The sequence below is a fragment of the Streptomyces sp. NPDC052109 genome (assembly GCF_040680195.1).
Taxonomy (GTDB): Bacteria; Actinomycetota; Actinomycetes; order Streptomycetales; family Streptomycetaceae; genus Streptomyces.
The window spans coordinates 224303-280179 of sequence record NZ_JBFAWF010000002.1 but is presented as its reverse complement, the minus strand read 5'-3'; the positions used below and the strand labels follow the sequence as shown (position 1 = coordinate 280179).

Genomic DNA, 55877 nt, shown 5'->3' with positions numbered 1-55877 from the left:
CGAACGGCTCCGGGACGTTCCCGTCTTCCCCGGCTAGGCAGCACGGCCGACCCTCCCCGCCACGGCCCTGCCGAGCGGGGCGGAACAGGTCTGCCCCCCGTCCGGACCAGCCCGGCGATCAGCGCTGTCAGCAGTCCAAGCGCTCACCGCGACCGGCGTTCAGCGGTCTCCGGACGGCACCCCAGCCGATTCCAGCCGTTTCCGAAGGACTTGACGCACGCAATGAACAAGAACATCCGTCGTTCGATCGTGATAGCCGCCGGTGTCACCGGGGCCTGGGCGCTCGGCTCGGCCGTCGCCAGCGCCGACGAGCTGTCCGCCACCTCCGTCTCCGCACCGGACGCGGGCGGCACGGACAGCGTCGCCGGGACCGTGGACGGCGTCCTCACCGGCGTCCACGACACCGTCTCCGGCGTCCAGAACGCCGTCGGACACACCGTCTCCGGCCTCACCGGCACGGCCGACTCGACCACCTCGACCGTCACAGGCACCACCGCCGAGGCCACGCAGCCCGCGCAGGCGATGCGGACCGCCGCCACCGCCGACCAGGCCCGCCGCTCTGTCGACGCCGAGGTCCCGGCCGCCGGGAAGATCCGGGGCGCCGAGGCCGTGCGGGGCGCTCAGGCGGCCCGTAAGGCGCAGCCACACGCACCGACGCGGACGCAGGTCCAGGGCCGGGCGCAGGCGCAGGCCGACGGCACGCACCTCACCGCCCACGTCGGCCACCCGGCCGCGCACGCCTCCGCGACCGTGTCCCGGGCCGTTGCGCACGGCAGCGCCCAGGACGAGATCGACTACCTCTTCGGCCCGCTCTCCTCCTTCGCCCCCGAGGTCGAGGAGGCCCTGGCCGCCGCCCAGACCAAGCTCCAGGCCACGCAGGCGGCCGCCCGTGCGAAGGCGCAGGGCGTCCAGGGCGCCGTGCGCACCACGGCACAGCGGACCGTCGCGGGTGCCCAGGGCCGGACCGCCGGTGCCACGGACGTCGTACGCGGCACGGCCGCCGGGGCGACCGGCGCCGCGGAGGCCTCCGCCGGCGGAGTGCCCGGGCATCTCACCGGTACGGTCGCGGGCGTCGGGCAGCGGGTCGTCGGTACGGTCCGGGCCGTGCCCGGCGCGGTCACGCCGGTGGTGGACGAGACGGCCACCGGCGCCGTTCCGCCGGTGGCCGCCACCGCGGTCAGCGGGGCCGTGCCGGTCGCCGGCCGGGCGGTGACGGACGTCAGGACCACCGCCGGTCACGCGGCCGAGGGCGGGTACGGGACCGCCCAGGGCACCGTCCCGGGCGTGTACGGAGTGGCCGCGGGCGCCGTCTCCGGGGCGCTGGGAGTCGCCGGGGGAGCCGTGCCCGGGGCGTACGGGACCGGCGAGGGCGCCGTCACGGGGGTGCACGGGGTCGCCACGGGTGCCGTCGGCGACGCGCGGCCGGTGGCCGGGGGCGTGGAGTCGTACACCGGCACGGTCGCCGCACAGGTCGCGCAGGGCGCCACGGAGGCGGTCCTTCCGCCGGTGGCCTCCGCCGCCGTGCGCGGGGTCGTGCCCGTGGCCGGCCGGACCGTCGCCGACGCGGGTGCCCTCGGCCACGGCGTGGCCGGTGACGTCCAGCCCTTCGCGGGGGGTGCCGTCGGGGCCGTACCGCGGCTCGCGCACGGGGTGACCGGGCAGACCGGGGCCTTCGCCCAGAACGTGACCGCCCAGGTGCCGCCGTTCGCGGCCGGCGCCACCGACGCGGCCGCACCACTCACCGACACCGCCACCGGTGCGCTCGCACCGACCGCGGACACCGTCACCGGAGCCGTGTACCAGGCGGTCCACACCGCCACCGGCGCCGTGCACCAGGTGGCCGGCACCGCGGCGCCCGTGGCCGGGCAGGTCACCGCGGCCGCGCTGCCGGTGGCCGACGGGGTGGGCGGGAGCGCCGCCGGTCTGGTCCACGGCGTCGCGGGCGGGACCGGGCCGTTCGCTGCCGGGGTCACCGGCGCCGTCGCGCCGCTCGTCCAGCAGGCCGGGGCCTTCGGGTACGACCTCGAGGGCACGGGCCGGGACGGCGGCGCTCCGCTCGCCGCGGATGCCGTCGACGGGGCCGGAGGGGTCGCCCGTGTGGCCGTACCGACGTACCTCCAGCAGGCCCAGGCCCCGTACGGCGTGCGGGAGGTCCCCCGGGGCATGCCGTACCAGGGCTGAGCGGCCCGATCCGCTCCGCGGGGTGTCCGTACCCGGACGGCCGAATGCCGTCGGCCCGTCCGGAGGGCCCCCGCGGCCGGGCGGGTGGTCCCCATTGGGGTGGGGATCAACCGCCCCGGCCCCGGCTCCACCGGGGCCGTCCCAGAGGCCTCACCGGGTCAACCCCAGCCCGGTGAGGCCTCGCACACCGCCCGTACCCCACCCCGTCGCGGCACGCCGTGCCACCGGATCCGGCATCATGTGACAGGTATCACCGCTCGTGTGTGACCCTCGATTTAGGGAGCCCCCGCATGCGGCGATAACCTGCGAGACGGACATGCCGCGCGCTCGGACACCGTGTGCGCCTCCCTTGTGACAAGCGGACGTCACGTTGCCCTTCGCGGCACGCCCACGCATCCAACGAACCGCGAGATCACTGATAGGGACGGAAGCGCGTGGACCTGTTCGAGTACCAGGCGAGGGACCTCTTCGCCAAGCACGATGTACCGGTGCTGGCCGGTGAAGTCATCGACACGCCTGAGGCGGCGCGCGAGATCACCGAGCGGCTGGGCGGCAAGTCCGTCGTCAAGGCGCAGGTGAAGGTCGGTGGTCGTGGCAAGGCCGGTGGCGTCAAGCTGGCCGCCTCCGCGGACGAGGCCGTCGCCCGTGCGACGGACATCCTCGGCATGGACATCAAGGGCCACACGGTCCACAAGGTGATGATCGCCGAGACCGCCCCGGAGATCCTCGAGGAGTACTACGTCTCCTTCCTCCTCGACCGTGCGAACCGCACCTTCCTCTCCATCGCCTCCGTCGAGGGCGGCATGGAGATCGAGGAGGTGGCGGCCACCCGCCCCGAGGCCGTCGCCCAGACCCCGATCAACCCGATCGACGGTGTGGACCTGGCCAAGGCCAAGGAGATCGTCGCCGCGGCGAAGTTCCCGGCCGAGGTCGCCGACAAGGTCGCCGACGTCCTGGTCAGGCTGTGGGACACCTTCATCAAGGAGGACGCCCTCCTCGTCGAGGTCAACCCGCTGGCCAAGGTCGCCTCCGGTGACGTCATCGCCCTCGACGGCAAGGTGTCGCTCGACGACAACGCCGAATTCCGGCACCCCGAGTTCGAGGAGCTCCACGACAAGGCCGCGGCCAACCCGCTCGAGGCCGCCGCCAAGGAGAAGAACCTCAACTACGTCAAGCTCGACGGCGAGGTCGGCATCATCGGCAACGGCGCCGGTCTCGTGATGAGCACCCTGGACGTCGTCGCGTACGCCGGTGAGAAGCACGGCGGCGTCAAGCCCGCCAACTTCCTGGACATCGGCGGTGGCGCCTCCGCCCAGGTGATGGCGAACGGCCTGGAGATCATCCTGGGCGACCCGGACGTCAAGTCCGTCTTCGTGAACGTCTTCGGTGGCATCACCGCCTGCGACGAGGTCGCCAACGGCATCGTGCAGGCCCTGAAGCTCCTGGAGGACCGCGGCGAGAAGGTCGAGAAGCCGCTCGTCGTCCGCCTCGACGGCAACAACGCCGAGCTGGGCCGGAAGATCCTCACCGACGCCAACCACCCGCTGGTGCAGCGCGTCGACACCATGGACGGCGCGGCCGACAAGGCCGCCGAGCTGGCCGCCGCCAAGTAAGCACTCAGGACGAGGACACCAACACACCATGGCTATCTGGCTCAACAAGGACAGCAAGGTCATCGTCCAGGGCATGACCGGCGCCACCGGCATGAAGCACACCAAGCTCATGCTCGGTGACGGCACGAACGTCGTGGGCGGCGTGAACCCGCGCAAGGCCGGCACCACCGTGGAATTCGACGGCACCGAGGTACCCGTCTTCGGCACCGTCCAGGAGGCCATCGAGAAGACCGGCGCCAACGTCTCCGTCATCTTCGTGCCGGAGAAGTTCACCAAGGACGCGGTCGTCGAGGCCATCGACGCCGAGATCCCGCTGGCCGTCGTCATCACCGAGGGCATCGCCGTGCACGACACGGCGTCCTTCTGGGCGTACGCCGGCAAGAAGGGCAACAAGACCCGCATCATCGGCCCGAACTGCCCCGGCATCATCACCCCGGGCCAGTCGAACGTCGGCATCATCCCGGGCGACATCACCAAGCCGGGCCGCATCGGCCTGGTGTCGAAGTCCGGCACGCTGACCTACCAGATGATGTACGAGCTGCGTGACATCGGCTTCTCCACCGCCGTCGGCATCGGTGGCGACCCGATCATCGGCTCCACCCACATCGACGCCCTGGCCGCCTTCCAGGACGACCCGGAGACCGAACTCATCGTGATGATCGGTGAGATCGGTGGCGACGCCGAGGAGCGTGCCGCCGCGTTCATCAAGGAGAACGTGACCAAGCCGGTCGTCGGCTACGTCGCGGGCTTCACCGCGCCCGAGGGCAAGACCATGGGCCACGCCGGCGCCATCGTCTCCGGCTCCTCCGGCACCGCCCAGGCGAAGAAGGAGGCCCTGGAGGCCGCCGGTGTCAAGGTCGGCAAGACCCCGACCGAGACGGCGAAGCTGGCGCGCGAGATCCTGAGCGCCTGAGCTTCCTGATGCCAAGCCGGTAGGCCCGTCCCGTTCGCCGGGGCGGGCCTACCGGCGTTTGCGCAGAGCGTCCCGGGCGGGGGCGCAGGGAGTTGCCCCACCGGCCACGGCGGTCCCCCGACCGAGCACGCGCCGCACCCGTGCGGCGCGTTCCCGCAGCGCTCACCGAAGTTGCGGCACCAGACGGGCCGGGCCGCTCGCGGCTGCCTTCCGCAACGTGTCCCGCAGCGCCTGTTCCTCCGGCGACAGCGGGCCCCTCACGCCGAGGGGGCCCATCACGCCGGGCGGGGGGACCCCCTCCACGGCCTGCGCCGGAGGGATCGGCGCTTCATAGTGCGTCGGGGCCGTCCAGAGCATCAGCGCCGTCGCGCCGACGATCGCCGTCGTGAACGCGATCGCCGCGCGGGTCCAGAACACGTTCCGCCGTTCGCTGCGGGTGCGCACCACCGTCGGCCCGGCCGCGTGCAGCTGTTCCGCCGAGGCCAGCTCCGGCAGCCGGCGCTGCAGCTCGGCGGGGTCGGCGAGGTCCGGCTGCTGCGCGGCCAGCGCCTCCCTGGCATGCGTCAGCCGGCTGGCGGCGGCCGGCGTGCTGGCCTCCGTCTCCGCCGCCGTCTCCGGCAGATCGAGGCCCACACCGTCGTAGAGGACGAGCGTGCGCCGGTACACCGGCGGAAGCTCCAGCAGGGCCCGCAGCAATGCCTGGTCGGCCTGGTCGGCAGGGGGCGGCTCGGGGGACCGGTAGCGGGGCCGGAAGCGGTGCCAGGGCGAGAGCGCGCAGTCGTGCGCCACCGCCCGCACCCAGCCTGCCGGATCCCGGTCGCGGGCGACCTCGGGCCAGCGCTGCCAGGCCAGCTGGAAGGCCCGCTCCACGGACTCGCGAGCGAGCTCCCGGCGCCCGGTGAGCAGATAGGTCTGCCGTAGGAGGGCGGGGGCGCAGAACGCGTACAGGGCGTCGAAGGCCTGAGCTGGCGTCAGCGGATCGGCCGGGGCGGCGGCCGCCGGTTCCTGCGGGCGCGTCCTGGCCGCTGTGGCTCCCTCGACCGTCTCCTGGAGGATGAACGTCGTCAGCAGCCTGGCGTACGCCTCCCCTCTGCTTCCGTGCGGGACGAGGTGGCCGGACTCCCACGCGCGCAGCATCGAGCAGCTGACGCCGACCTGCTCGGCGACCTGAGCAGGCGTCAGCGACCGGTCCACGCGCAGACGTCGGCGTTCCTGCGGCGGTGGCAGCGGACTGGCGGCGTTCTGCGTCGTCACCGTGCGCCCTTCCGTACCGAAAACAACATAAACGTATATTGAGCGACACATCGGAGGTTCGCCCGTTACAACGGGAAAGCGCGTGTCGTTGGGAGCATGGCGTGCGTGATCCTGATGACCGCTCGCCGACCGTCGTTGTCACCCCTGCTGACCCGGATGCGGAACCGCGAGCCCGGACTGGCCGCGAGCGTCCTGAGCGGCGCCGTCGCGGCCGGACTCGGATGCGGCTCGTTCGCCGTGCTGGTGATGGCGCTGTGGGTCAGTTCGCCGTACCCCGACAGCGGTCCGGGCGGCGCGCTGCACGTCGCGGCCGCGCTGTGGCTGCTGGCGCACGGCGTCGAACTGGTCCGCACCGACACGCTCTCCGGCGCGCAGCTCCCGGTCGGCGTGACCCCGCTGCTGCTGCTCGCGCTGCCGGTGTGGCTGGTGTACCGGGCGGCCAGGGACGCGGTGGACGCGCCCGCCGACTCCGACGGCCCGCCGCCCGTACCGGCGCAGACGGTGTGGACGGGGGTCGTGCTCGGCTATCTCGGCGTGGGCGGGCCGGTCGCGCTGTACTGCTCGGGCGGTGAACTGCGCCCCGCCTGGCTCTGGGTGACGGTGTGCCTGCCGCTGGTCGCGGCGGCCTCGGCGGCGGCCGGGGTGTGGTCGGCGTACGGCCGTCCGCGCTGGGGGGACCTCCCGGCCCCTGCGGAACCGCGCGCCGGGGGGCCGGTGCCGAGCGCGCCGGCGGTGCTGCCGGGGCCGGTGCGGCGGCTGGCGTCCGGTGCGGACGCCCGCGCCCGGCTGGCTACGGCCGTGCGGGCCACCGGGGCGGCCACGACGGTGCTCTTCGGCGGCGGGGCGCTTCTGCTCGCGGTGTCCCTGGTGTGGCACGGCATGGCGGCGCGGGCGTCCTTCCTGCAGCTGACGGAGGGGTGGACGGGGCGGTTCGCGGTGCTGCTGCTCGGTGTCGCGCTGATCCCCAACGCGGCGGTGTGGGCCGCGTCCTACGCCCTCGGTCCCGGGTTCCTGCTCGGCGCCGGGCATGTGGTGCACCCGTTCGCCTCCGATGCGGCCCCCCTGCTGCCGCCCTTCCCGTTGCTGGCGGCCGTCCCGGACGCGGGCACCGGAACGCCGCTGAACTGGGCGGCGGGGCTGGTGCCGGCGGCGGCCGGGGTGACGGCGGGCTGGTTCGTGGCGCGGGGCGCCGTACGCCGGCCGGAGCCGGGCGCACCGGCGTCGGCCCCCTGGTCGGCGGTTCGTACCGCTGGAGTGGTCCTGCTGACGGCGACGCTCTGCGCGGCGGCCTTCGCCCTGCTCGCCGACCTGGCCGGCGGCCCGCTGGGCGTGTCGGCGCTGGCCCGCTTCGGGCCGGTGTGGTGGCAGGCCGGGGGAGCGGCATGGGCGTGGACCGCGCTGTTCGCGATGCCGGTGGCGCTGACCGCACGGGCGTGGCGGCTGTGGGGCCGGCGTACGAAGGGCGGGGAGATCGTGGCGCGGGACACCGGGGCGGGGAGGAAGGACGAGGGGCCCGCGACCGACTCGGCCGTCCAGGCCAAGGAGACGGCCAGGACCAAGGGCAAGGGCAAGGAGGCTGCGAAGGCCGAGGACGAGGCCGAGAAGGCCAGGGGCACGCACGCGGCCAGGGTCGAGGACGTGGTCAAGGGCAGGGAGCCGGACAAGGGCAGGGGCAGGGCGTCGGCTCAGCCGGGGACGGTGCCCAGCGCGACCGGCGCCGCGGAGGAGGAGCCGTACGACGTCCTCCCGGCCGACGACTCCTTCCCCACGGACTGGCACGACGACCTGGCCCGCGCCTCCCGCTGGGCGGCCCTACGGGACGCGGCCGCGCCCGACGAACTCCGGCCCGACCCCGCCGACCCGCTGCCGGACACACCGGAACCTCCGGACACGCTCCACTGACCTCCTGCCGGCGGTCAGCTGTTCCCCACTCCCAGCACCCCCCGCAACTCCTGTGGCAGCAGCTTGTCGCAGGACTGTTTGGCCTCGTGGGTGAGTGCGTCGTTGACGCACGTGTAGTAGTCGCGGTAGACGAACTGGACGGTGAAGGTCGAGGCCACCAGGACGAGGGCCAGGGACGCCGTGATCAGACCGCCGATGGCCGCCGTCGTCTGGGGGCGGGCCGCCCCCCGCGGGGCCGGGGTGTCCGGGTCCGCCGCCCCGCGCGGCTTGGCGCGCAGGGCGCTGCCGCCCCAGTACAGAGCCAGCACGCCCAGCAGCAGCGCCACGTACGGCCAGCTGAACAGGGCGAAGAAGACGGCCCACATGCCGGACAGCAGCGCGTAGCGCGCGCGGCGCTGGACGGGGTCGGTGGGGTCCCAGCGCATGCCGGGACCGACCGGGCCGTCCGGGCCCTGGGGTCCGCCGCCGGGCCGCTCGCCGAAGCCGCCGGGGGAGCGGCCGGGCTGGCGGTCGCTCCACTGCTTGCCCCACGGAGAACCGTCCCCGTGACCGTGGCCCTGATGAGGACCCTGACCGGAGCCCTGCGAGCCCTCGGGGTGGCGCGGCCGCCAGGGGCGGTCCGGGCTGCCCTCGGGCGGCGGTGCGAAGGGGTTGTCGTCCTGCCGGCCGTCGCCCCGCCCGCCACCGTCTCGTCGGTCACCGTCTCGTCCGCCGGAGCCTCGCCCGCCGGTGTCCCGGCCGCCCTGCCCCGCGTGTCCGCCCTGTCCCGCGCGCCCGCCCCGGGGAGCCTCGGGCGGCGAGGCCGGCCGCTCCCGCAGCAGCGTGGCGCCCCGCTCGCCTCCCGGCTCCGGGCTCGGAGGGAACGTGAGGAGTCGCAGGCTGCGAACGGGCATCAAAAGAGCGTCTTCCCCTAGGCGAATACGGCTGTGCACACGGCTGTCCGATATGGGCTTCCTCCCCGACAACGCACCGTACGACGACCGCGTTCCCGAGGCTGCCCTTCGTGATTCCCTGCGAACGCTACCTTCCGGCCCCGCACCCGTCCCGTGGGGGCCTTCCCGTGTGCCGGTATCGTTGCTGACGGTCGCCCGGTTCGTAGACTTCCCTGTATCACGGGGCATGAAGCATTCGTACGAATGAACAAACCGACGGCCGCGACAGTCGTCACCCCGAGAAAGGGCCCCACAGTGGCCGCCACCCCCGCTGGCCCAGCGGTCAAGCGCCTCGTCGTACTGGTCTCCGGATCCGGCACCAACCTGCAGGCGCTCCTGGACGAGATCGAGCGGACCGGAGCCGAGCGGTACGGCGCGCGGATCGTCGCCGTGGGGGCCGACCGCGCCGCCGTGGAGGGGCTCGCCCGCGCCGAGCGGGCCGGGCTGCCGACCTTCGTGTGCAGGGTCAAGGACTTCGCGAGCCGCGAGGAGTGGGACGCCGCCCTCGCCGAGGCCGTGGCCGCCCACGAGCCGGACCTCGTGGTCTCCGCCGGGTTCATGAAGATCGTCGGCAAGGAGTTCCTCGCCCGGTTCGGCGGGCGGTTCGTGAACACCCATCCCGCCCTCCTCCCCAGTTTTCCGGGGGCCCACGGCGTCCGCGACGCGCTCGCGTACGGCGCCAAGGTCACCGGCTGCACCGTCCACTTCGTCGACGACGGCGTCGACACCGGCCCGATCATCGCCCAGGGCGTGGTCGAGGTCCGGGACGAGGACGACGAGAGCGCGCTGCACGAGCGCATCAAGGAAGTCGAGCGAAGGCTGCTCGTCGAGGTCGTGGGGCGGATCGCCCGCAACGGCTATCGCATTGAGGGACGAAAGGTAGTTATCCAGTGACCGCCACCGCCGAGAGCAACAAGCGGCCCATTCGCCGGGCGCTCGTCAGCGTCTACGACAAGACCGGGCTGGAAGACCTCGCGCGCGGGCTGCACGAGGCCGGTGTGGAGCTGGTCTCCACCGGGTCCACGGCGGGCCGCATCGCCGCCGCCGGCGTCCCCGTCACCAAGGTCGAGGAGCTGACCGGCTTCCCCGAGTGCCTGGACGGGCGGGTGAAGACCCTGCACCCGAAGGTGCACGCGGGCATCCTCGCCGACCTGCGGCTGGACAGCCACCGCGAGCAGCTCGCCGAGCTGGGCGTGGAGCCGTTCGACCTCGTCGTCGTCAACCTCTACCCCTTCCGCGAGACCGTGGCCTCCGGCGCGAGCGACGACGAGTGCGTGGAGCAGATCGACATCGGCGGACCCTCGATGGTCCGCGCCGCCGCCAAGAACCACCCGTCCGTGGCCGTGGTGACCAGCCCCCAGCGCTACGCGGACGTCCTCGCCGCCGCGAAGGACGGCGGCTTCGACCTCGCCGCCCGCAAGCGCCTGGCGGCCGAGGCGTTCCAGCACACCGCCGCCTACGACGTGGCCGTCGCCTCCTGGTTCGCCTCGTCCTACGCCGCCGCGGACGAGTCCGGCTTCCCGGACTTCCTCGGCGCCACCTACGAGCGCAAGAACACCCTGCGCTATGGCGAGAACCCGCACCAGGGCGCCGCGCTGTACGTCGACGGCACGGGCGGTCTCGCCGAGGCCGAGCAGCTGCACGGCAAGGAGATGTCGTACAACAACTACACGGACACGGACGCCGCGCGCCGTGCCGCGTACGACCACGACGAGCCCTGTGTCGCGATCATCAAGCACGCGAACCCCTGCGGCATCGCGGTCGGCGCGGACGTCGCCGAGGCGCACCGCAAGGCCCACGCCTGCGACCCGGTGTCCGCGTACGGCGGTGTCATCGCCGTCAACCGTCCGGTCAGCAAGGAGATGGCCGAGCAGGTCGCGGACATCTTCACCGAGGTCATCGTCGCCCCGGACTACGAGGAGGGGGCCCTGGAGGCCCTCACCAAGAAGAAGAACATCCGCGTGCTGAGGGCCCCGGGCGCGCCCTGCAACCGGGTCGAGGCCAAGCAGATCGACGGCGGTGCGCTGCTCCAGGTCACCGACCGCCTCCAGGCCGAGGGCGACGACCCGGCCAACTGGACGCTGGCCAGCGGCGAGGCGCTCTCCGCCGACGAGCTGAAGGAGCTGGCCTTCGCCTGGAAGGCCAGTCGCGCCGTCAAGTCCAACGCGATCCTGCTCGCCAAGGACGGCGCCTCGGTCGGCGTCGGTATGGGCCAGGTCAACCGCGTCGACTCCTGCAAGCTGGCTGTGGAGCGGGCCGGTGAGGAGCGGGCGCGTGGCTCCTTCGCCGCCTCCGACGCGTTCTTCCCCTTCCCCGACGGTCCCGAGATCCTCATCGAGGCCGGCGTGCGGGCGATCGTCCAGCCGGGCGGTTCGATCCGGGACGAGCAGGTCGTCGAGGCCGCCAAGAAGGCGGGCGTGACCATGTACTTCACGGGCACGCGCCACTTCTTCCACTGAGCACCCGGAACGAGTGACGGCCTCCGGCCCTCCCCCGAGGGAGCCGGAGGCCGTCGGCCTGCTCGGGTCAGCAGGGGCGCAGCGACCAGATCGGGTCCCAGGTCGCGGTGCCCGCCTCGTAGGCCGTCGAGGTCCAGCGGACGCTGCCGTCCTGGTTGAAGAACCTCGCGACCGTGCCGGGCGTCTGGTTGTTGGTGAACGGGCCGTCCCCGGTCCAGTTCGTGACGTTCCAGGTCTGGCACTTGTAGAAGTCGAACTTGGTGCCCTTGACGATCATGCACAGGTGTCCGTAGGCGCAGTCCAGGTCCTTGGCGGTGACCCTGCCCCTCGGGGCCCTGGTCAGGGTCAGGCCGTCGTACCGGACCTCGTCGGCGGAGGCCGAGAGCGGCTTCGGGTGCCCCGCGAGGATGTGGTCGGCCACCTGCTGGACACCGGTGACCCTGGTCCCGTCCGGTGCCGCGGCGGTGGCCGCCACCGTGGAGCCGGCGAGCAGGGCGGTGGCCGCGACGAGCAGCGCGGCGGGCTTGGCGATGTTCACGTGTTCCCCCATGTGAACGAAGGTGTCGGTCGCTCCGCCCGGACGCTCCGGCGGAGTGGTCCCACCGTCGCAGCCGTGCCGTTTCGCCGGTACCTCGGAAGTCTCAGGGTCACTTCCTGCCCGGGGATGCGTACTCCTTGAGGTAGTGGGCGACACGGGCGCAGTAGTCGCGGTACTTCGGGGGAACTCCGCCCGTGTCGTTCACCTTCGAGTACGACGTCCGGTAGGCGGCGGCGAGCAGCACCCGTCGGTCGCCGGGCAGGCCGGCCTTCAGGTTGGGCGCCATGAAGCAGAGGTAGCGGCCCATGGCCGGAATGGAGACGGAGGGGGTGAGGGGCGGGGTGGGTGTGGCCGCCGCGGGGGCGCCGTCGTCGCGCATGTACCAGCGCAGGACGGCGGGGGTCCAGCGGGCGATGCCGAACTCGTGCTTGGCCGGGTCGGAGAGGTTCGGGTCGAAGTTGCTCTCGGCCTTCAGCATCGCCGCGATGAGCGCGGGGGTGACGTCGGGCTCGGGGCAGGCGTGGGCGGAGTCGACGATCAGCTTCCGGTACTGCGCCGGGACGCCCTTGTCCGTGCGGAGTTCGGCGGCGCCGTAGCCGGCCGGGTCCTTGCCGTCCGTGCCGCCGGCGGCCGTCCAGGTGCTGATGCCGTAGCCGAGGACCGCGACGGCGGCGGTGGCGGCCGCGGCACCGGCGATCACCGTCGGCCGGCGTCCGCGGCGCGGGACCACCCGGGGCAGGCGCGGCGAGCGGCCGGTGCCGGCGGCCGCCTCGACGCGGCGCAGCAGCGCCTCGGTGGTGATGCGCGCGGCATGCGTACGGGCCAGGCAGTCGCGGACGATCTCCCGCCAGGCGTCCGGGAGCCGGGGCGACAGACGCAGTTCGTCGGCGCCGCGGGCGTAGGCGGCGGCCGCGTCGCGGCGGGCCGTGGGGGTGGCGCCGGGCAGCGGGAACGAGTCGGTGAGCACGAGATGGGCGAGCACGCCGAAGGCCCAGACGTCGGCGGACGGGCGGATCCGCCGGCCGCGTTCGCCGATCTCCGCCCACAGCAGCTCGGGCGGGGTGTAGTCGGGGGTGGAGAAGGCCGGGGTGTAGGCGTGGGTGCCCTCCAGCTCGGCGGCCATGTTGAAGTCGGCGAGCCGCGCGGAACCGTCCGCCATCAGCAGCACATTGGCCGGTTTCAGGTCCCCGTGAACCCAGCCCGCCCGATACAGCTGGGCCAGCCCCTCGCAGACCTGCGCCAGCAGCACGGGCCCGGCGTCCGGGCGGGGCGATGCGCTGAGCAGGGCGGACAGCGACCCCTCGGCACGCTCCAGCACGAGGACGGTGGCGCCGTCGAGTTCGGGTCGGCCGGGGTCGTCGACGACGAGGGTCTCGTACATCCGGATCAGCCGCGGCCGCCGCAGCCGGCGGTGCAGGTCGACCTCGCGCTCGATGAGCTCGCGCAGATGGGCCAGCTGGCGCGGGGTGCCGGTGCCGGTGGGCAGGAACTTCAGCGCGGCGATCGCGGGGAGTTCCCCGGAGCCGGCCGTGCGCCGGCCCGCGTACACGCTGCCGAAGGCCCCTGTCGCGATCGGCTCCCGCACCTCCCAGCCTCCGACCCGGTAGCCCCGCGGCACGGGCACGGCGTACGGCTCGGTCACCGGGCCGCCCGGCTGGCCGAGCCGGACCCGGACAGGACCACCAGGTCGTCCTCGCGTACGAGGTCGAAGCGGAGCGCCAGGGATACCAGGGACTCCTTCTTGCCGTTGAGGCGGGGACCGGTGTCCGCGGTCTCCGGGCCCGGCTTGAGCCGCAGCTTCACCGCCAGGTAGTCGATGTTCCACTGCACCGAGGTGCGCGAGGCGGCGGGCCAGGCGGGGCGCAGCCGGTCGACGACCTGGTCGACGGTGGGCAGCGGGGCGTGCGGGTCGCCGCGCAGCCGCGGTTCGCACAGGGCGGCCAGGACGGCGAAGTACCGCTTGGTGCGGTCGACGGAGAAGGCGGGGGCGGTGGTGTCGCCGTCGGGCCCGGGGCCGTCGCGCAGGTAGTCGTGCCGGGGCGCCCACACCTCGATCGTCAGCAGGTCCCCGGCGGCGGGCAGCACGATCCGCGAGAACTCGAACGGGATGGGCGCGTCGAGCCGGCCCGGACCGACCTTGATGTGCTCGCCGGCGCCCTCGGGGTTGTCCACGACGTACGTCTGCCGCGCGGACAGGTTGCTCAGTATCCAGAACGCGCCCTGCGCGCCGAGCTCGCCCGCCCGGCGGGAGACCCCGTCGTGCGGGATCGTCAGATCGTTGCCGGGCGCCCGCCCGAAGGTGAGGCGATCGCCGGGTGCGAGCCGGATCCGGGTCCGGTGCTGCCGGTCCTCCGGGGTCGGCGGAGGTACGACGATGATGCTGTACAAGGTGCGTCTCCCCGTGCCTGACGGCCACCTCGGCCGGGTACGGCCACGCCGGTCAGCCTAGGGGGAGACGCCAGGGCCGTGCCTCCCCCTGGACGGGTGAGACACGGCCCTCGGCGGTGAATTGGCGCGAACTGGCCCGTGCGGCCCTCGGGCCGCCGGTCAGTTCGAGCGGATCACGATCGTCGAGCACACCTTGTCGGCGAACGTCTGGCGCTTGGCGTCCCACGCCGGCCACAGCCAGCCCAGGTAGCAGGGCAGGCTGTCCAGGAAGTGCGCGATACGGCGGACGAAGGCCATGCCGACGCCGATCGGCTGTCCGTCGCTCTCGCGCACCAGACGGATGCCGAGCACCTTCTTGCCGACGGTCTGGCCGGTGCGGCCCTCCATGATCAGCTGCCAGATCGCGATGCCGAGGATGGCCAGGCCGCCGATCGCGATCAGCGCCGGCACGTTCCGCCCGACGAGGACGAGGATGTAGGGCACGGCGAACACGAGCCCGTCCACGAGCGTGCCCGCGAACCGCTGGCCCCAGTTGGCGTACGACGGCTGGACGGGCTGGTAGCCGTAACCGGCCGGCTGTTGCGGGTAGCCGTAACCGCCCTGAGGCGGCACACCGGGCGCCTGCGGGTAGCCGTATCCGGCCTGCCCCTGCTGCGGGTGGCCGTACGGCTGGTTGGGGTCCTGGGGCTGACCGTAGCCGGGGTTGGGCGAGCCGAAACTCATGGCGGGATTCCTCCGTTGACATGGCGGGGACGGCGCGGAAGGCACGGAGGAACATCAGGATCTGAGCGGTTTGCCCCCCAACCAGACCGCGGTACTGCGCCGCTCATCGTCAGGGGAAAGGCTGATTCTTGTCCAGTCGGAAGCACAGGCCGTTGTGCAAGTGCAACATCCATGATCAAGCGGTGACCACGGCGGCCCCGTCGTCGGCCACCCGGATTGGAACCACGGCCGGGTCATCCGCGAGGATGGGGGTATGACCGCCCAGATTCTCGATGGCAAGGCCACCGCAGCCGCGATCAAGTCCGATCTGACCGCCCGCGTGGCGGCGCTGAAGGAGAGGGGCGTCACGCCCGGCCTCGGCACGATCCTGGTCGGGGACGACCCCGGCAGCCAGAAGTACGTCGCCGGCAAGCACCGCGACTGCGCGCAGGTCGGTATCGCCTCGATCCAGCGCGAACTGCCCGCCACGGCCACCCAGGAGGAGATCGAGGCGGTCGTACGGGAGCTGAACGAGGACCCGGCCTGCACCGGTTACATCGTCCAGCTGCCGCTGCCCAAGGGCATCGACGAGAACCGCATCCTGGAGCTGATGGACCCGGCCAAGGACGCCGACGGTCTGCACCCGATGAACCTCGGCCGGCTGGTGCTGAACGAGCCCGCCCCGCTGCCCTGCACCCCGAACGGCATCCTGACCCTGCTGCGCCGCCACGGCGTGGAGATCAAGGGCGCCGAGGTCGTGGTCGTCGGCCGCGGTGTCACCATCGGCCGGCCGATGCCGCTGCTGCTCACCCGGCGCAGTGAGAACGCCACCGTGACCCAGTGCCACACCGGCACCCGCGATCTGTCCGCCCACCTGAAGCGGGCCGACATCATCATCGCGGCGGCCGGCTTCCCGCACCTGATCCGCGCCGAGGACGTCAAGCCCGGCGCCGCCATCCTGGACGTCGGTGTCTCCCGCAACGCCGAGGGCAAGATCGTCGGCGATGTGCACCCTGACGTCGCCGAGGTGGCCGGCTGGATCTCCCCGAACCCCGGCGGTGTGGGCCCGATGACCCGGGCGCAGCTGCTGGTCAACGTGGTCGAGGCGGCGGAGCGCAGTGCCGGCTGAGCGGGCGCACGGCGGTGAGCCGACCGTGCGCGACGCGATCAGCGCCCCGGACGCCGAGGGGCGCCCCCGGCGGACCACCCGCCGCTTCCCGCGGATCACCAGGGACACCGCGCGACCGGAGGGCGGCGGCCGGGCCGCGTCCGGGGACGCCCCGGCCCCGGCGCGGCAGTGGCCCCTGCTCGTGGTGCTCGGCGGGGTCGCGCTCGGCCTGCTGCTGACCGCGCTCGACACGTTCCGCTTCGGCACCCTGCTGGTCGGCGCGGCCCTGCTGGCCGGGGCGGTCATGCGCTGGATACTGCCGAGCGTCGGCATGCTCGCCGTCCGCTCCCGCTTCACGGACATCGCCACCTACGGCGTCCTCGGCCTGGCGATCGTCCTGCTGGCGATGATGGCCCAGCCCGATCCGTGGCTGCAGATACCCTTCCTGAAGGACCTCCTGCACGTCACGCTCAGCAACAAGTAGCGCCAGGACGCACAGCACCGCCGGTGGCCCGCGCCTCCCCCGGGGACGCGGGCCACCGGCGTGTCTCCTCGGCCTCGTGCCTCGGACGTCACGACCGCCCGATGGGGCCCCGCCGGCGCCCGACCCGGCCTCGGGTGCCGGCGTACGAGACGGGGCTGGTGGCCCCGGACGGCCGGACGGCGGCTCGCCCCCACCCCCGAAGAGGGGCGAGCCGCCGTCGGCCATCACCCTCCCGTCCATGAACCGCCTGTTCAACGCCTGTCCTTGCGCTGTGGCACGGAAGTGACCGTTCCGCCACGGTGTCCGCGCGCACCGGCATGCTCCCGTGCGCCCCCCTTCCGGGAACTGGGATCCTTAGGTGACGCATCCTTGTGGGTAGCCAGGACGGGGGAAGTAGGGGGGAAGCGATGCCTCGTTGGAAAGATCTGCCCGACGATCTCGATCCGCAGATCAAGGAGTTCACCAGCCAGGTGCGGCGGCTGGTGGACCGCAGCGGCCTGAGTGTCGCGGCGCTCGCCGACCGCACGGGCTACAGCAAGACGTCCTGGGAGCGTTACCTGGGCGGCCGGCTCCTCGCGCCCAAGGGCGCGGTCGTCGCGCTCGCCGAGGTCACCGGCACCAACCCGGTGCACCTGACCACGATGTGGGAGCTGGCCGAACGCGCCTGGAGCCGGGCGGAGATGCGGCACGACCGCACCATGGAGGCGATCCGTATCTCCCAGGCGCGCGCCGCGCTGGGGGAGTTCGGGGCGGCGGAGGCGAGCAAGGGGCCGTCCGGTGCCTCGTCCGGCCGCAAGGCGGGCGGCACCGGCGCGGCCACGGGGATCGCCGGTCCGGCCGGTGTCTCCCCGACGATCCCGCCCCAGCCGACGGCCCCCGACGCCGACGCCCGCGAGGGGGCGGGCCGCGACGCGGCCGGGCGGGACGGTGCCGGGCGCGGCGGGACCTCGGGCGCCAACTCCTGGGGTCTCGCCGGATATCAGGGTCCGTCGGGGGCGAGCGGCCGCCCCGGCACGGCGGCACGCGCGGACGCCGGTGCCGCCGCCGCGGACGGCGCGGGAACCGACGCGGCTCCCGACGGCCCGGCGTGGACTCCGGGCACCCGGAATCCGTACGACGGGCCGCCACCGGCGACCCGCCCGGCCGCGGGGAGCGCGGGACGGCAGCGGGTGATCATGTTTCTCTCGGGGCTCGTCGGTGTGCTCGTCGTCATCGCCGCCGTCTTCTTCTTCACCCACCGCGGCGGTGCGCGGCACGAGGGCGCCGCCAAGCGGCCGTCCCCCACCGCGACGAGGCACGCGAGCCCCCCGCCCGGGGTCAAGTGCACCGGCGCCGCCTGCGACGGCAAGGACGCCGAGGCCATGGGGTGCAGCGGTGACCTGGTGAGCACCGCCAAGACCGCCACCGTCGGCACCACCACCCTGGAGGTCCGATACAGCAAGACCTGCGGCACCGCCTGGGGCCGGATCACCGGCGCCGCCCAGGGAGACCGGGTCGAGGTCTCCGCCGGGGCGGTACGGCAGAGCGGCGAGACCGGCGGGGCCGGCGACACCATCGCCTACACGCCGATGGTCGCCGTCAAGGACGCGGCACAGGCCAAGGCCTGCGCGACGCTCGCCTCAGGCCGGACGGGGTGCACGAAGTAGGACGGTGCACGAAGTCGGACGGCACCAGGACGACGCGGTGAGCGGCTCCCGGAAACGGGAGAAGGAAATTCCGGCGCGGCGCGCATGGCCCCCGCCGATCCTGGGCACGCGTCGAGTACCCCCACGGGAGTCCGGCAAACCGGTACCCCCACTTGGCGGCCGCCCCGGTCCTCTCCCCCTCTCCCGGACGGGCGGCCGCCACTTCTTTCGACATGTGTCCGACTTGTGGGGTGAGCCACACGGCCCGGGACGTCTCGCATGCCGGATGCGCGATAGCCTGACGGCTGGATCGATCTCTTGACGCCAAGAGATCGATCATCCGTCCGGGGCAGGGACGCCCCACCGCCAGCTGTCATACGGAGAACGCCATGACCCGCACTCCCGTGAACGTCACCGTCACCGGCGCGGCCGGCCAGATCGGTTACGCCCTGCTCTTCCGCATCGCCTCCGGCCAGCTGCTCGGCGCGGACGTGCCGGTCAAGCTGCGCCTGCTGGAGATCACCCCGGCCCTGAAGGCCGCCGAGGGCACGGCCATGGAGCTGGACGACTGCGCCTTCCCGCTGCTCCAGGGCATCGACATCACGGACGACCCGAACGTGGCCTTCGACGGCGCCAACGTAGCCCTGCTGGTGGGTGCTCGTCCGCGTACGAAGGGCATGGAGCGCGGTGACCTGCTGGAGGCCAACGGCGGCATCTTCAAGCCGCAGGGCAAGGCCATCAACGACCACGCCGCGGACGACATCAAGGTCCTGGTCGTCGGCAACCCGGCCAACACCAACGCGCTCATCGCGCAGGCCGCCGCGCCCGACGTCCCGGCCGAGCGCTTCACGGCGATGACCCGCCTGGACCACAACCGCGCGCTCACCCAGCTGGCGAAGAAGACCGGCTCCACGGTCGCCGACATCAAGCGCCTGACCATCTGGGGCAACCACTCCGCCACGCAGTACCCGGACATCTTCCACGCCACGGTCGCCGGCAAGAACGCCGCCGAGGTCGTGAACGACGAGAAGTGGCTGGCCGAGGACTTCATCCCGACCGTGGCCAAGCGCGGTGCCGCGATCATCGAGGCCCGTGGTGCCTCGTCGGCCGCCTCCGCCGCCAACGCCGCGATCGACCACGTGTACACCTGGGTGAACGGCACCGCGGAGGGCGACTGGACGTCGATGGGCATCCCCTCCGACGGTTCCTACGGCGTCCCGGAGGGCCTGATCTCCTCCTTCCCGGTCACCACGAAGGACGGCAAGTACGAGATCGTCCAGGGTCTGGACATCAACGAGTTCTCCCGCGCCCGCATCGACGCGTCGGTGAAGGAGCTGGAGGAGGAGCGCGAGGCGGTTCGCTCGCTGGGCCTCATCTGAGAGTTCCGTAGAGGCAGCTGACGCCCGGCGTCCCGCCGTGGGGATGCCGGGCGTCGCCGTGTGCGGGAGCGTTTCGGCTACCCGCCGTGGGGGTGGGCGCTCGCTGCCGGGTGGCGGTCGCTCGTGGTTGCTCGCGCCCCGCGGCGGAGCCGCACACCGGCACGGCCCCGCGCCCCCGCGGGGCGCTTTCCGTACCCGGCGATCACCAGTGCCGTGGCCGCCAGCACCACCACCCCCACAGTCCGCAGCGCCGGCCCCATGCCGTGCAGCAGGTCGGCGTGGGCGGACAGGACCGTGCCGGTGACGGCCACGCCCAGTGCCGCGCCGGTCTCCCGGGCCGTCGTGCCGAGGCCGGAGCCGAGGCCGGCCTGGTGGGGCGGGAGCGAAGTGACCACGCCGATGGTCAGCGCCGGCATGGACAGCCCGGCGCCCGCCGAGATGACCAGCAGCCAGCACACGAACACCGCGTACGGCGTGCCCGCGTCGGCCGTGGACGCGCCGAGCAGGCCGAGGCCGATAAGGGCGAGACCGGTGCCGATGACCGGGCGGGGACGGTCGGCCCAGCGGGTGGCCAGCTGCTGGGCGGCGGCCATCCCGACCACCAGCGGCATGATCGCCACCCCGGTGAGGGCGGCGCCGAAGCCCTTCACGTCCTGCAGGTACTGCGAGTTGACGAAGAACAGGGAGAACAGCCCGAAGAAGCCGGTGGCCGTGCCGAGGGAGGCCGCCCGCAGGCGCGTCGAGGCGAAGACCCGCGGGTCGAAGAAGGGTGCCGGCGCGCGCAGGGCGTGGGCCGTGAAGACGGCGATCACCAGTGCGCCGGCCGCGAAGGCACCCAGGATGCGCGGGGAGGTCCAGCCGTACGTCGGGCCCTCGATGATGCCGAACAGGGCCACGACCAGGCCTGGGGGTCGTACGGGCCGGGCACCCGCTGCTGGAAGGGAGTTGACGCCCCAGCGGTTCGCGGCGGACGCGGGGCACCTCATCGTCTCCCGGCGCGGCCGGCAGAGCGGGCCGATCGACGAGGCCCTGGCCGAACTCGGCCTGGCCCGCCGGGTGGTGGGCAGCGTCGGCACCTACCCGGCCTCGCTGTTCGTGCTGCGCCATTCCGACCTGATCGGGCTGATCACCTCCTACGGCCGCCCGCTGGCCGACTCCCTCGGCCTGGTCGCCTTCGAGATCCCGCTCCGGCTCCCCTCGGTCGAGGTGGGCTTCGCCTGGCACCCCCGGCACGACGCCGACCCCGCGCACGCCTGGCTGCGCGCGTGCGTGCGGGAGTTGATGGAGTCGGGGAGGTCGGGGAATCACTTCGTGCGCGTCTGACCGTTCCTGAGCACCCCGTCATAGCCGTCGTAGGGAAGCCCGAGTTCGACCACCAGACCGTACCGTCGCCGGATGGCGGCGCCCTGGGTGTTCGGGCCCTGCCCCCGGCAGTAGGCGACGAGCCGCCTGCCGTAGACGTCGTGCGCGAACGGGATCGGACGAAGACCGACGACCACAAGATCGCCTGTCGGTGTACGCCCGCGCCACGCCCCGCAGCCGCCTCTCCGTCCACTCCCGGGCCCGCACCGCCCGGCCGCTCTCCCCGAGAGCGCGCAGCCGCTTCTCGCCGACGGCACGCCGTGCGAAGGCCCTCACGCCTGTCCAGGTCGACGGTGTCGCCGAACCGGCACGTTCGGTAGCCAAAGGCTCGCGTCTGTCTGTTTTCGATGGAATTTTCAGTGACCTGGCGCACCTTCGGTCACCGATTACGCATGCCCGCCACCGGGTCGGGGCAGGCGGTGCCGGTCCCCGAGGGTGACACCTGTGTGACACACGGGAACGGATCAGGAACGGAAGGCAACACCGATCATGGCGGACAGAACGGAACGACAGGCCCAGGCGACCATCCACGCGGGCGGCGAGTGGCTGGCGGCGGTCTCCGGCGCGACGCGCGAGATCCTCGACCCTGCGGACGCCCGGCCGTTCGCCGTGGTCGCCGAGGGCGACGAGAAGGACGCCGAGCGCGCGGTGGCCGCCGCCCGGCAGGCCTTCGACCACGGCCCCTGGCCCCGCACCCCGGTCGCCGAACGCGCCTCTCTGCTGCGCCGCGTCGCCGACCTGCTGGTGCGCGACCGCGAGGAACTCGGCCTGCTGGAGAGCCGGGACGCGGGCAAGACCGTCGAGGAGGGCCGGATCGACATCGACTGTGTCGCCGACGCCTTCCGCTACTTCGCCGACCTGGTCGCCGCCGAGGCACCCGGCCGGGTCGTGGACGCGGGCTCGCCCGACATCCACAGCGTCGTCGTCCATGAGCCGGTCGGCGTCTGTGCGCTGATCACTCCCTGGAACTACCCGCTCCTCCAGGCCAGTTGGAAGATCGCCCCGGCGCTCGCCGCCGGCAACACCTTCGTGATCAAGCCCAGCGAGATCACCCCGATGACCACCATCGCGCTGATCGAGCTGCTGGCGGAGGCAGGCCTGCCCGCCGGAGTCGCCGGCATCGTCACCGGCCCCGGCCACAGCGTCGGTGCCCGGCTCGCCGAGCATCCCGACGTCGACCTGGTCTCCTTCACCGGCGGCCTGGTCAGCGGCACCAAGGTCGCCCAGGCCGCCGCCCCGACCGTGAAGAAGGTCGCCCTCGAACTCGGCGGCAAGAACCCCAACGTCGTCTTCGCCGACTCCTGCGCCACCGAAGAGGGCTTCGACACCGCCGTCGACCAGGCCCTCAACGCGGCATTCATCCACAGCGGCCAGGTCTGCTCGGCCGGCGCTCGCCTCATCGTCGAGGAGTCCGTCCGCGAGCGCTTCGTCGCCGAACTCGCCCGCCGGGCAGAGCGGATCAGGCTCGGCCGCGGCACCGCGGACGGCGTCGAGTGCGGTCCGCTCGTCTCCGAGCAGCAGCGCGCCAAGGTCGAGGCCCACGTCGCCGGCGCGCTGGAGGAGGGCGCGGTGCTGCGCTGCGGCGGCAAGCGGCCGGAGCCCGCCGCGGACCGCCCCGGGACCGGCTACTTCTACGAGCCGACCGTCCTCGACGCCTGCCACCGCGAGATGACTGTCGTACGAGAGGAGGTCTTCGGTCCGGTCCTCACCGTCGAGACGTTCCGCACCGAGGACGAGGCCGTGTTCCTCGCCAACGACACCGAGTACGGCCTCGCCGGCGCCGTCTGGACCGCGGACGCGGGCCGGGCCCGCCGGGTCGCCGGCCGGCTGCGCCACGGCACCGTCTGGATCAACGACTTCCACCCCTATCTGCCGCAGGCGGAATGGGGCGGCTTCGGCAAGAGCGGCACCGGCCGCGAGCTGGGGCCCGCCGGACTCGCCGAGTACCGCGAGACCAAGCACGTCTACCAGAACCTTGCGCCGAAGCCGGTGCGCTGGTTCGCCGGCTGAACCGGCGGACCGGCGAAACCGGACGAGGCCGACCTCTTCCCCCACGCCCTGGAGTAGTACCCCGATGCCCGAGTCCAACCCCCACACCTACGACTACGTCGTCATCGGCGGCGGAACCGCAGGTTCCGTGATCGCTTCCCGCCTCACCGAGAACCCGGACGTCACCGTCGCCGTCATCGAGGGCGGCCCGAGCGACGTCGGCCGCGACGACGTCCTCACCCTGCGCCGCTGGATGGGCCTGCTCGGCGGCGAACTCGACTACGACTACCCCACGGTGGAGCAGCCGCGCGGCAACTCCCACATCCGGCACAGCCGCGCCCGCGTGCTCGGCGGCTGCTCCTCCCACAACACCCTCATCTCCTTCAAACCGCTGCCGTCCGACTGGGACGAGTGGGAGGCGGCCGGCGCCAAGGGCTGGGGCGCCGTCCCCATGGAGGCCTACTTCGCCCGTCTGAAGAACAACATCGTCTCCGTCGACGAGAAGGACCGGAACGCCATCGCCCGGGACTTCGTCGACGCCGCCCAGGCAGCACTCGGGGTACCCCGCATCGAGGGCTTCAACCGCAAGCCGTTCACCGAGGGCGTCGGCTTCTTCGACCTCGCCTACCACCCCGAGACCAACAAGCGGTCCTCGGCCTCGGTCGCGTACCTGCACCCGGTGATGGACGAACGCCCCAACCTGACCATCTTCCTGGAGACCTGGGCCCACAGGCTGGAGCTGGACGGCACCCGCGCCGAGGGCGTCCACGTGCGCACCAAGGACGGCGAGGAACTGCTGGTCCGCGCCCGCAACGAGGTCGTGCTGTGCGCCGGCGCCGTCGACTCCCCGCGCCTGCTGCTGCACTCGGGCATCGGGCCCCGCGAGGACCTGGAGGCCCTCGGCATCCCCGTCGTCCTCGACCTGCCGGGCGTCGGTGAGAACCTGCTGGACCACCCCGAGTCGGTCATCGTCTGGGAGACCCACGGCCCGATCCCGGAGAACTCCGCGATGGACTCCGACGCGGGCCTGTTCGTGCGCCGCGACCCCGAACACGCGGGTCCGGACCTGATGTTCCACTTCTACCAGATCCCGTTCACGGACAACCCCGAGCGCCTCGGCTACGAACGCCCGCAGTACGGCGTCTCGATGACCCCGAACATCCCCAAGCCGAAGTCCCGTGGCCGCCTCTACCTCACCAGCGCCGACCCGTCCGTGAAGCCCGCCCTGGACTTCCGCTACTTCACCGACGAGGACGACCACGACGGCCGGACCCTGGTCGACGGCATCCGCATCGCCCGCGAGATCGCCAAGGCCGAGCCCCTCGCCGGCTGGCTCAAGCGCGAGGTCTGCCCCGGCCCGGAGATCCTCGGCGACGCCGAGCTGAGCGAGTACGCCCGCAAGGTCGCGCACACGGTCTACCACCCGGCCGGCACCTGCAAGATGGGCGCCACCGACGACGAACTCGCCGTCGTAGACCCTGAGTTGAAGATCCGCGGACTCGACGGCATCCGTATCGCCGACGCGTCCGTCTTTCCGACCATGCCCGCCGTGAACCCGATGATCGGGGTGCTCATGGTCGGGGAGAAGGCCGTCGACCTGATCGGAGGTGACGCCTGATGGCGCTCACTGTTCCCACCCGCAAGCCGCCCACCACCGACACGCCGGTCTTCTCGGTGTCCGGCCTGTGGAAGGTCTTCGGCCCCAAGCCGGACCGGATCCCCGCCGACACCGAACTGGCCGCCCTCGAACCCGCCGACCTGCGCGCCCGCACCGGCTGCACGGCGGCCGTCCGGGACGTCTCCTTCGACGTCCGCAAGGGCGAGGTCTTCGTCGTCATGGGCCTGTCCGGCTCCGGCAAGTCCACCCTCGTACGCTGCCTGACCCGCCTGATCGAGCCCACGGCGGGCACGATCGCCATCGACGGCGAGGACGTCCGCGCCATGGACAAGGGCCGCCTGCGCGCACTGCGCCGGCACCGCGCCGCCATGGTCTTCCAGCACTTCGGCCTGCTCCCGCACCGCACGGTCCTCGACAACGTGGCCTACGGCCTGGAGATCCAGGGCGTCGGCAAGGCCGAACGGCGTGCACGGGCCACCGAGGTCGTCGCCAAGGTCGGTCTCGAAGGCATGGAACACCGCCGCCCCGGTCAGCTCTCCGGCGGCCAGCGCCAGCGGGTGGGGCTCGCGCGCGCGTTGGCCGTCGACCCCGAGGTCCTGCTCTTCGACGAGCCGTTCAGCGCCCTCGACCCGCTCATCCGGCGCGACATGCAGGACGAGGTGGCCCGCCTGCACCGCGAGGAGGGTCGCACGATGGTCTTCATCACCCACGACCTCAGCGAGGCCCTGAAACTCGGCGACCGCATCGCCCTGATGCGCGACGGCCGCGTCGTCCAGCTCGGCACGCCGGAGGAGATCGTCGGCTCCCCGGCCGACGACTACGTCCGCGAATTCGTCCGGGACGTGCCGCGCGAGCAGGTGCTGACGGTGCGTACGGCGATGAGGGCGGGTGCCTGCGGCGGCCCGGACCACCCGGGCGCACTCACCCCGGACGCGCTGGTCGCGGACGCGATCAGGACGGTCGCCGAGACCGGGGAACCGGCGTGCGTGGTGGACGACGGCACGTGCCTCGGAACCGTGGACCACGAGCTGCTGCTGGACGTCGTGGCAGGCATAGACGTGTGCGTACCCGCCCCCCGCACCAGCCCGGAGGCGGTCTGATGGCAACGCTCACCGTCCCCACCTCCGGTACCGCCCAACCCCGCCTCCTCAAGAGCCGTACCGCGGGCAAACTCCTCCTGCTCGCCCTCGTCGCCGCGGTCCTCGCCCCCTGGGCCGCCACCCACTGGCCCGGCGCGAGCTGGCCCCACGACCTGACCGTCAGCCTCGCCAAACCCCTCGCCTCGGCCAGCAACTGGGTCATCGACAACCGGGACAGCCACCCGCTGTTCCTGTACTTCTTCGGCTACATCAGCAACGCGGTCGTCATCTCCGTACGCGCCGTCTACCTCACCCTGCTCGCCGCGGGCTGGACCGGCGTCACGGTCTTCGGCGCCTTGTTGGCCTGGCGCGTCGCCGGGGTCCGCCTGGCCGCCGGCACGGCCATCGCCTTCCTGACCTGCGGCCTCCTCGGCATGTGGGTCCCGACCATGCAGACCCTCGCGCTCATGGTCGTAGCCGTCCTCGCCTCGGTGATCGTCGGCGCGCTGCTCGGCCTCGCCGCCGGCCTCTCCGATCGCCTGGACCGTGCCCTGCGCCCAGTCCTGGACACCATGCAGGTGCTGCCCGCCTTCGCCTACCTCCTCCCCGTCGTCCTGGTCTTCGGCATCGGCGTCCCCGCGGCCGTCCTCGCCACCGTCGTGTACGCCGCCCCGCCGATGGCCCGCCTCACCGCGCTCGGCCTGCGCGGCGCCGACCCCGAGGTCCTGGAGGCCGTGGAGTCGCTCGGCGCGACCCGCCGCCAGCGGCTGCTGACCGCCCGCATCCCGCTGGCCCGCAAGGAACTGCTCCTCGGCCTCAACCAGACGATCATGATGGCGCTGTCGATGGCGGTCATCGCGTCCGTCATCGGCGCGGGCGGCCTCGGCGACCGCGTCTACCAGGCGCTCGCCTCGGTCGACGTGGGCCAGGCCCTCGCCGCCGGCATCCCGATCGTGCTGCTCGCGATCGTGCTGGACCGTGTCACCTCGGCCGCCGGGGCCGGGGAGAGGGGCGCAGCCCGCTCCCGGACCGTCGGCTGGCCGTACGCCCTGGCCGTCACCGTGGCCGTCGCCCTGGCCACCCGTCTGCTCGGCCGCCTCGACTGGCCGTCCGGCGTCACGCTCGACATCGCCGAACCGGTCAACCGCGCCGTCGACTGGATGACCGGCCACCTCTACTCCGGCGTCCCCGTCGTCGGCGGCACGGCCGACTGGGCGGGCCACTTCACCACCTGGATCCTGGACCCGGTCCGCGGCGGGCTGCAGTGGCTGCCCTGGTGGTCGGTGCTGCTCATCGTCGCCGCCCTGGCCTGGTCGATCGGCACGTGGCGCACCGCCCTGACGGCTGTCCTCGCCATGGCCGCGATCGGCGTGCTCGGCGTGTGGGAGCCGGCCCTCGACACCCTCTCCCAGGTGCTGGCCGCGGTCGCCGTCACCCTGGTCCTCGGGTTCGCGACCGGCATCGCCGCCGCCCGCAGCGACCGCGTCGAACGCGCCCTGCGCCCGGTCCTGGACGTGTTCCAGACCATGCCGCAGTTCGTGTACCTGATCCCGGTCGTCGCCCTGTTCGGCGTCGGCCGTGCCCCCGCCGTCGCCGCGGCCGTCGTCTACGCCCTCCCGGCCGTCGTCCGGATCACCGCGCAGGGCCTGCGCCAGGTCGACCCGGCCGCGCTCGAGTCGGCGCGCTCACTCGGCGCGACCGGCCGCCAGCAGCTGTGGCAGGTCCAGCTCCCGCTCGCCAAGCGGTCGTTGCTGCTCGCTCTCAACCAGGGCGTCGTCCTGGTCCTCGCCGTCGTCATCATCGGCGGCCTGGTCGGCGGCGGCGCCCTCGGCTACAACGTCGCCTTCGGTCTCGCGCAGGGCGACCTGGCGACCGGTCTGGTGGCCGGTGCCGCGATCGTCTGCCTGGGCCTGACGCTGGACCGGGTGACCCAGCCGACCGAGCGCCGTCCGGGGAAGGGAGCCTGACATGCGCGTACGTACGACCCTCGCGGTGGGCTCGCTCCTGCTGCTGACCGTCACCGGATGCGGCGCCGCCGACATGACCAAGCAGGCCAGCCCGTTCGCCAACGCCCAGGGGGCGAAGAGCGTCACCCTGTCCGTGCAGTCCTGGGTGGGCGCGCAGTCCAACGTCGCCGTGGCCCAGTACATCCTGGAGCACGAGCTGGGCTACCGCGTCGACACCGTCCAGGTCGACGAGGTGCCCGCCTGGGACGCGCTCAGCCAGGGCCGGGTCGACGCGATCCTGGAGGACTGGGGCCACCCGGACCAGGAGAAGCGGTACGTCGAGGACAAGAAGACGATCGCACGCGCCGGCGACCTCGGGGTGACCGGCCACATCGGCTGGTTCGTGCCCACCTACCTGGTCAGGCAGCACCCGGACATCACGAACTGGAAGAACCTCGACAAGTACGCCTCCTTGTTCCGCACCGCGGAGAGCGGCGGCAAGGGCCAGCTGATGGACGGCTCCCCGTCGTACGTCACCAACGACAAGGCGCTGGTGAAGAACCTGAAGCTGGACTACCAGGTCGTCTTCGCCGGCTCCGAGGCCGCCCAGATCACCCAGATGAAACAGTTCGCCAAGGAGAAGAAGCCCTTCCTGACCTACTGGTACGCCCCCCAGTGGCTGTTCAAGAAGGTCCCCATGACGGAGGTGAAGCTGCCGCCGTACAAGGAGGGCTGTGACGCGGACGCGGCGAAGGTCGCCTGCTCCTACCCGCACACCCCGCTGCAGAAGTACCTCAACGCCGGCTTCGCGAAGTCCGGAGGCAAGGCGGCGGCCTTCCTGAAGAAGTTCAGCTGGACGACCGAGGACCAGAACGAGGTCTCCCTGATGATCGCCGACCAGAAGATGTCCCCCCAGGACGCGGCGAAGAAGTGGGTGGACAGCCACCCCGAGGTGTGGAAGCGGTGGCTGTCCTGAACCGCCCCGTCACACGAGCGAGTTGGCGATCTCCCGCAGGGCGGCCGTCGCCCTGCGCTGGAGTCCCGGCCCGAAGGTGACGCGAGTGGCCCCGAGTTCGCCGAGTGCGGTGGCCGAGGGGCCCTCGCCGTCCGGGCGGCCCAGCATGTTGACCGGGCCCTGGATCCCGGCCCGCAGCAGGGGCAGCACGCCGACGGGAGCGAGGATCGGATAGATGCAGTCCGCGCCCGCCGCCACGTACAACGCGGCCCGCTCGATGGCCCGTTCGGGATCCTTGTCGCCGTGCACGAAGACGTCCACGCGGGCGTTGACGAACAGCCGGTCGGCGGCGGCCGAGCGCACCTCGGCGAGGAACTCGGCCTGCTCGCGCGGGTCCCTGAGGACGCCCCCGTCCGAGTCCTCGAGGTTGCAGCCGACCGCACCGGCCTCCAGCAGCCGCTCCACCAGTTCCTTCGGCGCGAGCCCGTACCCGCTCTCGACGTCCGCCGACACCGGTACGTCCACCGCCCGGGTGATCCGGGCGACGGCCGCGAACATCTCGTCGGCCGGGGTCGCCCCGTCCGCGTACCCGAGCGACGCGGCCACCCCCGCGCTCGGCGTGGCCAGCGCCGGGAACCCGGCCTCGACGAACACCCGCGCGCCGGCCGCGTCCCAGGGGCCGGGCAGCACCAGCGGATCACCCGGTGCACGCCCTCGGTGCAGCGCGCGTAACACCTCGACCTTGCTCATGGCAGGTAACCTCCCGGCGGGACTCGACGGCTGACCATCAGGCGGTTCCAGCCGTTGATGACGGTGATCAGGGCGATGAGGTGGGCGAGTTCGGCCTCGGTGAAGTGTCCCGCGGCCCTGTCGTACACCTCGTCGGGCACGAAGCCCTCGGTCAGCACGGTGACCGCCTCGGTCAGGGCGAGCGCGGCCCGCTCCCGTTCGCTGTAGAGGTCCTCGGTCTCCTCCCACGCGTCCAGGAGCTGGACGCGGTCCTCCGACTCCCCGGCCTTCCGGGCCGCCCGGAGGTGCATGTCGAGGCAGAAGGCGCAGTGGTTGATCTGCGAGGCGCGGATCATCACCAGCTCGGCGAGGACCGGATCGCCGAGCCCCTGCTTGGCGGCCGTGCTGAGCGCGGACATCGCCCGGCCGACCTTGGGGTCCAGCAGTTGCGTACGGGTCACTTGTGCTGTCCCGGCCGGTAGTGGCCCGGAGTCATCCGGATCGTCACACCGAACCGGTTCCAGGCGTTGATCACCGTGATCGCGGCGATCAGCCGGGCCAGCTCGGCCTCCTCGAAGTGCTTGGCCGCCCGCTCGTACACCTCGTCCGGCACGAAGCCGTCCGTCAGGACCGTGATCGCCTCGGTCAGCTCGATCGCCGCCAGTTCCTTCGGGGTGTAGAAGTGCCGGGACTCCTCCCAGGCGCTGAGCTGCACGATCCGCTCCACGCTCTCCCCTGCCGCGAGCGCGTCCTTGGTGTGCATGTCGAGGCAGAAGGCGCAGTGGTTGATCTGCGAGGCGCGGATCTTCACCAGCTCGTACAGCCTGGGGTCCAGCCCCTGCTTGGCGACGGTGTCCAGTCGGATCATCGCCTTGTAGACCTCGGGGGCGTGCTGGGCCCACTGCATGCGCGGGGCCTGCTCGCTGGCGTACTCGACGTCGTCTTGTGCAGTGCTCATGCCGTCGACCCTAGGAGCGAGGCAGCCCAGGAGTATGGTCCATTTCCATGGAGGAATCCTGGGCCACTCTGGGCGTCGACCTGCACCTCGAACCGACCGGAACGGGCGGGCTGCGCCGGGGCCTGACCGACGCCCTGCGCGACGCCGTCCGCACCGGCCGGCTCGCCCCCGGCATCCGGCTGCCCTCCTCCCGCGCCCTCGCCGCCGACCTGGGCATCGCCCGCAACACCGTCGCCGAGGCCTACGCGGACCTGGTGGCGGAGGGCTGGCTCACCGCCCGGCAGGGCTCGGGGACACGGGTGGCGGAGCGGGCGGCGGTCCCGCCCGCCGACCGGGGCGCGGCACCCCGGCATCGGGAACCCGAGCGGCCCGTCCACAGCCTCATCCCCGGCAGCCCCGATCTGGCCGCCTTCCCGCGCACCGAGTGGCTCAAGGCCGCCCGACGCGCCCTCGCCGCCGCCCCGTACCACGCCCTCGGCTACGGTGACCCGCGCGGCCGCCCGGAACTGCGCACCGCCCTCGCCGGCTATCTCGCCCGCGTGCGCGGCGTCCGGACCGACCCGGAGGCCGTCCTGATCATGGCCGGCTTCACGCACGCCCTGCGCGTCATCGCCGCGCTGCTCGCGGCGCGCGGGGTGCGCACGGTGGCGGTCGAGTCGTACGGCCTCGACGTCCACCGGGGCCTGCTCCAGCAGGCGGAACTCGCCACACCCGCGCTGCCGTTCGACGAACTCGGGACGGACACCCGCGAGTTGGCCGACGCCGGTGCGGTACTCCTGACTCCCGCCCACCAGTTCCCCATGGGCACGCCCCTGCAGCCCGACCGGCGGGCCGCCGTCGTGGACTGGGCGCGGCGCACCGGAGGGCTGGTCCTGGAGGACGACTACGACGGCGAGTTCCGCTACGACCGCCAGCCCGTCGGCGCCCTGCAGGGCCTCGCCCCCGACCGCGTGATCTACTTCGGCACCGCCAGCAAGTCCCTGGCCCCCGGACTGCGCCTGGGCTGGATGGCGCTGCCCCCGTCCGTGGCGGAGGAAGCGGTCGCGGCGAAGGGCGGCACCGACACCGTAGGGGTGCTGGAGCAGCTCACCCTGGCCGAGTTCATCACCTCCGGTGCGTACGACCGCCACGTCCGCTCCTCCCGGCTGCGCTACCGGCGCCGTCGCGACGCCCTCGCCGCGTCCGTGTCCGCCCGCGCGCCCGAGGTGACGGTCAGCGGGATCGCGGCCGGCCTGCACGCGGTGCTGCGCCTGCCGCCTGGCATGGAGCAGTCGGTGATCCAGGCCGCGGCGTGGCAGGGCCTGGCTCTGCACGGCCTGTCCTTCCACCGGCATCCGCAGGCGCGGGCCGAGCCGCTGGACGCGCTGGTGGTGGGGTACGCGACTCCGCCGGACAGCGCGTGGGCGGGGGCGCTGGAGGCGTTGTGCCGGGTGCTGCCGTAGGGAGCGGGGCTGTGTCCCCACCCCGCGGCCGCCCGACGAACCAGGGCCCAGGCCGACAGGGCCTGGGCGTGCGGTCCCGGCACGTTGGTGACACGCGTGCCGGGTGCTGCACAGGCGAGGGCCTTCTGGGTCCGGTGTGGATTGCGACATCCACGACCGGTACTCAGGAGGCACTCGTGTCCCACCGTGATGCCCGCTGACGCCGACCGGCAGGCTGCGTCCGGCCCGGTGTGTCGTCGACGACGGCCGGCCGCTGCGCCGGGTCGCCGAACGCTTCCAGGTCAGCCGCACCACCGCCGCCCGCTGGGCCGGCCGCTACCGGCGGCTGGGCGCCGAGGGCGCACGACCTTCGCACCGGGCCCGGGCCCAATCCAGTGCGAGGGCCAGGGCCCGGCACGCCGAGGGCACGCACCCGACGCCGCGAGGCCCGCCCTCCGGTCCGACGACAGGAGTTCGACGACAGGGTCTAGGCGCCCGGGGGTTCCTCCACCGGCGCCTCCCCGAAGCGCGCGAGCGCCAGCGCCCCCGCCACGGCCACCGCGAACCCCAGGACCGCCAGCCAGGTCAGCCCCTCCCTCGTGCGGTCTCCCAGCCACACCACGCCCACCGCCGCGGGCCCGATCGTCTCCCCGATCACCATCCCGGCGGTCGCGGTGGTCACCGAGCCCCGCTGAAGAGCCGACGTCAGCAGCATGAACGCGGCGCCTCCGCCGAGCAGCAGCGCGTAGGTCGCCGGGTTGGCCAGCAGGTCCAGTGGCGCCAGGCTGTCGATCAGCCGCACCGAGACCTCCACCACCCCGAACCCGAACCCGGCCCCGAGACCGAGGGCCAGGGCCCGGCCCGGCCCGGACAGCCGCCCGCCCGCCAGCGCGAGCAGCAGCATCCCGATCGCCACCGCGAGCATCACGTACCGCAACGCGTCCGACCCGTCCTGGCTCCCCTCCGGCCCGGACGCCAGCCCCAGCATGCCGAGCCCGGCGCACACCACGGCCACCGCCCCCCACTCGGTGCCGCTGAGTCGCACGCGCAGCAGCCGCGCCGCCACCACCGCGGTCACCGCCAGACTCGCCGCCAGGGCCGCGCTGACGGCGTAGATGGGGAGGGACCGCAGCGCCGCGATCTGAAACAGGAAGCCCAGTCCGTCCAGCGCGAGTCCGGCGATGTACCGCCACTGCCGCAGCGCCCGCAGCAGCAGTGCCGCCTCACCCCCGCCGCCCGTACCGGCCTCTCGCGCGGCCACCGCCTGCAACACCGTCGCGGTGCCGAAGCAGACCGCCGCGCCGAGGGCGCACACCATTCCAAAGAACACAAAGGGACTCTAGGAGACCACCGATCCGGCCACCCCCTGTGGCCTGGGCTCTTACCGTTCTCTAGGCTGACCGCCGGCATCAGGTCACTCCGACACGGACACGGACACGGGGGATACGAACATGGCTGAGACCCGTCGGCGGCTGCGCTCCGGCACGGTCGTCCTCGGCGGCATGGGCCTGCTGGCCGCCGCTCTGACCGCCTGCTCGTCCGACCCGGCCAAGCGCTGCGTCGACCGCGACAGCTACAACCTCGCCAAGGGCTACAAGGTCGTCTCCGACAAGAACTGCAAGACCACGTCGATCAAGACGTCCGTGAACGGCTCCTGGTACTACGGCGGCAAGAAGAAGGGCTCCTGGGTGGACGGCGGCTCCTTCACCAAGCCCCACCGCGGCTCCTCGGGCTCCTCCGGCGGTCACGGAGTCCACCGCGGCGGCTTCGGCGGCGGCCACCACAGCTCCGGCGGCTGACCGGAAGGCCCCCATGGAACGCCGTACCACCACCCCGCGCCCCGGCTGGCAGCAGACCGTCGAGGAACAGGGCCTCGTCTACCCGCTCACCCGCCACCCGGACGGCTCGCTGCGCCCCTACTGGGACGAGAGCGCCTACTACGTCTTCGGCCTGGAGGAGATCGAGGCACTGGAGGAGACCGTCGAGGAACTGCACCGCATGTGCCTCGCGGCCGCCGGGCACCTCGTGGCCGAGGACCGCCTCGCCGACCTCGGCATCACCGACCCGCGGGTGGCCGCCGCGGTCACCGAGGCCTGGCGCCGACGGGACGAACTCCCCTCCGTCTACGGCCGGTTCGACCTCCGCTACGACGGCACGGGCCCGGCCAAGCTGCTGGAGTACAACGCCGACACCCCGACCTCGCTGGTCGAGGCCGCCTCACCCCAGTGGTTCTGGATGGAGGAGCGCTTTCCCGGCGCCGACCAGTGGAACTCCCTGCACGAACGCCTCGTCGACGCCTGGCGGTCCCAGGCCCCGCTCCTCCCGCCCGGCGGCCCCCTGCACTTCGCGCACTCCTCGGCCGACGAACTCGGCGAGGACCTGATGACGGTCGCCTATCTGAAGGAGACCGCCGAACAGGCCGGCCTCGACACCGACTGGCTGTCCATGGAGGAGATCGGCTGGGACAGCCTCTCCGGCCGTTTCGTCGACAACCGTCTGCGTTTCATCCGCGGTATCTTCAAGCTCTATCCCTGGGAGTGGCTCACCACCGACGCCTTCGGCGGACACGTCCTGGACACCCTGGACAACGGCGGCGGCAGCGGCAGCACCCTGTGGATCGAGCCCGCCTGGAAGATGCTGCTGAGCAACAAGGCCCTGCTGGCGATCCTCTGGGAGCTGTACCCCGGCCACCCCAACCTCCTGCCCGCCTACCTCGACGGCCCCCGCGAGCTGGCCGCCGGACCGGGGTACGTCTCCAAGCCCCTGCTCGGCCGCGAGGGCGAGGGCGTCATCGTGCACGCGCCCGGCTCACCCGCCGTACTCCGCGACGAGCCCTGCTGCTACCAGCAGCTGGCGCCCCTGCCCGCCTTCGACGGCAACCACGTCGTCCTCGGCGCCTGGGTCGTCCGTGACGAACCGGCGGGCCTGGGGATCCGCGAATCCTCGGGCCTGGTCACCGACGAGTACGCCCGCTTCCTGCCGCACGTGATCCTCGAGCCCGCGTCCTCGACGTGACCGTCCTCCGGGCGGCGGCCACATCACCTACCCGGAGACGAGCTCGGCCAGGTGGTGCAGCGAGTGAACGAGATGCCCGGGGCCGAACGGCGGGAACCTGAGGTACTCCCGGATGGACCGCGGCACCGCCGACCAGTCGTAGGTCAGCGTCACCTCGGTCGCGGACGGACCGAGCGGCGCGAGGTCGTACCGCCAGATCCAGCCGCCGAACTCCAGGTGGCCGTCGCCCTTGTCCTGCCCCGTCAGCCAGCCGATGGCGCGCGGCGGGTCGAGCACCTGGACCTTGTTGGCGACCTGGTAGTCACCGTTCGGATGGCCGGCGTGGTACATGTCCATCCGGAACACCTGCCCCACCTCGGTCAGCGGTGCCCGGTCGACAGCTTCCCGAACCCAGCCGGTGCCGTCGATCGCCGAGTGGGTCGTCGGGTCCGCCAGCACCGCGAACACCCTCGCGGCGGGCACGGCGACCGTCAGGGCGGCGCTCACGTTGTCGTGGCCCACGGTCCGCACGCTCCTTGTCATCTCGGGCCTTCCACAGGCGCGGAAGGGGGGACGTTCCCACCATGCAGACGACGCGGCGAGGCGGAACTCATCGGACGACAGGGCCTGGCTAGGCGCCCAGCACGGCCGCCAGCTGCTCCAGTCCCCAGTCCAGGTCCGCCTCATCGATCACCAGCGGCGGGGCGATCCGTACCGTGTGGCCGTGGGTGTCCTTCACCAGCACCCCGCGGTCCATCAGCCGCTCCGAGACCTCCCTGCCCGTGCCGATCCCCGGCGCGATGTCCAGGCCCGCCCACAGCCCGCGCCCGCGCACCGCCGTCACCGTGCCCGTGGCCGGCAGTGCCGCCAGCGTCCGGTGCATCCGCCCGCCCAGTTCCGCCGCCCGGGCCTGGAACTCGCCCGTGCGCAGCATCGCGATCACCTCCAGCGCCACCGCGCAGGCCAGCGGATTCCCGCCGAACGTCGACCCGTGCTCGCCCGGCCGGAACACCCCGAGCACCTCCGCGCTCGACACCACCGCCGACACCGGCACGATCCCGCCGCCCAGCGCCTTGCCCAGCACGTACATGTCCGGGACCACGCCCTCGTGCTCGCACGCGAAGGTCCGCCCGGTCCGGCCGAGACCCGACTGGATCTCGTCGGCGACGAAGAGCACGTTCCGCTCCCGGGTCAGTTCCCGGACCGCCGGGAGGTAGCCGGCCGGCGGCACGATCACCCCGTTCTCGCCCTGGATCGGCTCCAGCAGCACGGCGACGGTGTTCTCGGTGAGCGCCTCGCGCATCGCCGTCAGGTCGCCGTACGGCACGATCTGGAAGCCGGGCGTGTACGGCCCGAAGTCCGCCCGGGCGTCGGGATCGGTGGAGAAGCTGATCACTGTCGTCGTACGGCCGTGGAAGTTGCCGCCCGCGACCACGATCTTCGCCATCTCCGCTGGCACCCCCTTCACCCGGTACCCCCACTTCCGGGCCGTCTTCACCGCGCTCTCCACCGCCTCCACGCCGGTGTTCATCGGCAGCACCATCTCCATCCCGCACAGCTCGGCGAGCTCCGTGCAGAACGCGGCGAACCGGTCGTGCAGAAAGGCGCGGGACGTCAGCGTCACCCGCTCCAGCTGGGCCTTCGCCGCCTCGATCAGGCGCCGGTTGCCGTGCCCGAAGTTGAGCGCCGAGTATCCGGCGAGCAGATCCAGATAGCGCCGCCCCTCCACATCCGTCATCCAGGCCCCCTCCGCCGTGGCCACGACGACCGGCAGCGGGCGGTAGGTGGGCGCACAGTGCGCTTCGGCGGCGGTGATGAGGTCTTCTGCAGCGGTCATGGCCTCTCCCGGAGACGGCGGTGCCCCCTTCCTATCCTCGCTCGCATGGTGGACGCGGGATCTGCGCGCTCCGGCGCGCCCGGTAGGCTGATCAGCGGGCCGTGACTGGCGCGCTGGGATGGGACGGACCATCGGGGAGCGGCCCGAGCGTGATGTGTGCCGTGCGCCTGGGCCGTACGTGAACGCTGTACGCACACCGTCCGGAGGTCCTCATGCCCGAGCAGCAGCCCCTGTCCACCGAGTCCACCGCCTTCCGCGCCGCCCTCGACGTGATCCGTGCCGTCGAGCCGCGCGTCGCCGACGCCATCGGCCAGGAGGTCGCCGACCAGCGCGAGATGCTCAAGCTGATCGCCTCCGAGAACTACGCCTCCCCGGCCACCCTGCTCGCCATGGGCAACTGGTTCAGCGACAAGTACGCCGAGGGCACCGTCGGCCGCCGCTTCTACGCCGGCTGCCGCAACGTGGACACCGTCGAGGCGCTGGCCGCCGAGCACGCCCGCGAGCTCTTCGGCGCCCGCCACGCCTACGTCCAGCCGCACTCCGGCATCGACGCCAACCTGGTCGCCTTCTGGGCCGTCCTCGCCGACCGGGTCGAGGCCCCCTTCCTGGAGAAGGCCGGCGCCCGCCAGGTCAACGACCTCTCCGAGGCCGACTGGGCGGAGCTGCGCCAGGCCTTCGGCAACCAGCGGATGCTCGGCATGTCCCTGGACGCGGGCGGTCACCTCACCCACGGCTTCCGCCCGAACATCTCCGGCAAGATGTTCGACCAGCGTTCCTACGGCACCGACGCGGCCACCGGCCTCATCGACTACGAGGCCCTGCGCGCCCAGGCCCGCGAGTTCAAGCCGCTGATCATCGTCGCGGGCTACTCGGCGTACCCCCGTCTGGTGAACTTCCGGATCATGCGCGAGATCGCCGACGAGGTCGGCGCGACGCTCATGGTCGACATGGCGCACTTCGCCGGCCTGGTGGCGGGCAAGGTGCTGACCGGCGACTTCGACCCGGTCCCGCACGCCCAGATCGTGACGACCACCACCCACAAGTCGCTGCGCGGCCCGCGCGGCGGCATGGTCCTGTGCGACGACTCCCTCAAGGACCAGGTCGACCGCGGCTGCCCGATGGTCCTCGGGGGCCCGCTCCCGCACGTCATGGCCGCCAAGGCCGTCGCCCTGGCCGAGGCCAGGCAGCCCGCGTTCCAGGACTACGCCCAGCGGATCGTGGACAACTCGCGCGCGCTGGCGGAGGGCCTGATGCGCCGGGGCGCCACCCTGGTCACCGGCGGCACCGACAACCACCTCAACCTGATCGACGTCGCCACCTCCTACGGCCTCACCGGCCGCCAGGCCGAGTCCGCCCTCCTCGACTCCGGCATCGTCACCAACCGCAACGCGATCCCGGCCGACCCGAACGGCGCCTGGTACACCTCCGGCATCCGCGTCGGCACCCCGGCGCTGACCACCCGGGGCCTCGGCACGGCCGAGATGGACGAGGTCGCGGGCCTGATCGACCGCGTCCTGACCACCACCGAGCCGGGCACCACGAAGTCGGGCGCGCCGAGCAAGGCGGCCCATGTCCTGGACGAGAAGGTGGCGCAGGAGATCGCGCGGCGGGCGACGGACCTGGTGGCGGGCTTCCCGCTGTATCCGCAGGTCGACCTGGGCTGAAGCACCCGGTGAGGGCGCGGGGAACCGCGCGGTCGACCACGGCGATCGCGCAGTTCCCCACGCACGGAACCCCCCGAGCTCTCTGCGACAATGAAAAACATGGCCACTGCTGATCGCCCCCGCGTGCTCTCCGGCATCCAGCCCACCGCCGGCTCGTTCCACCTCGGCAACTACCTCGGCGCCGTCCGCCAGTGGGTGGCCCTGCAGGAGTCCCACGACGCGTTCTACATGGTCGTCGACCTGCACGCGATCACGGTCCCGCAGGACCCGAAGGAGCTGCGGGCCAACACCCGGCTCGCCGCCGCGCAGCTGCTGGCCGCCGGTCTGGACCCGGACCGCTGCACGCTCTTCGTCCAGAGCCACGTCCCCGAGCACGCCCAGCTCGCCTGGATCATGAACTGCCTCACCGGCTTCGGCGAGGCGAGCCGCATGACCCAGTTCAAGGACAAGTCCGCCAAGCAGGGCGCCGACCGCGCCTCCGTCGGCCTGTTCACGTACCCGATCCTGCAGGTCGCGGACATCCTCCTCTACCAGGCGAACGAGGTGCCGGTCGGCGAGGACCAGCGCCAGCACATCGAGCTGACCCGCGACCTCGCCGAGCGTTTCAACGGCCGCTTCGGCGACACCTTCGTCATCCCGTCGCCGTACATCCTCAAGGAGACGGCGAAGATCTACGACCTCCAGGACCCGTCGATCAAGATGAGCAAGTCGGCGTCCACGCCGAAGGGCCTGATCAACCTGCTCGACGAGCCGAAGACCACCGCCAAGAAGGTCAAGAGCGCCGTCACCGACACCGACACCGTGATCCGCTACGACGCGGAGGCCAAGCCGGGCGTGTCGAACCTCCTCACCATCTACTCCACCCTCACCGGCACACCGATCGCCGAGCTGGAGCGGGCGTACGAGGGCAAGATGTACGGCGCCCTCAAGACCGACCTCGCCGATGTCATGGTCGAGTTCGTGACGCCGTTCCGGGAGCGCACCCAGCAGTACCTGGACGACTCCGAGACGCTCGACTCGATCCTCGCCAAGGGCGCGGAGAAGGCGCGCGCGGTCGCCGCCGAGACGCTCGCGCAGGCCTACGACCGGGTGGGATTCCTGTCGGCGAAGCACTGAGAAGCACGGACCGGCGCCGCGGCGCACGACCGTACACACGTCCGAGTGGGCGGAGCGCTGCACATCACTTCCGCTGCGCCTGCCCACAGGACATCCATAGCCGTACAGTCGATATCCGACGGCCCGGACGAGACGGCCGAAGAAGACGACGGACGTGACGACAGGAGACGACGTGGGGACCGTAACGATCGGCGTGTCGATCGCGGTCCCGGAGCCTCACGGCAGCCTGCTCCAGGAGCGGCGCGCGGGCTTCGGCGACGCCGCGGCTCACGGCATTCCCACGCATGTCACGCTGCTGCCGCCGACTGAGGTCGACGCGACCGAGCTGCCGGGCGTCGATGCGTATCTCACCGAGGTCGCCGCGGCCGGCCGGCCGTTCCCGATGCGGCTGTCCGGCACCGGCACGTTCCGTCCCCTGTCCCCGGTGGTCTACGTCCGTGTCGTCCAGGGCGCCGACGACTGCACCCTGCTGCAGCAGCGGGTGCGGGACGCCTCCGGGCCGCTGGCGCGCGAGCTGCAGTTCCCGTACCACCCGCACGTCACCGTCGCGCACGGCATCGACGAGGCGGCGATGGACCGTGCCTTCGAGGAACTGGCCGGCTTCGACGCGCAGTGGCCGTGCACGGGGTTCGCGCTCTACGAACAGGGCGCCGACGGGGTGTGGCGGAAGTTGCGGGAGTACACGTTCGGGGGATCCGTGGTTCCGTCGCAAACGGGCCATGCCGACGTCGAACGCGGGACGATCGTCAGCCGGTAGGTGCCGGCGCCGGCCGTCAGATCGGCAGCCTGCGGAACAGGGCGCGTGGTGTGTGTCGCAGCGCTGACATCACCAGCCGGAGTGCGCCCGGCACCCACACCACCTCCGAGCGTCTGCGCAGGCCCAGTTCGATCGCCGTGGCCACCGCCTCCGGCGTCGTCGTGAGCGGCCCCTCCGCGTGGACGTGCCCCGGCCGTACGACCATGACGTGCACCCCCGTGCCGTGGAGGGCGTCCCCCAGGCCCTGGGTGAAGGTGTCGAGGCCGGCCTTGCTGGAGCCGTAGATGAAGTCGGCTCGGCGGGGCCGCTCGCCGGTGGCGGCGGACAGGACCACCAGGGAGCCGTGCCCCTGGGTCTGCAGGGCACGTGCGGCGACCAGGCCGGCGCAGACGGCTCCGGTGTAGTTGGTCCGGGCGACCTGGACGGCGCGGAGCGGGTCGCGCTCGTCATGGGCCTGGTCGCCCGGGATGCCGAAGGCGAGCAGCACCAGGTCGACGTCGCCCTCGGCGAAGACCTTGCCGAGGACGGTCTCGTGGGACTCGGGGTCGAGGGCGTCGAAGTCCACGGTGCGGGCGTCCGCGCCGAGCGCCCGCAGGCTCTCGGCGGCCTGTTCCAGGGCCGGCGAGGGACGGCCCGCCAGCCACACCGTGCGGGCGCGGCGGGCGATCAGCCGGCGCGCGGTGGCCAGCGCGATCTCGGACGTGCCGCCGAGGACGAGCAGGGACTGGGGGAGACCGAAGGCGTCCTTCACGTCAGCTCCTGGAGGGGATCCGGGGATCTACAGGTCGAGTCGGCGGGCGAGGTCGGAGACGAACACCCCGAGGGGGTCCAGCCGGGTCCGCAGGGCGCGGAAGTCGGCCGTGCGTGGGTACATGACGGTGAGCAGGTCGGGACGGAGCCGGGAGCCCCCGGCGAGCCGGACGCGCCCGCCGGCCGCGGCGACCTCCTCGTCGAGCCCGTCGAGGAACCCCGCGAGTCCGGGCAGCGCGGCCGGGAGGTCCAGGGCGAGTGTCCAGCCGGGCACGGGGAACGAGAGCCAGCCGGCGTCCGCGTCCCCGAGGCGCTGGAGGACGGCGTGGAAGGACGGGCAGCGGTGGGTGGCGAGGCGGCGCACGACGCGGTGCAGGGTTTCCTCCTGGCCGTCACGGACGGCGAACTGGTACCGCACGCATCCGGTGCGGCGGTCGCCGTACGGGGCGGCGGCCAGGGGATGCAAGGCGGCGGACAGCGGCCGGAGTTCGCCGGTACGCGCGCGTGGCGCCGCGCGGTGCCGGATGCCGCCCAGGAGGCCGGCGGCGGGGCCGAGACCGGATCCGGCGGGGAGGCGGCGGGGGCGGTACACCAGCGGGTGCCGCCGCGCGCGCATGCCCGCGGCGAGACCGCCCCATGCCCGCCACGCGCGCGTGCCCACGCCGAGCGCGTCGAGCGCGGCGAGAGGTGCGTGGTCGGCACGGGTGAGGATCGCGCGTCCGGTTGCCGACCCGCGGGCCGTCAGGTCGATCCGGGCGGCGCCGTACCGGGAGCGAGGCCCGGCGGCCAGACGGGCCATCAGGTCGTCCAGATCGGCGGCGCGTTCGGTGTCGACGGTCAGGTAAGCCGTCTCCACCGGAAGCAGCCGGATCGTGGCCGTGAGGATCACTCCGGTCAGACCCAGGCCGCCCACGGTCGCCTCGAACAGCTCGGTGCCCGGCGTGGCCGCGCGGACCTCGCCGTCGGCGGTGAGCAGCTCCAGGGACAGCACATGGCGGGAGAAGGCGCCGGAGCCGTGGTGGTTGCCGCCATGGATGTCGGCGGCGATCGCGCCGCCGACCGTCACCTGGCCGGTGGCCGGGACGACCGGTACGAACCAGCCGAGGGGGAGCAGGAGTTGGGCCAGCCGGGGCAGGCCGACGCCGGCGCCGCACAGGACGACGCCCTCGTCGGCGTCGACGACGTGGACGCGGTCGAGGCCGGTCATGTCGAGGACCGCACCGCCGGCGTTGCGGGCCGCGTCCTCGTCCGTCCGTCCCGGGCCGCCCCGGGCGATGGTGCCCCGCGCCCCGCACGCACGGACGGCGGCCGCGGCCTCCTCGTACGTCCGCGGACGGATGACGGACACCGTGTCTGCAGGCATGTCGGTGACCGTATCGTCCCTATATGGGTGATTGGTCAAGGAACATTCGCCCGGTACACACAACGGGTGATTAGTGGGATGTCTTACGAGCGCGCCGGTACGGGCAGGGACGGATCATGGACTGGCTGAAGAGGCTCCCCGGCATCGGGCCGATCGTCGTGCGGCTGACGGAGACGCACGCCTGGCACTGCTACGAGCGACTGGATCGGGTGAAGTGGACGCGGCTGGCCGCCGCCATGACGTTCGTGAGCTTCGTGGCGCTGTTCCCGCTGCTGACGGTGGCCGCAGCGGTCAGCGCCGCCACGCTCAGCCCGGCCCGGCAGAGGACCGTCGAGCACAAGATCGCCGAGCAGTTCCCGGGTGTCGTCTCCACCCAGCTCGACCTCACCTCGCTCGTCGACAACGCCGGCACCGTCGGCGTCATCGCGGGCGCCGCGCTGCTGTTCACCGGCATCGGCTGGGTCGGCCAGGTGCGGGACTGCCTGCGCGCGGTGTGGGAGCTGCCGGACCAGCAGCAGAACCCCGTGGTCGCCAAGGCCAAGGACGCCGGCATCCTCCTCGGCCTCGGTGGGGCCCTGCTCGTCACGCTCGCCGCGTCCACGTTCGCCTCGGCCGCCGTGGGGCTGGTCTCGCGCCATCTGGGCCTGGCCGAGTACGGCTGGGGCAGTGTGCTGCTGCGGATCGCCGCGTTCGCCGTCGCCGTGCTCGCCGACTTCCTCGTGCTGCTCTACATCCTGACCCTGCTGCCCGGGGTCGAGCCGCCGCGCCGCCGCCTGGTGGTGGCCGCACTGCTCGGCGCGGTCGGCTTCGAACTGCTGAAACTACTGCTCAGCGGCTATATACAGGGGGTTGCCGCGAAGAGCATGTACGGCGCGTTCGGTGTCCCCGTGGCGCTGCTGCTGTGGATCAACTTCACCACGAAACTCGTGCTGTTCTGCGCCTCCTGGACGGCGACGCAGAGCATGCAGGCCGAAGGCACCGGGGTCACGGACGCGACCGACGCCGCATCAGGTCCGGCAACGGCCACCGGCGATTGACCAGGAACGCCGCGGCCACGAGCAGCACCAGCGCCCCGCCCGCGATGGCGGCGGCGGTGCCGATCCCGGAATCGGAACCCGCGGTGGAGCCGGCCACCGGACTGGTGCTGGGCCCGGCGGTCGCCGAGGGCTGCCCGGCGGAGGCGCTCGCCCCCGGACTCGGCAGCGCGCTCTTCGGCGGCACCAGCTCGCCCACCGGCCTGACCTTGCCGGCCGCCTGGAAGCCCCAGTCGAACAGCCTGGCCGTCTCCTTGTAGACCTCGTTGTGCTCGGGCTTCTCCGGGTGCATCACGGTGACGAGCAGCACCTTGCCGTTCCGCTCGGCGACCCCGGTGAAGGTGGCGCCCGCGTTGGTGGTGTTGCCGTTCTTCACGCCCGCGATGCCCTGGTAGACGGGCACGTCGGTGTCGCCGCTCAGCAGCCGGTTGGTGTTGCGGATCTCACCGGACTCGAACGTGGCGCTGACGGTGGAGCAGTAGTCGCGGAAGTCCTTCTTCTGCAGCCCGGACCGGGCGAACAGCGTCAGGTCGTACGCCGACGACAGCTGACCCGGCTCGTCGTAGCCGTCGGGCGAGACCACGTGGGTGTCTTCGGCCTGCAGCTCGTTCGCGTGGCCCTGCATGTCCTTGACGGTCTGCGCGACCCCTTCGTTCATCGCGGACAGCACGTGCACGGCGTCGTTGCCCGAGCGCAGGAAGACTCCGAGCCACAGGTCGTGGACGGTGTAGGTGTGCCCCTCCTTTATGCCGACCACGCTGGAGCCGGCACCCATGCCCGCGAGGTCGGAGGGCACCACCTTGTGCTTCTCCTCCTTGGGGAAGCGGGGCAGCAGGGTGTCAGCGAACAGCATCTTCAGCGTGCTCGCCGGGGGCAGCCGCCAGTGCGCGTTGTGCGCGGCGAGCACCTCGCCGGACTCGGCGTCGGTGACGATCCAGGAACGCGCCGTGATGTCCTTCGGCAGTACCGGGACCCCCGGCGCGCGATCGACCTGCGTACCCGGCAGGCCCAGCCGCGCGCCGCCCACGGTCGACATCCGGGCCGGAGGCGTGGCCGTCGGGCTCGTCGAGGGGCCCGGGGCGGCGAGGGCGGCGGGCGCGGTGACGGACAGCGACACCAGGGCGGCGGAGGTGACCAGCAGGGATCGCCGGCCGGTCTTCTTCGGAGCGGACACGGTCGAGAACGTACCGGGAACATCCGGTGAAGTCCCACTTCCCTCCCCACCCCCGACACGGGACCGGATGCGGGACGGCGATACTGGTGACATGAAGCTCAGCCGCCCGGTCTCCTGGTTCCTGCTCGCCTTCGGGGTGTGGAGCTGGGTCATCTGGGTCACTTTCGTCAAGAACCTGGTCAAGGACAGCAGCGGGCTCGCCTTCCACGGCGGTCACCCGACCGCGTACTTCTGGGTGCACCTGCTGCTGGCGGTCGTTTCCTTCGTATTGGGGACGGCCATCGGGGTCATCGGGTTGCGCGGACTGCGCGCACTGCGCCGGACGTCATAGCGGCGGACCGTACGCCGCGCCCCCACTCCTCATCCTCCCGGCTCGTCGCCCGGGCGGAACCGCTCCCACGCCTGTGAAGGCGCTGTGAAACCCGGCCGAAACAAGGCCTCGGTAAGTTCTTGCACATCTGGTCAGAAAGCCCTTCCCCCACCTGAAACAGGTGTGATTAGGTGAGCCGCGCCACTTGGGGGAGTGGCGGAAATCGTGCTGGGCCAGGGGTAGGGCCCGTCAGGGGCCTGGGGAGGGCACCACCATGCGATCTGTTCGCATGCGCATTCTCGTGACGCTGCTCGTGCTGGCGGTCGTGGGAATCGGCGGCTGGCAGCTGCTGCCGTCGCAGGAGAACAAGAACAAGACCATCACGGTCGGTACGACGGACGCCGTCACGGACCTCGACCCGGCCGGTGCCTACGACGCCGGTTCCTGGGCCTTGTTCAGCAACGTCTTCCAGTCGCTGCTGACGTTCGAGCCGGACGGCGTGGTGCCGGTACCGGACGCGGCCAGGAGCTGTGCCTTCCAGGGCGGCGGCCTGAAGACGTACCAGTGCACCCTGCGGTCCGGGATCACCTTCCCGAGCGGGCGCGCGATGACGGCCGAGGACGTGAAGTACTCGTTCGACCGGGTCAAGAAGATCAACTCCGATGTCGGCCCGGCGTCGCTGTTCTCCAACCTCGCCTCGGTGACCGCCGACAACGCGACCACCGTCACCTTCCACCTGTCGGCCGCGGACGCCACCTTCCCGTCCAAGGTGGCCACGGGCGCCGGTTCGATCGTGGACAAGGACACGTACCCGGCCGACTCCCTGCGCACCGGCACAGCCGTCGACGGCACGGGGCCGTACACGCTGACGTCGTACACCAAGGACCAGAAGGCCGTGCTCCAGCCGAACGGTCACTACAGGGGCTATCTCAGCGGCACCGGCCGGCCGATCGAGCTGCACTACTACGCCGACTCCGCGAAGCTGAACAGTGCCTGGAAGGCCGGGCAGGTCGACGTCGCCACCCGGACGCTGCCGCCGGACGTGCTCTCCCAGCTGAACCCGAGCGACCCCAACAAGCGCGTCACCGAGTCCGACAGCGCCGAGACCCGCAACCTGTATCTCAACACCCGCGCCGCCTCGCCGCTGCACGACGTGCGGGTGCGCCGCGCCATGGCCTGGCTGGTCAACCGCGAGCAGCTGGCCTCGACGGTCTACGAGGGCACGGTCGACCCGCTGTACTCGCTGATCCCGACCGGCATCGTCGGCCACACCACCTCGTTCTTCGACGACTACCCGGCGCAGAGCGTCGCGAAGGCACGCGCGCTGCTGACCCAGGCCGGGGTGAGCCTGCCGGTGCGCTTCACCTTCGGCTACGGCATCGGCCGCGGCGCGGGCAAGGAGGAGGCCGCGGAGCTGAAGAAGCAGCTGGAGGCGGGCGGCCTGTTCAAGGTGGACGTCCAGGGGTACGAGTGGACCGACTTCCAGAAGCGCTGGGCTGCCGGGAAGATGGACGCGTGGGCGGTCGGCTGGGTGGCCGACTATCCCGACCCGGACACCTTCGGCGCGGCACTCGTGGGCACCGGCTCCACGATGAGCACCGGGTACAGCAACAAGGTGGTCGACCATCTCATCCTGGACAGCCAGCAGTACGCCGACCGCAGCCGGGCCGCGAACGACTTCAGGGACATCCAGACGGACGTCGCCCAGGACGTCCCGCTGATCCCGCTGTGGCAGCGCAAGGACTACGTGGTCAGCACCGAGGACGTGGGCGGCGGTCAGTACCTCACGGACGGCACGGGCGTCTTCCGCCTGTGGCGTCTGACGTGGATCTGATCAGGCGCCCTCCTTCTCCTCGTCCTCGTTCCGCGCGCGCCCTCTGGTCCGTCCGCCCGGGTCCGGCAGCGCCCTCGTCATGCCGGGCAGGAAGTCCGTGAACAGCTCGTGGACCTCCAGGACCAGGGGGCGCAGCACCCGGAAGCGGGCGAGTGCCACACCGCGGGCGGTCAGCCGGGCCCCCCGCCGGGCGAGGCGGTAACTGCGCTCGCGCCCGTCCGTGCGGTCGAAGATCCAGTACAGGACGAGGCCCATCTGGGAGAGCCACATCAACTCCGGGAGCACGTCCCGCAGTTCGGGTGCGACCTTGGACCTGGAGCCGGCCAGGACCTCCCGGTGGACGGCGATGGCCTGCTCGCGGGCGTGCTCGCTCTCCGGCGAGAAGGGGCTGAGCGGGCTGTCCGGGTCGGCGGCGTTCTTGAAGAACTGCACGGCGAACTCGTGGTAGGGCCGGGCGATGTCGAGCCAGACGGTCAGCACGCCGGCGAGCCGTGCCTCCAGATCGGTCTCCCGGTCCAGGACCTCGCGGACCGCCGCCTGGTGCTCGGCGGCGATCCGGTCGTAGAAGCCCTGGATCAGGTGTTCCTTGCCCTCGAAGTAGTAGTACGCGTTGCCGACGGAGACCCCGGCCTCCTTGGCGATGGCCCGCATGGTGGTCTTGTCGTACCCGCGCTCCTGGAACAACCGCATCGCGGTCTCGAGGATCAGCGCGCGGGTCTGCTCGGACTTGCTCTGGGGTCCGGCCGTCTCGGGGCCGTCGTTCTTCGCGGGCACGGTAGAAGAGCCTAACGAGTACGGCGGAGGAGCCTAACCGGTGCCGCAGGCGCCGCCGGAGCAGGAGGGCGGGGTGTAGCTCCAGCCCGTGTCCGGTCGGTAGGACCATCCGTCCTGCCGCCGGTAGGTCGACCCGCCCCAGTTCCACCCGCCGTCGTGCCGCTGCGCACCGCGCCACTTCGCCGCGGCCAGCACCGCGCCGCGGGCGAGCCGGGTGCCGGCCGGGGTGCTCAGCCGGTGGGCGAGCGGCCGGTGTTCGCGCAGCGCCCACAGCACGACGATCCAGGCGTGGGTGCCCCGGTAGACCTGGCCGGAGTCGCCGACGACGGTGACGTCGTCGAGGGTGGCCGAGTGGTCGAGTCCGGGGAAGCGGGCCCGGGCCCGGTCCGAGCCCGCCGGCACCAGGTCCAGCGGGACCAGCTGGGGCTGCCGCACGAGCCAGTCCCGCAGATGGGCGCACAGGCCGCACTCGGCGTCGTACAGCACGGTCAGCCCGCGGACCGTGACGCCCCCCGTGGCGCCACGGTCCTCCCTGGTGGTCACGGCGGTCACGCCCCGGCCGCCGGGCTGATCCATTCCTGCGGACCGACCGGGGGCACCTGCTCGCGCTCCATGATCCCGCGCCGGCGGATCCGGTTGAGCACGTACACGTTGCCCAGGTGCATCGCGCCGAGCACCAGCAGGACCACGCCCAGCTTGGTCGACAGGGCCTCGAAGACGCCGCGGGTGTCCTCGATCGTCTCGTCGCCGCTCAGGTACAGCGCCACGAAGCCGAGGTTGACCAGGTAGAAGCCGACGACCAGCAGGTGGTTGACGGCGTCCGCGAGCTTCTCGTTGCCCCGCAGCACATCGGCGAGGAAGATCCTGCCGTTGCGGCTGAGCGTTCGGGCCACCCAGACGGTCAGTGCGATGCTGACGACCAGGTAGATGACGTAGGCGACGACCGTGCGGTCCATGCCCCCACCCCTTCTTGAACGCGTTCAAAACGCTGACAGGGATGACTGTAGCGCTGTTTTTGAACGTGTTCAACTCAAGAGGGCCCGGCTTCCGCGGCCCAGTTCCGGGCGCTTGGTGTAGTCCGTGAAGCCGAGGACGTTGCCCCACGGGTCGGCGAACTCCACGGTCCAGCCGGTGGCCACCTGGAACACCTCGTCCAGGGGACGGATGCCGGAGCCGGTCAGCTTCCGCGCGGCCGCCCGGGCGTCCGGCACCTCCAGCCAGACGCGCGGCGAGGGCCACGGCGGCGTCCGCTGCCCCAGCGCCTCCTCGGTGCGCAGCAGGATCCCGGGCGTCTCCTTGCCGACCTTCAGCAGCGCGATCCCGCCCTCGTCGAACCGGAAACCGACGCTGAACCCGGCGCGCTCGTAGAAGTCGACGGCCTCGCCGAGATGGCCGACCGGGAGCAGTACGTTGTCGAAACCGAGCAGTTCGTACGACTCTTCGTCTGACATGTCGTCAGATTAGGAGTCAGTCCCCCCGGAAGCGAGGAGCCCCACCGGAAGGCACTCCGGTGGGGCCCCGGGACGGAGGCGGCAGCGGGGCTACTGCGGGAAGGCGGGGTCCACGTCGGTCTCGGCAGCACCGCCGGTCGTGATGCCGGAGGCGCCGCCGCGCAGCAGCACGGTCCCGTAGTACGGGTCGGCGCTCGCGACCAGCAGATCCGCGTCGCCGTCCCGGTCGGCGTCGCGCAGCCGGACGAACATGCCGAAGCCCTGGTCGCGCGTGGCGTCGCCCGGCACGCCCGCCGTGGCCCGGGTGAACCACTGGGAACCGGTGCCGGTGAGACCGCTCTTGCCGCCCCGCAGCACGTGCACACCGCCCGCGTTCGCCACCGCACCGACCTCCTCCTCGGGCACGCCGACCGCGAGGTCCGGGTAGCCGTCACGGTTGGTGTCGCCGGCGGAGAGCGCGGTGCCGAAGCCGTCGTGGGCGGTGGCGGCGGTGGCCACGCCGGCGGTGGACTGCGTCAGGCGGTAGGAGGTGGTCGCGCCGCTCGCTCCGCCGCGCAGGACGACGACCGAGCCGGCGCCCTTGTCGTACGCGGTGTCGCTGACGGCCAGGTCCCCGTAACCGTTCTTGTCGAAGTCGGCGACCACCCCGGACGGCATGTAGTCCGGCGTCGAGGCGTCGTACGTGGTGAACGTGCCGGAGGTGACGGTGGAGCCGCCGCGCAGGAACCAGGCGGCCTGCGTCGCCTTGCCGTTCTGGTAGCCCTGGCCGAGGACGTACAGGTCCGTCGCGTCGTCCTTGGTGACCTTGCCCGCGACGAGCCCGGTCGGCTGCAGCGTCCGGGCGGTGGTGTGCTGGGTGACCTTGCCGGTCGTACCGGACGTGGAGAAGCCGCCCCGGTAGATGTACACGGTGTGAAGGGCGTCGGCGACGGCCAGGTCCGCCTTGCCGTCGCCGTTGAAGTCCCCGGAGGCGAGGAACGCGCCGAAGCCGTGGTCGGCGCGGGCCGTGGCGGGCAGCAGCGTGGCCTTCGTGCCGAGCCCCGTCCTGGCGCCCCACAGGATGGTGACCGCGCCCGCGGCCTTCTTCGTGCCGACCGTCTCGCGGGGGTCGCCGACGGCGAGGTCGGCGTACCCGTCGGCGTTGAAGTCCGCGGTTGCGAGGGCGTCGCCGAAGGTGTCGAGGGCGTCCCCGCTGCCGGCCCTGCCGGGGATGCCGGGGCTGTCCTGGGTGAACCTCACCGTCTTCGGACCCGGTCCCGTCGCCGTCCCGTAGGTCACGGTGACCTCACCGGCCAGCCCGGTCGCGTAGTCCCGGTAGCCGTCGGCGTTGAAGTCGTCGGCGTACTTGGCGGGTGCCGCGGCCGCCGCCGACGGAGTGAGGGCCGTCAGCGCGCCGGTCAGCGCGAGGGCCGTGACCGTCGCCACGGCGAGCTTTCTGTGGATGCGCATGTATCTCCTTGATCGCGTGCTCAGGAGACCCACAGGGCGCTGGAAGAGTTGTACGGCGAGGGCCCCGCCCCGGTGCGGAACCGGAGGACGGGGCCCGAGTCGCCGAGGGCGAACGGCGGATCAGTAGCGACGCGTGATGAGCGCGCGCTTCACTTCCTGGATCGCCTTGGTCACCTCGATACCGCGCGGGCAGGCGTCCGTGCAGTTGAAGGTCGTGCGGCAACGCCACACGCCGTCGCGGTCGTTGAGGATCTCCAGGCGCTGCTCGCCCGCCTCGTCGCGGCTGTCGAAGATGAAGCGGTGGGCGTTCACGATCGCGGCCGGACCGAAGTACTGGCCGTCGTTCCAGAACACCGGGCAGGACGACGTGCACGCGGCGCACAGGATGCACTTGGTGGTGTCGTCGAAGCGCGCGCGGTCCTCGGCGGACTGCAGCCGCTCACGGGTCGGCTCGTTCGTCTCCTTGGTGACCAGGAACGGCATCACGTCCCGGTACGCCTGGAAGAACGGCTCCATGTCGACCACGAGGTCCTTGAGGACCGTCAGGCCCTTGATGGGCTCGACCGTGATCGGCTTCTCGGGGTTGATGTCCTTGATGAGGGTCTTGCAGGCAAGGCGGTTCTTGCCGTTGATCCGCATCGCGTCCGAACCGCAGATGCCGTGCGCACAACTGCGACGGAAGGTGAGGGTGCCGTCGACGTCCCACTTGATCTTGTGGAGGCCGTCGAGGACACGCTCCTTCGGGTCGATCTCCAGCTGGAAGTCTTCCCAGGTCGCCTCCGCCGAGACCTCCGGGTTGAACCGGCGGATCCGGAAGGTGACCGTGATGTAGGGGGAGTCGGCGAAGCCGGGCTCGGGCCGGCCGGCCGCGTCCGCCTTGTCCAGAACAGGGGTAGCCATCAGTACTTACGCTCCATCGGCTGGTAGCGGGTCTGGACGACCGGCTTGTAGTCGAGACGGACGGTTTCCGAGCCGTCGGCGCCGACCTCGCGGTACGCCATGGTGTGGCGCATGAAGTTGACGTCGTCGCGGTTCGGGTAGTCCTCGCGGTAGTGACCGCCGCGGGACTCCTTGCGGGCCAGCGCCGAGACGGCCATGACCTCGGCCAGCTCCAGCAGGTTGCCCAGCTCGATGGCCTCCAGCAGGTCGGTGTTGAACCGCCTGCCCTTGTCCTGGATCGCCACGTTCTTGTAGCGCTCGCGCAGCTCGGCGATCTTCTCGACGGCCGTCTTGATCGTCTGCTCGGTGCGGAACACCATGACGTTGGCGTCCATGGTCTCCTGCAGCTCGCGGCGCAGGGTGGCCACCCGCTCGTTGCCGGTGGAGTTGCGCAGCCGCTCGATCTGCTCGACGACGAACGTCTCCGGGTTCTCCGGCAGCTCGACGAAGTCCGTCGTGTGCGCGTACTCGGCGGCGGCGATGCCCGCGCGACGGCCGAAGACGTTGATGTCCAGCAGCGAGTTGGTGCCGAGGCGGTTGGCGCCGTGCACGGAGACACAGGCGACCTCGCCGGCCGCGTACAGGCCCGGGACGACGGTGGTGTTGTCCGCCAGGACCTCACCCTCGACGTTCGTCGGGATGCCGCCCATCGCGTAGTGCGCGGTCGGCTGGATCGGGATCGGGTCCGTGTACGGCTCGATACCCAGGTACGTCCGCGCGAACTCGGTGATGTCCGGGAGCTTGGCGTCCAGCTGCTCCGGCGGCAGGTGGGTCAGGTCGAGGTAGACGTGGTCGCCCTCGGGACCACAGCCGCGGCCCTCGCGGATCTCCGTGTAGATGGAGCGGGACACGACGTCACGGGACGCCAGGTCCTTCATGACGGGAGCGTACTTCTCCATGAAGCGCTCGCCGTCCTTGTTGCGCAGGATGCCGCCCTCACCGCGGGCGCCCTCGGTGAGCAGGATGCCCATGCGCCAGATGCCGGTCGGGTGGAACTGGAAGAACTCCATGTCCTCCAGCGGCAGACCCCGGCGGTAGACGGCGGCCTGGCCGTCACCGGTGAGGGTGTGCGCGTTGGAGGTCACCTTGAAGAACTTGCCGGTGCCGCCGGAGGCGTAGATGACGGCCTTCGCCTGGAAGATGTGGATCTCGCCGGTCGCCAGCTCGTAGGCGACGACACCGGCGGAGCGCTTGACGCCGTCGACCTCGGTGATGAGCTGGTCCAGGACGTAGAACTCGTTGAAGAACTCCACGCCCTCCTTGACGCAGTTCTGGTACAGCGTCTGGAGGATCATGTGGCCGGTGCGGTCCGCGGCGTAGCAGGACCGGCGGACCGGCGCCTCGCCGTGGTTGCGGGAGTGACCGCCGAAGCGGCGCTGGTCGATGGTGCCGTTCGGGGTCCGGTTGAACGGCAGGCCCATCTTCTCCAGGTCGAGGACGGCGTCGATGGCCTCCTTCGCCAGGATCTCGGCGGCGTCCTGGTCGACCAGGTAGTCGCCGCCCTTGACCGTGTCGAAGGTGTGCCACTCCCAGTTGTCCTCCTCCACGTTGGCGAGCGCGGCGGCCATGCCGCCCTGCGCGGCGCCCGTGTGGGAGCGGGTGGGGTAGAGCTTGGTGAGCACGGCGGTGCGGCTGCGCTTCGTCGACTCGATGGCCGCGCGCATGCCCGCGCCACCGGCGCCGACGATGACGGTGTCGTACTTGTGGATCTTCATGATTCTCGCAGCCCCGTGCCTAGCGGATGTTCGGGTCGAAGGTGAAGATCACCAGCGTGCCCAGCAGGATGGTCCACACCGTGGCGGTGTACAGCAGGGCCTTCAGCCACATGCGGGAGGCCGGCCGCTCGGCGTAGTCGTTGATGACCGTGCGCAGGCCGTTGGCGCCGTGCAGCATCGCGAGCCACAGCATCAGCAGGTCCCAGACCTGCCACCAGGGGGACGCCCAGCGGCCCGCCACGAAGGCGAAGCCGACCTTGGAGACGCCACCGTCCAGCACGAGCTGGATCACCAGGTGGCCGATCACCAGGACGACCAGCACGACGCCGGACAGGCGCATGAACAGCCAGGCGGCGAGCTCGAAGTTGCCCCGGGTCGACTTCGGGGACTTCTTGGTGCGCTTGCGCGGCGCCTCGATCAGCGGGGCCGGGTTGTCGACGTTGTAGACGGGGGCGCCCTCGACGGGGCCGACGCCGGACGCGGTGGTTTCAGTGGTGGACATCGGCGTCAGCTCCCAAAGAGAACACGGGCGGCGTGGCCGAGGACCGGGTAGATCGCCCCGAGCATCAGCACGATCCAGACACCCATCACGGTCCAGAACATCTGCTTCTGGTAGCGCGGGCCCTTCGACCAGAAGTCGACGGCGATGACGCGCAGGCCGTTGAGCGCGTGGAAGAGGATGGCGGCGACGAGGCCGTACTCCAGCAGCGCGACGATCGGCGTCTTGTACGTGGACACGACCTTGTCGTAGTCCTCGGGGGAGACACGCACGAGAGCGGTGTCCAGCACGTGAACGAACAGGAAGAAGAAGATGAGGACGCCGGTGACTCGGTGAGCCACCCAGGACCACATTCCTTCCCGGCCGCGGTACAGCGTTCCAGCCGGCACGGAAGAACCCTCCGGGAGCGGGGACTAGGGCCGCGCCGGCTTCACGGTCGGTCGGGCCCGGCCGGGTACGGTCCACCGGCCCTCTGCATGGTATCCATGCGGCGCGGTGACGCTTACGGGGGGCCTACCTGTGTGATCAAACTGGCACCGGATGGGTTACCGGCGGGGTTTCTCAGGCAGGCGGTGAGTCTCCCTCGGGCCAGGCGCCGCAGCTCCTCCGCCGCTATGACCCGTTCCTCCTCGGGATCGTTCGTCAATCGTGACCGGATGGCTTCGAGGATGCGGTCGAGGGATTCGTCCGGGTGGGTGTCCCCCAGATAGATGACGAACGTGTGTCCGAATCTGGCCTCGTAGGCCGCGTGGGCCGCGCTCAGGGCCATGTGGGCCGCCGAATAGGTGTCCTCGGGCAGGTCGGGGAGGGATTCTCCGGCCAGGGCCTCCGACAGGTCGCTCGGTGACAGGTCGTACGCCGCCTCGTCCGCCGCGGCCAGGAGCGACTCCAGGTCGGGGTAGGGGCGGTGGTCCGCGATGCGGTCGCACCAGCGCGGGCTGCGCAGACAGTGCAGCAGGAGGGCGCGGGCCTCGTCGGCGGGAGCGGCGTTGAATGCGTCGAGGGGCTTGGGGAGGCAGGGGAGACGGTGGGCGGGCAGCGTGGGTCCTCGCGTCACATGTGGCGTGGCAGGGGATGCTGTGAAAGGTGTGCCCTCAGGTTATCGAGAGTGATCACTGTGTGTGCGTGTGATGCCTGAAATTCACTCGGACGGAAGAGTTTCGGAGCGCTCGGGTGACGAACGGCGCTCGGATCGGTCGTACGTTGGCAGGGTGACCCAGCACAAGCGCCGTGCTCCGGCGCAGCAGGCGATACGGAAGCGGGCGGTGGTGGCCGCCGCGGTCGTGGGGACCGTCGCGCTCGGCACGGGGGTCGGCGTGTGGGCCTCCTCGGGCGGGGGCGGCGGGACGCCGGAGGGGAGTGCGGGACAGTCGTCTCCCGGCCAGGTGGCCGGCAGTGCCTCCAGTGGCGCGGCGACGCCCTCGGCGAGTCCGGCGCCCGGCCGGTCCTATCCGCTCTCCCAGGCGCCGCGCACCATACCCGCGGTGCGTTCCCACACTCCGGCGCGCGGGCCCGGCTGGAAACCTCAGAAGGCGGACCGGGTGGTCGTCAGCGACGCGGAGCTGGCCGACGAGGGGCGGCTGATCGCCGGCGAGCTGGGGATCACCTACGCGGGGGAGAAGGACGACGTCCGGGCCGGGGACGTCCGGCTCGCGCTCGGCGGCGGGGGTGGCAACCAGGAGTCGTACACCATGACCGTCCGGGACGGGCGGGTCGATATCGGCGGGCCGGGCGAGGCGGGGGTGTTCTACGGCACCCGCACGCTGAAGCAGGAGGTCCACGGGGGCGGTACGGCGCCGGAGGGGGTCGTACGGGACGAGCCGGCCAAGCCGGTGCGCGGGTTCATGCTGGACATCGCACGCAAACCGTTCTCCGAATCCTGGATCGAGGACCGCATACGGGAGTTGGGGGACCTGAAGTTCAACGAGCTGGGGCTGCACTTCTCCGACGACCAGGCGTTCCGTATCGAGTCCAGCACCCACCCCGAGATCGTCTCCAAGGACCATCTGACCAAGGCCCAGGTCAAGAACATCGTGGCCCTCGCCGACAGCCGGCACATCACGGTCGTGCCGGAGATCGACTCGCCGGGGCATCTGGGCGCCGTCCTCGCCGCCCACCCCGACCTCCAGCTGCGCAACGCGAGCGGGGTCGCCACCAAGGGCGCGATCGACATCTCCAAGCCCGCCTCCGCCAAGCTCGTGGACGATCTGCTCAACGAGTACGCGGGGCTGTTCACCGGCAACCAGTGGAATCTCGGCGGCGACGAGTACCAGGCGCTGACGGCGAAGGACCCGCAGGCCTCCTATCCGCAGCTCGCGGCCGCCGCCCGGCAGAAGTACGGCTCCGGCGGCACCGTCGCCGACCTCACCACCGGCTGGCTCGACGACCGCGCCGCCACCGTGCGCGCTCACGACAAGACCATGCGGGCCTGGAACGACGGCTTCTACAAGGGCACCTCCGTGCAGGCCGCGGGGGACCTCCAGGTCGCCTACTGGACCGGCAAGGAGATCGGCGCCCGGCAGCCCGCCGAGTACCTGAGCGCGGGCCGGAAGGTCATCAACTACAACGACGAGTTCCTCTACTACGTCCTCGGCCAGCCGCAGACCTTCGTCTATCCGACCGGTCGGCGGATCTACGAGCAGTGGAACCCGCTGGTGCTGCGCGGCACGACGGCCGTGCCGG

Annotated in this window: 53 protein-coding genes, 2 pseudogenes and 1 riboswitch (2 of these 56 running past the window's edge); of the genes and pseudogenes, 28 read left to right on the top strand and 27 right to left on the bottom strand. The window is 72.0% G+C overall.

Features of this window, described 5'->3' with window-relative positions; translation table 11 throughout:
- The 4 genes from AB0L59_RS06825 to sucD form a co-directional block, all read left to right on the top strand.
- Positions 1-37, top strand: the end of a protein-coding gene (locus tag AB0L59_RS06825; RefSeq protein WP_365580143.1) for a hypothetical protein. It extends 803 nt beyond the left edge of the window; 37 of the gene's 840 nt are visible here — the last part of the coding sequence; its start codon lies beyond the left edge, outside the window; its stop codon occupies positions 35-37.
- Between the two features lie 185 nt (positions 38-222).
- Positions 223-2181, top strand: a complete 1959-nt coding sequence (locus tag AB0L59_RS06820) for a hypothetical protein (RefSeq protein WP_365580140.1) — start codon at positions 223-225, stop codon at positions 2179-2181.
- Positions 2182-2615: 434 nt separating this feature from the next.
- Positions 2616-3794: an ADP-forming succinate--CoA ligase subunit beta gene (gene sucC / locus AB0L59_RS06815; RefSeq protein WP_365580138.1), complete on the top strand. Its 1179-nt coding sequence runs from the start codon at positions 2616-2618 to the stop codon at positions 3792-3794.
- Between the two features lie 28 nt (positions 3795-3822).
- The gene (sucD, locus tag AB0L59_RS06810) at positions 3823-4707 is read left to right on the top strand and encodes a succinate--CoA ligase subunit alpha (RefSeq protein ID WP_365580135.1); all 885 of its coding nucleotides are present in this window, start codon (positions 3823-3825) and stop codon (positions 4705-4707) included.
- 162 nt (positions 4708-4869) lie between these two features.
- Here the strand turns inward: sucD and AB0L59_RS06805 are convergent, their stop codons facing one another.
- Entirely contained in the window at positions 4870-5961 is a 1092-nt protein-coding gene (locus tag AB0L59_RS06805; protein ID WP_365580132.1) for a sigma factor-like helix-turn-helix DNA-binding protein, read from the bottom strand.
- 96 nt (positions 5962-6057) lie between these two features.
- Between AB0L59_RS06805 and AB0L59_RS06800 the strand changes: the two genes are divergently transcribed.
- A complete protein-coding gene (locus tag AB0L59_RS06800; protein ID WP_365580129.1) occupies positions 6058-7863 on the top strand; it encodes a DUF6350 family protein in 1806 nt (601 codons plus the stop codon).
- A 14-nt stretch (positions 7864-7877) separates the two neighbouring features.
- On the opposite strand, the gene AB0L59_RS06795 is transcribed toward AB0L59_RS06800, so the two are convergent.
- Positions 7878-8756: a hypothetical protein gene (locus AB0L59_RS06795; RefSeq protein ID WP_365580126.1), complete on the bottom strand. Its 879-nt coding sequence runs from the start codon at positions 8754-8756 to the stop codon at positions 7878-7880.
- Between the two features lie 243 nt (positions 8757-8999).
- On the opposite strand from AB0L59_RS06795, the gene purN reads away from it, so the two are divergent.
- Complete coding sequence (gene purN, locus AB0L59_RS06790; RefSeq protein WP_365580123.1) at positions 9000-9689, top strand: phosphoribosylglycinamide formyltransferase; 690 nt, start codon at positions 9000-9002, stop codon at positions 9687-9689.
- A complete protein-coding gene (gene purH / locus AB0L59_RS06785; RefSeq protein WP_365580121.1) occupies positions 9686-11254 on the top strand; it encodes a bifunctional phosphoribosylaminoimidazolecarboxamide formyltransferase/IMP cyclohydrolase in 1569 nt (522 codons plus the stop codon). The genes purN and purH overlap by 4 nt, the downstream gene beginning before the upstream one ends.
- A 67-nt stretch (positions 11255-11321) precedes the next feature.
- Here purH and AB0L59_RS06780 read toward each other — a convergent pair whose 3' ends face one another.
- From AB0L59_RS06780 to AB0L59_RS06765, 4 genes are all read right to left on the bottom strand, one after another.
- Complete coding sequence (locus AB0L59_RS06780; protein ID WP_365580118.1) at positions 11322-11804, bottom strand: hypothetical protein; 483 nt, start codon at positions 11802-11804, stop codon at positions 11322-11324.
- A 97-nt stretch (positions 11805-11901) separates the two neighbouring features.
- Entirely contained in the window at positions 11902-13434 is a 1533-nt protein-coding gene (locus tag AB0L59_RS06775; RefSeq protein ID WP_365580115.1) for a protein kinase, read from the bottom strand.
- Positions 13431-14180, bottom strand: coding sequence for an FHA domain-containing protein (locus tag AB0L59_RS06770; RefSeq protein WP_365580113.1), 750 nt, complete (start codon positions 14178-14180; stop codon positions 13431-13433). Before AB0L59_RS06770 ends, AB0L59_RS06775 begins: the two co-directional genes overlap by 4 nt.
- A 159-nt stretch (positions 14181-14339) precedes the next feature.
- Positions 14340-14903, bottom strand: a complete 564-nt coding sequence (locus tag AB0L59_RS06765; RefSeq protein WP_365580111.1) for an RDD family protein — start codon at positions 14901-14903, stop codon at positions 14340-14342.
- Positions 14904-15156: 253 nt separating this feature from the next.
- Between AB0L59_RS06765 and AB0L59_RS06760 the strand changes: the two genes are divergently transcribed.
- From AB0L59_RS06760 to AB0L59_RS06745, 4 genes are all read left to right on the top strand, one after another.
- Positions 15157-16011 carry a bifunctional methylenetetrahydrofolate dehydrogenase/methenyltetrahydrofolate cyclohydrolase gene (locus tag AB0L59_RS06760; RefSeq protein ID WP_365580108.1) on the top strand — a complete coding sequence of 285 codons (855 nt, stop codon included), beginning with the start codon at positions 15157-15159 and terminating at the stop codon, positions 16009-16011.
- Positions 16001-16474 (top strand): DUF3017 domain-containing protein, encoded by a 474-nt coding sequence (locus AB0L59_RS06755; protein WP_365580106.1) that lies wholly within the window; start codon positions 16001-16003, stop codon positions 16472-16474. The genes AB0L59_RS06760 and AB0L59_RS06755 overlap by 11 nt, the downstream gene beginning before the upstream one ends.
- A gap of 407 nt (positions 16475-16881) precedes the next feature.
- Complete coding sequence (locus AB0L59_RS06750) at positions 16882-18120, top strand: DUF2690 domain-containing protein (protein ID WP_365580103.1); 1239 nt, start codon at positions 16882-16884, stop codon at positions 18118-18120.
- A 368-nt stretch (positions 18121-18488) separates the two neighbouring features.
- Complete coding sequence (locus AB0L59_RS06745; RefSeq protein WP_208899197.1) at positions 18489-19478, top strand: malate dehydrogenase; 990 nt, start codon at positions 18489-18491, stop codon at positions 19476-19478.
- A 77-nt stretch (positions 19479-19555) separates the two neighbouring features.
- Here AB0L59_RS06745 and AB0L59_RS06740 read toward each other — a convergent pair.
- Positions 19556-20383 (bottom strand): annotated as a pseudogene (locus AB0L59_RS06740) (MFS transporter); the annotation flags it as partial.
- Positions 20384-20423: 40 nt separating this feature from the next.
- On the opposite strand from AB0L59_RS06740, the gene AB0L59_RS06735 reads away from it, so the two are divergent.
- Positions 20424-20801, top strand: coding sequence for a LysR substrate-binding domain-containing protein (locus AB0L59_RS06735; RefSeq protein WP_365580099.1), 378 nt, complete (start codon positions 20424-20426; stop codon positions 20799-20801).
- On the opposite strand, the gene AB0L59_RS06730 is transcribed toward AB0L59_RS06735, so the two are convergent.
- On the bottom strand, positions 20783-20977 hold the full coding sequence (locus AB0L59_RS06730) for a hypothetical protein (RefSeq protein ID WP_365580096.1): 195 nt from the start codon (positions 20975-20977) through the stop codon (positions 20783-20785). The genes AB0L59_RS06735 and AB0L59_RS06730 overlap by 19 nt on opposite strands.
- A 352-nt stretch (positions 20978-21329) precedes the next feature.
- Here AB0L59_RS06730 and AB0L59_RS06725 point away from each other — a divergent pair, with 352 nt between their 5' ends.
- From AB0L59_RS06725 to AB0L59_RS06705, 5 genes are all read left to right on the top strand, one after another.
- Positions 21330-22850 (top strand): aldehyde dehydrogenase family protein, encoded by a 1521-nt coding sequence (locus AB0L59_RS06725; RefSeq protein ID WP_365580094.1) that lies wholly within the window; start codon positions 21330-21332, stop codon positions 22848-22850.
- Between the two features lie 64 nt (positions 22851-22914).
- On the top strand, positions 22915-24447 hold the full coding sequence (locus AB0L59_RS06720) for a GMC oxidoreductase (RefSeq protein WP_365580092.1): 1533 nt from the start codon (positions 22915-22917) through the stop codon (positions 24445-24447).
- Entirely contained in the window at positions 24447-25547 is a 1101-nt protein-coding gene (locus AB0L59_RS06715; RefSeq protein WP_365580090.1) for a glycine betaine/L-proline ABC transporter ATP-binding protein, read from the top strand. The genes AB0L59_RS06720 and AB0L59_RS06715 overlap by 1 nt, the downstream gene beginning before the upstream one ends.
- Positions 25547-27493, top strand: coding sequence for an ABC transporter permease subunit (locus AB0L59_RS06710; RefSeq protein ID WP_365580088.1), 1947 nt, complete (start codon positions 25547-25549; stop codon positions 27491-27493). The genes AB0L59_RS06715 and AB0L59_RS06710 overlap by 1 nt, the downstream gene beginning before the upstream one ends.
- Position 27494: 1 nt before the next feature.
- Complete coding sequence (locus tag AB0L59_RS06705; RefSeq protein ID WP_365580085.1) at positions 27495-28448, top strand: ABC transporter substrate-binding protein; 954 nt, start codon at positions 27495-27497, stop codon at positions 28446-28448.
- A gap of 9 nt (positions 28449-28457) precedes the next feature.
- Here the strand turns inward: AB0L59_RS06705 and AB0L59_RS06700 are convergent, their stop codons facing one another.
- From AB0L59_RS06700 to AB0L59_RS06690, 3 genes are read right to left on the bottom strand one after another with little or no spacing between them, the layout of a single operon-like run.
- A complete protein-coding gene (locus tag AB0L59_RS06700) occupies positions 28458-29177 on the bottom strand; it encodes an isocitrate lyase/phosphoenolpyruvate mutase family protein (RefSeq protein WP_365580082.1) in 720 nt (239 codons plus the stop codon).
- Entirely contained in the window at positions 29174-29617 is a 444-nt protein-coding gene (locus tag AB0L59_RS06695; protein ID WP_365580079.1) for a carboxymuconolactone decarboxylase family protein, read from the bottom strand. Before AB0L59_RS06695 ends, AB0L59_RS06700 begins: the two co-directional genes overlap by 4 nt.
- Positions 29614-30114, bottom strand: coding sequence for a carboxymuconolactone decarboxylase family protein (locus AB0L59_RS06690; RefSeq protein WP_365580076.1), 501 nt, complete (start codon positions 30112-30114; stop codon positions 29614-29616). Before AB0L59_RS06690 ends, AB0L59_RS06695 begins: the two co-directional genes overlap by 4 nt.
- 47 nt (positions 30115-30161) lie before the next feature.
- Between AB0L59_RS06690 and AB0L59_RS06685 the strand changes: the two genes are divergently transcribed.
- Both AB0L59_RS06685 and AB0L59_RS06680 read left to right on the top strand, forming a co-directional pair.
- Positions 30162-31556 (top strand): PLP-dependent aminotransferase family protein, encoded by a 1395-nt coding sequence (locus AB0L59_RS06685; protein ID WP_365580073.1) that lies wholly within the window; start codon positions 30162-30164, stop codon positions 31554-31556.
- Between the two features lie 196 nt (positions 31557-31752).
- Positions 31753-31938, top strand: a pseudogene (locus AB0L59_RS06680) (helix-turn-helix domain-containing protein); the annotation flags it as partial.
- Positions 31939-32022: 84 nt separating this feature from the next.
- Here the strand turns inward: AB0L59_RS06680 and AB0L59_RS06675 are convergent.
- The gene (locus tag AB0L59_RS06675; RefSeq protein ID WP_365580950.1) at positions 32023-32853 is read right to left on the bottom strand and encodes a DMT family transporter; all 831 of its coding nucleotides are present in this window, start codon (positions 32851-32853) and stop codon (positions 32023-32025) included.
- A 133-nt stretch (positions 32854-32986) separates the two neighbouring features.
- Between AB0L59_RS06675 and AB0L59_RS06670 the strand changes: the two genes are divergently transcribed.
- Entirely contained in the window at positions 32987-33334 is a 348-nt protein-coding gene (locus tag AB0L59_RS06670; protein ID WP_365580071.1) for a hypothetical protein, read from the top strand.
- 13 nt (positions 33335-33347) lie between these two features.
- A complete protein-coding gene (locus AB0L59_RS06665; protein ID WP_365580069.1) occupies positions 33348-34550 on the top strand; it encodes a glutathionylspermidine synthase family protein in 1203 nt (400 codons plus the stop codon).
- Between the two features lie 27 nt (positions 34551-34577).
- On the opposite strand, the gene AB0L59_RS06660 is transcribed toward AB0L59_RS06665, so the two are convergent.
- Both AB0L59_RS06660 and rocD read right to left on the bottom strand, forming a co-directional pair.
- Positions 34578-35051, bottom strand: coding sequence for a polyketide cyclase (locus tag AB0L59_RS06660; protein WP_365580067.1), 474 nt, complete (start codon positions 35049-35051; stop codon positions 34578-34580).
- A gap of 109 nt (positions 35052-35160) precedes the next feature.
- Complete coding sequence (gene rocD, locus AB0L59_RS06655) at positions 35161-36366, bottom strand: ornithine--oxo-acid transaminase (protein WP_365580064.1); 1206 nt, start codon at positions 36364-36366, stop codon at positions 35161-35163.
- Between the two features lie 91 nt (positions 36367-36457).
- Positions 36458-36546, top strand: a riboswitch (ZMP/ZTP riboswitch).
- A gap of 32 nt (positions 36547-36578) precedes the next feature.
- Between rocD and AB0L59_RS06650 the strand changes: the two genes are divergently transcribed.
- The 3 genes from AB0L59_RS06650 (at position 36579) to AB0L59_RS06640 (ending at position 39903) form a co-directional block, all read left to right on the top strand.
- Complete coding sequence (locus tag AB0L59_RS06650) at positions 36579-38030, top strand: glycine hydroxymethyltransferase (RefSeq protein WP_365580061.1); 1452 nt, start codon at positions 36579-36581, stop codon at positions 38028-38030.
- 99 nt (positions 38031-38129) lie between these two features.
- Positions 38130-39146, top strand: coding sequence for a tryptophan--tRNA ligase (gene trpS, locus AB0L59_RS06645; protein WP_365580058.1), 1017 nt, complete (start codon positions 38130-38132; stop codon positions 39144-39146).
- 172 nt (positions 39147-39318) lie between these two features.
- A complete protein-coding gene (locus AB0L59_RS06640; protein ID WP_365580055.1) occupies positions 39319-39903 on the top strand; it encodes a 2'-5' RNA ligase family protein in 585 nt (194 codons plus the stop codon).
- A 16-nt stretch (positions 39904-39919) separates the two neighbouring features.
- On the opposite strand, the gene AB0L59_RS06635 is transcribed toward AB0L59_RS06640, so the two are convergent.
- Both AB0L59_RS06635 and AB0L59_RS06630 read right to left on the bottom strand, forming a co-directional pair.
- Entirely contained in the window at positions 39920-40654 is a 735-nt protein-coding gene (locus AB0L59_RS06635; RefSeq protein WP_365580052.1) for a decaprenylphospho-beta-D-erythro-pentofuranosid-2-ulose 2-reductase, read from the bottom strand.
- 27 nt (positions 40655-40681) lie between these two features.
- A complete protein-coding gene (locus AB0L59_RS06630; protein ID WP_365580049.1) occupies positions 40682-42016 on the bottom strand; it encodes an FAD-binding oxidoreductase in 1335 nt (444 codons plus the stop codon).
- A gap of 116 nt (positions 42017-42132) precedes the next feature.
- On the opposite strand from AB0L59_RS06630, the gene AB0L59_RS06625 reads away from it, so the two are divergent.
- A complete protein-coding gene (locus tag AB0L59_RS06625) occupies positions 42133-43053 on the top strand; it encodes a YihY/virulence factor BrkB family protein (RefSeq protein WP_365580047.1) in 921 nt (306 codons plus the stop codon).
- Here the strand turns inward: AB0L59_RS06625 and AB0L59_RS06620 are convergent.
- Positions 43001-44224: a D-alanyl-D-alanine carboxypeptidase gene (locus AB0L59_RS06620; RefSeq protein WP_365580044.1), complete on the bottom strand. Its 1224-nt coding sequence runs from the start codon at positions 44222-44224 to the stop codon at positions 43001-43003. The genes AB0L59_RS06625 and AB0L59_RS06620 overlap by 53 nt on opposite strands.
- 91 nt (positions 44225-44315) lie before the next feature.
- On the opposite strand from AB0L59_RS06620, the gene AB0L59_RS06615 reads away from it, so the two are divergent.
- Positions 44316-44555 carry a hypothetical protein gene (locus AB0L59_RS06615; protein WP_365580041.1) on the top strand — a complete coding sequence of 80 codons (240 nt, stop codon included), beginning with the start codon at positions 44316-44318 and terminating at the stop codon, positions 44553-44555.
- Between the two features lie 268 nt (positions 44556-44823).
- Positions 44824-46368: an ABC transporter substrate-binding protein gene (locus AB0L59_RS06610; protein ID WP_365580038.1), complete on the top strand. Its 1545-nt coding sequence runs from the start codon at positions 44824-44826 to the stop codon at positions 46366-46368.
- Here the strand turns inward: AB0L59_RS06610 and AB0L59_RS06605 are convergent, their stop codons facing one another.
- The 10 genes from AB0L59_RS06605 to AB0L59_RS06560 form a co-directional block, all read right to left on the bottom strand.
- The gene (locus AB0L59_RS06605; protein WP_365580036.1) at positions 46369-47142 is read right to left on the bottom strand and encodes a TetR family transcriptional regulator; all 774 of its coding nucleotides are present in this window, start codon (positions 47140-47142) and stop codon (positions 46369-46371) included.
- A 33-nt stretch (positions 47143-47175) separates the two neighbouring features.
- The gene (locus AB0L59_RS06600) at positions 47176-47718 is read right to left on the bottom strand and encodes a DUF393 domain-containing protein (protein ID WP_365580033.1); all 543 of its coding nucleotides are present in this window, start codon (positions 47716-47718) and stop codon (positions 47176-47178) included.
- A complete protein-coding gene (locus tag AB0L59_RS06595) occupies positions 47691-48098 on the bottom strand; it encodes a hypothetical protein (RefSeq protein WP_365580031.1) in 408 nt (135 codons plus the stop codon). The genes AB0L59_RS06600 and AB0L59_RS06595 overlap by 28 nt, the downstream gene beginning before the upstream one ends.
- 69 nt (positions 48099-48167) lie before the next feature.
- Positions 48168-48593, bottom strand: coding sequence for a VOC family protein (locus AB0L59_RS06590; protein WP_365580028.1), 426 nt, complete (start codon positions 48591-48593; stop codon positions 48168-48170).
- Positions 48594-48683: 90 nt separating this feature from the next.
- A complete protein-coding gene (locus tag AB0L59_RS06585) occupies positions 48684-50042 on the bottom strand; it encodes an FG-GAP and VCBS repeat-containing protein (RefSeq protein WP_365580025.1) in 1359 nt (452 codons plus the stop codon).
- 120 nt (positions 50043-50162) lie between these two features.
- Positions 50163-50942, bottom strand: a complete 780-nt coding sequence (locus AB0L59_RS06580; RefSeq protein WP_360661025.1) for a succinate dehydrogenase iron-sulfur subunit — start codon at positions 50940-50942, stop codon at positions 50163-50165.
- Positions 50942-52696 (bottom strand): succinate dehydrogenase flavoprotein subunit, encoded by a 1755-nt coding sequence (sdhA, locus tag AB0L59_RS06575; protein WP_365580022.1) that lies wholly within the window; start codon positions 52694-52696, stop codon positions 50942-50944. The genes AB0L59_RS06580 and sdhA overlap by 1 nt, the downstream gene beginning before the upstream one ends.
- 19 nt (positions 52697-52715) lie before the next feature.
- The gene (locus tag AB0L59_RS06570; RefSeq protein WP_365580020.1) at positions 52716-53198 is read right to left on the bottom strand and encodes a succinate dehydrogenase hydrophobic membrane anchor subunit; all 483 of its coding nucleotides are present in this window, start codon (positions 53196-53198) and stop codon (positions 52716-52718) included.
- Positions 53199-53203: 5 nt separating this feature from the next.
- Positions 53204-53584: a succinate dehydrogenase, cytochrome b556 subunit gene (gene sdhC, locus AB0L59_RS06565; protein ID WP_365580018.1), complete on the bottom strand. Its 381-nt coding sequence runs from the start codon at positions 53582-53584 to the stop codon at positions 53204-53206.
- 113 nt (positions 53585-53697) lie between these two features.
- Positions 53698-54252 (bottom strand): 2-oxo-4-hydroxy-4-carboxy-5-ureidoimidazoline decarboxylase, encoded by a 555-nt coding sequence (locus AB0L59_RS06560; protein WP_365580015.1) that lies wholly within the window; start codon positions 54250-54252, stop codon positions 53698-53700.
- Positions 54253-54406: 154 nt separating this feature from the next.
- On the opposite strand from AB0L59_RS06560, the gene AB0L59_RS06555 reads away from it, so the two are divergent.
- Positions 54407-55877: the 5' portion of a glycoside hydrolase family 20 protein gene (locus AB0L59_RS06555; RefSeq protein ID WP_365580013.1), read on the top strand. Its footprint extends 191 nt past the window's final position; the window shows 1471 of its 1662 coding nt (coding positions 1-1471); it begins with the start codon at positions 54407-54409; its stop codon lies off the right edge, out of view.

Excerpts from the sequence above, each read along its gene's own strand:
- AB0L59_RS06710 (WP_365580088.1), top strand. The coding sequence starts at position 25,547 with ATGGCAACGCTCACCGTCCCCACCTCCGGTACCGCCCAACCCCGCCTC.
- AB0L59_RS06725 (WP_365580094.1), top strand. The coding sequence starts at position 21,330 with ATGGCGGACAGAACGGAACGACAGGCCCAGGCGACCATCCACGCGGGC.
- AB0L59_RS06610 (WP_365580038.1), top strand. The coding sequence starts at position 44,824 with ATGCGCATTCTCGTGACGCTGCTCGTGCTGGCGGTCGTGGGAATCGGC.
- AB0L59_RS06570 (WP_365580020.1), bottom strand. The coding sequence starts at position 53,198 with ATGTCCACCACTGAAACCACCGCGTCCGGCGTCGGCCCCGTCGAGGGC.
- AB0L59_RS06720 (WP_365580092.1), top strand. The coding sequence starts at position 22,915 with ATGCCCGAGTCCAACCCCCACACCTACGACTACGTCGTCATCGGCGGC.
- AB0L59_RS06625 (WP_365580047.1), top strand. The coding sequence starts at position 42,133 with ATGGACTGGCTGAAGAGGCTCCCCGGCATCGGGCCGATCGTCGTGCGG.
- AB0L59_RS06715 (WP_365580090.1), top strand. The coding sequence starts at position 24,447 with ATGGCGCTCACTGTTCCCACCCGCAAGCCGCCCACCACCGACACGCCG.
- AB0L59_RS06800 (WP_365580129.1), top strand. The coding sequence starts at position 6,058 with ATGGCGTGCGTGATCCTGATGACCGCTCGCCGACCGTCGTTGTCACCC.
- sdhA (WP_365580022.1), bottom strand. The coding sequence starts at position 52,696 with ATGAAGATCCACAAGTACGACACCGTCATCGTCGGCGCCGGTGGCGCG.
- AB0L59_RS06630 (WP_365580049.1), bottom strand. The coding sequence starts at position 42,016 with ATGCCTGCAGACACGGTGTCCGTCATCCGTCCGCGGACGTACGAGGAG.
- AB0L59_RS06780 (WP_365580118.1), bottom strand. The coding sequence starts at position 11,804 with ATGGGGGAACACGTGAACATCGCCAAGCCCGCCGCGCTGCTCGTCGCG.
- AB0L59_RS06665 (WP_365580069.1), top strand. The coding sequence starts at position 33,348 with ATGGAACGCCGTACCACCACCCCGCGCCCCGGCTGGCAGCAGACCGTC.
- AB0L59_RS06590 (WP_365580028.1), bottom strand. The coding sequence starts at position 48,593 with ATGTCAGACGAAGAGTCGTACGAACTGCTCGGTTTCGACAACGTACTG.
- AB0L59_RS06705 (WP_365580085.1), top strand. The coding sequence starts at position 27,495 with ATGCGCGTACGTACGACCCTCGCGGTGGGCTCGCTCCTGCTGCTGACC.
- AB0L59_RS06820 (WP_365580140.1), top strand. The coding sequence starts at position 223 with ATGAACAAGAACATCCGTCGTTCGATCGTGATAGCCGCCGGTGTCACC.
- trpS (WP_365580058.1), top strand. The coding sequence starts at position 38,130 with ATGGCCACTGCTGATCGCCCCCGCGTGCTCTCCGGCATCCAGCCCACC.
- sucD (WP_365580135.1), top strand. The coding sequence starts at position 3,823 with ATGGCTATCTGGCTCAACAAGGACAGCAAGGTCATCGTCCAGGGCATG.
- AB0L59_RS06600 (WP_365580033.1), bottom strand. The coding sequence starts at position 47,718 with ATGGATCAGCCCGGCGGCCGGGGCGTGACCGCCGTGACCACCAGGGAG.
- AB0L59_RS06750 (WP_365580103.1), top strand. The coding sequence starts at position 16,882 with ATGCCTCGTTGGAAAGATCTGCCCGACGATCTCGATCCGCAGATCAAG.
- AB0L59_RS06690 (WP_365580076.1), bottom strand. The coding sequence starts at position 30,114 with ATGAGCACTGCACAAGACGACGTCGAGTACGCCAGCGAGCAGGCCCCG.
- AB0L59_RS06795 (WP_365580126.1), bottom strand. The coding sequence starts at position 8,756 with ATGCCCGTTCGCAGCCTGCGACTCCTCACGTTCCCTCCGAGCCCGGAG.
- purN (WP_365580123.1), top strand. The coding sequence starts at position 9,000 with ATGAACAAACCGACGGCCGCGACAGTCGTCACCCCGAGAAAGGGCCCC.
- AB0L59_RS06685 (WP_365580073.1), top strand. The coding sequence starts at position 30,162 with ATGGAGGAATCCTGGGCCACTCTGGGCGTCGACCTGCACCTCGAACCG.
- AB0L59_RS06700 (WP_365580082.1), bottom strand. The coding sequence starts at position 29,177 with ATGAGCAAGGTCGAGGTGTTACGCGCGCTGCACCGAGGGCGTGCACCG.
- AB0L59_RS06615 (WP_365580041.1), top strand. The coding sequence starts at position 44,316 with ATGAAGCTCAGCCGCCCGGTCTCCTGGTTCCTGCTCGCCTTCGGGGTG.
- AB0L59_RS06675 (WP_365580950.1), bottom strand. The coding sequence starts at position 32,853 with ATGGTGTGCGCCCTCGGCGCGGCGGTCTGCTTCGGCACCGCGACGGTG.
- AB0L59_RS06760 (WP_365580108.1), top strand. The coding sequence starts at position 15,157 with ATGACCGCCCAGATTCTCGATGGCAAGGCCACCGCAGCCGCGATCAAG.
- AB0L59_RS06595 (WP_365580031.1), bottom strand. The coding sequence starts at position 48,098 with ATGGACCGCACGGTCGTCGCCTACGTCATCTACCTGGTCGTCAGCATC.
- AB0L59_RS06765 (WP_365580111.1), bottom strand. The coding sequence starts at position 14,903 with ATGAGTTTCGGCTCGCCCAACCCCGGCTACGGTCAGCCCCAGGACCCC.
- AB0L59_RS06650 (WP_365580061.1), top strand. The coding sequence starts at position 36,579 with ATGCCCGAGCAGCAGCCCCTGTCCACCGAGTCCACCGCCTTCCGCGCC.
- AB0L59_RS06745 (WP_208899197.1), top strand. The coding sequence starts at position 18,489 with ATGACCCGCACTCCCGTGAACGTCACCGTCACCGGCGCGGCCGGCCAG.
- AB0L59_RS06580 (WP_360661025.1), bottom strand. The coding sequence starts at position 50,942 with ATGGCTACCCCTGTTCTGGACAAGGCGGACGCGGCCGGCCGGCCCGAG.
- AB0L59_RS06670 (WP_365580071.1), top strand. The coding sequence starts at position 32,987 with ATGGCTGAGACCCGTCGGCGGCTGCGCTCCGGCACGGTCGTCCTCGGC.
- rocD (WP_365580064.1), bottom strand. The coding sequence starts at position 36,366 with ATGACCGCTGCAGAAGACCTCATCACCGCCGCCGAAGCGCACTGTGCG.
- AB0L59_RS06585 (WP_365580025.1), bottom strand. The coding sequence starts at position 50,042 with ATGCGCATCCACAGAAAGCTCGCCGTGGCGACGGTCACGGCCCTCGCG.